This window comes from Pseudomonas sp. PF05 (assembly GCF_056521845.1).
Window position 1 is genome coordinate 109,274 of the sequence record NZ_JBWLPW010000014.1, and the last position, 57,671, is coordinate 166,944.

At 59.4% G+C, this 57,671-nt stretch carries 39 protein-coding genes (2 of these 39 running past the window's edge); 25 read left to right on the plus strand and 14 right to left on the minus strand.

Features of this window, described 5'->3' with window-relative positions:
* The 4 genes in view from AC09SL_RS21975 to AC09SL_RS21990 are tightly spaced (at most 60 nt apart) and all read left to right on the plus strand, a layout consistent with a single transcriptional unit that may run on beyond the window.
* On the plus strand, window positions 1–570 hold the end of the coding sequence (locus tag AC09SL_RS21975; protein ID WP_058545958.1) for an MFS transporter. It extends 717 nt beyond the left edge of the window; the window shows 570 of its 1,287 coding nt (coding positions 718–1,287); its start codon lies beyond the left edge, outside the window; it ends in the stop codon at window positions 568–570.
* Window positions 571–630: 60 nt separating this feature from the next.
* Entirely contained in the window at window positions 631–1,383 is a 753-nt protein-coding gene (locus tag AC09SL_RS21980; RefSeq protein ID WP_057449804.1) for a 5-oxoprolinase subunit PxpA, read from the plus strand.
* Window positions 1,380–2,084, plus strand: coding sequence for a 5-oxoprolinase subunit PxpB (pxpB, locus tag AC09SL_RS21985; protein WP_058545959.1), 705 nt, complete (start codon window positions 1,380–1,382; stop codon window positions 2,082–2,084). The genes AC09SL_RS21980 and pxpB overlap by 4 nt, the downstream gene beginning before the upstream one ends.
* Window positions 2,081–3,001, plus strand: a complete 921-nt coding sequence (locus AC09SL_RS21990) for a 5-oxoprolinase subunit C family protein (RefSeq protein ID WP_058545960.1) — start codon at window positions 2,081–2,083, stop codon at window positions 2,999–3,001. Before pxpB ends, AC09SL_RS21990 begins: the two co-directional genes overlap by 4 nt.
* Before the next feature lie 92 nt (window positions 3,002–3,093).
* Here the strand turns inward: AC09SL_RS21990 and AC09SL_RS21995 are convergent, their stop codons facing one another.
* From AC09SL_RS21995 to AC09SL_RS22005, 3 genes are all read right to left on the minus strand, one after another.
* Entirely contained in the window at window positions 3,094–4,272 is a 1,179-nt protein-coding gene (locus AC09SL_RS21995) for a vWA domain-containing protein (RefSeq protein WP_003198888.1), read from the minus strand.
* 34 nt (window positions 4,273–4,306) lie between these two features.
* Window positions 4,307–5,152, minus strand: coding sequence for an AAA family ATPase (locus tag AC09SL_RS22000; RefSeq protein WP_003184225.1), 846 nt, complete (start codon window positions 5,150–5,152; stop codon window positions 4,307–4,309).
* 199 nt (window positions 5,153–5,351) lie between these two features.
* Entirely contained in the window at window positions 5,352–6,428 is a 1,077-nt protein-coding gene (locus tag AC09SL_RS22005) for a DUF748 domain-containing protein (RefSeq protein WP_058545961.1), read from the minus strand.
* A 147-nt stretch (window positions 6,429–6,575) separates the two neighbouring features.
* Between AC09SL_RS22005 and cysK the strand changes: the two genes are divergently transcribed.
* The 3 genes from cysK to AC09SL_RS22020 all read left to right on the plus strand — a co-directional run bounded on the left by cysK (window position 6,576) and on the right by AC09SL_RS22020 (window position 10,272).
* Complete coding sequence (gene cysK, locus AC09SL_RS22010) at window positions 6,576–7,550, plus strand: cysteine synthase A (protein ID WP_058545962.1); 975 nt, start codon at window positions 6,576–6,578, stop codon at window positions 7,548–7,550.
* 580 nt (window positions 7,551–8,130) lie between these two features.
* On the plus strand, window positions 8,131–9,069 hold the full coding sequence (locus AC09SL_RS22015) for an aspartyl/asparaginyl beta-hydroxylase domain-containing protein (protein WP_058546181.1): 939 nt from the start codon (window positions 8,131–8,133) through the stop codon (window positions 9,067–9,069).
* Window positions 9,070–9,408: 339 nt separating this feature from the next.
* Window positions 9,409–10,272: a DMT family transporter gene (locus tag AC09SL_RS22020; RefSeq protein WP_058546182.1), complete on the plus strand. Its 864-nt coding sequence runs from the start codon at window positions 9,409–9,411 to the stop codon at window positions 10,270–10,272.
* Window positions 10,273–10,459: 187 nt separating this feature from the next.
* Here the strand turns inward: AC09SL_RS22020 and AC09SL_RS22025 are convergent, their stop codons facing one another.
* Window positions 10,460–11,368: a DMT family transporter gene (locus AC09SL_RS22025; RefSeq protein ID WP_058546183.1), complete on the minus strand. Its 909-nt coding sequence runs from the start codon at window positions 11,366–11,368 to the stop codon at window positions 10,460–10,462.
* Between the two features lie 130 nt (window positions 11,369–11,498).
* Here AC09SL_RS22025 and aceK point away from each other — a divergent pair, with 130 nt between their 5' ends.
* The 7 genes from aceK to AC09SL_RS22060 all read left to right on the plus strand — a co-directional run bounded on the left by aceK (window position 11,499) and on the right by AC09SL_RS22060 (window position 22,645).
* Window positions 11,499–13,220: a bifunctional isocitrate dehydrogenase kinase/phosphatase gene (gene aceK, locus AC09SL_RS22030; protein ID WP_058546184.1), complete on the plus strand. Its 1,722-nt coding sequence runs from the start codon at window positions 11,499–11,501 to the stop codon at window positions 13,218–13,220.
* 169 nt (window positions 13,221–13,389) lie between these two features.
* Complete coding sequence (hrpA, locus tag AC09SL_RS22035; RefSeq protein ID WP_058546185.1) at window positions 13,390–17,301, plus strand: ATP-dependent RNA helicase HrpA; 3,912 nt, start codon at window positions 13,390–13,392, stop codon at window positions 17,299–17,301.
* A 327-nt stretch (window positions 17,302–17,628) separates the two neighbouring features.
* On the plus strand, window positions 17,629–18,750 hold the full coding sequence (locus AC09SL_RS22040) for a beta-ketoacyl-ACP synthase III (RefSeq protein WP_058546186.1): 1,122 nt from the start codon (window positions 17,629–17,631) through the stop codon (window positions 18,748–18,750).
* Window positions 18,751–18,959: 209 nt separating this feature from the next.
* On the plus strand, window positions 18,960–19,571 hold the full coding sequence (locus AC09SL_RS22045) for an RNA polymerase sigma factor (RefSeq protein WP_058546187.1): 612 nt from the start codon (window positions 18,960–18,962) through the stop codon (window positions 19,569–19,571).
* Window positions 19,565–19,801 carry an anti-sigma factor family protein gene (locus tag AC09SL_RS22050; protein ID WP_058546188.1) on the plus strand — a complete coding sequence of 79 codons (237 nt, stop codon included), beginning with the start codon at window positions 19,565–19,567 and terminating at the stop codon, window positions 19,799–19,801. Before AC09SL_RS22045 ends, AC09SL_RS22050 begins: the two co-directional genes overlap by 7 nt.
* Before the next feature lie 268 nt (window positions 19,802–20,069).
* Window positions 20,070–21,380: an OprO/OprP family phosphate-selective porin gene (locus tag AC09SL_RS22055; protein WP_058546189.1), complete on the plus strand. Its 1,311-nt coding sequence runs from the start codon at window positions 20,070–20,072 to the stop codon at window positions 21,378–21,380.
* 140 nt (window positions 21,381–21,520) lie between these two features.
* Window positions 21,521–22,645: a GNAT family N-acetyltransferase gene (locus AC09SL_RS22060; protein ID WP_058546190.1), complete on the plus strand. Its 1,125-nt coding sequence runs from the start codon at window positions 21,521–21,523 to the stop codon at window positions 22,643–22,645.
* Between the two features lie 16 nt (window positions 22,646–22,661).
* Here the strand turns inward: AC09SL_RS22060 and aqpZ are convergent, their stop codons facing one another.
* The 5 genes from aqpZ to AC09SL_RS22085 all read right to left on the minus strand — a co-directional run bounded on the left by aqpZ (window position 22,662) and on the right by AC09SL_RS22085 (window position 27,928).
* Window positions 22,662–23,351 carry an aquaporin Z gene (gene aqpZ, locus AC09SL_RS22065; RefSeq protein WP_058546191.1) on the minus strand — a complete coding sequence of 230 codons (690 nt, stop codon included), beginning with the start codon at window positions 23,349–23,351 and terminating at the stop codon, window positions 22,662–22,664.
* A gap of 358 nt (window positions 23,352–23,709) precedes the next feature.
* Complete coding sequence (locus AC09SL_RS22070; RefSeq protein WP_058546192.1) at window positions 23,710–25,542, minus strand: ABC transporter ATP-binding protein; 1,833 nt, start codon at window positions 25,540–25,542, stop codon at window positions 23,710–23,712.
* Between the two features lie 82 nt (window positions 25,543–25,624).
* A complete protein-coding gene (locus AC09SL_RS22075) occupies window positions 25,625–26,182 on the minus strand; it encodes a peptidylprolyl isomerase (protein ID WP_058546193.1) in 558 nt (185 codons plus the stop codon).
* A 4-nt stretch (window positions 26,183–26,186) separates the two neighbouring features.
* Window positions 26,187–26,990: an alpha/beta fold hydrolase gene (locus tag AC09SL_RS22080; protein WP_058546194.1), complete on the minus strand. Its 804-nt coding sequence runs from the start codon at window positions 26,988–26,990 to the stop codon at window positions 26,187–26,189.
* Between the two features lie 14 nt (window positions 26,991–27,004).
* On the minus strand, window positions 27,005–27,928 hold the full coding sequence (locus AC09SL_RS22085; RefSeq protein WP_058546195.1) for a PA3225 family LysR-type transcriptional regulator: 924 nt from the start codon (window positions 27,926–27,928) through the stop codon (window positions 27,005–27,007).
* Between the two features lie 50 nt (window positions 27,929–27,978).
* Here AC09SL_RS22085 and AC09SL_RS22090 point away from each other — a divergent pair, with 50 nt between their 5' ends.
* The 4 genes from AC09SL_RS22090 to AC09SL_RS22105 all read left to right on the plus strand — a co-directional run bounded on the left by AC09SL_RS22090 (window position 27,979) and on the right by AC09SL_RS22105 (window position 32,158).
* On the plus strand, window positions 27,979–28,293 hold the full coding sequence (locus tag AC09SL_RS22090; protein WP_058546196.1) for a hypothetical protein: 315 nt from the start codon (window positions 27,979–27,981) through the stop codon (window positions 28,291–28,293).
* Window positions 28,294–28,443: 150 nt separating this feature from the next.
* Window positions 28,444–29,043 carry an FMN-dependent NADH-azoreductase gene (locus tag AC09SL_RS22095; protein ID WP_058546197.1) on the plus strand — a complete coding sequence of 200 codons (600 nt, stop codon included), beginning with the start codon at window positions 28,444–28,446 and terminating at the stop codon, window positions 29,041–29,043.
* Between the two features lie 298 nt (window positions 29,044–29,341).
* Complete coding sequence (locus AC09SL_RS22100; protein WP_058546198.1) at window positions 29,342–31,210, plus strand: ATP-binding protein; 1,869 nt, start codon at window positions 29,342–29,344, stop codon at window positions 31,208–31,210.
* Window positions 31,211–31,291: 81 nt separating this feature from the next.
* On the plus strand, window positions 31,292–32,158 hold the full coding sequence (locus AC09SL_RS22105) for a carboxylate/amino acid/amine transporter (RefSeq protein ID WP_058546199.1): 867 nt from the start codon (window positions 31,292–31,294) through the stop codon (window positions 32,156–32,158).
* Window positions 32,159–32,273: 115 nt separating this feature from the next.
* Here the strand turns inward: AC09SL_RS22105 and AC09SL_RS22110 are convergent, their stop codons facing one another.
* The gene (locus AC09SL_RS22110) at window positions 32,274–33,572 is read right to left on the minus strand and encodes a mechanosensitive ion channel family protein (protein WP_058546200.1); all 1,299 of its coding nucleotides are present in this window, start codon (window positions 33,570–33,572) and stop codon (window positions 32,274–32,276) included.
* A 193-nt stretch (window positions 33,573–33,765) separates the two neighbouring features.
* Here AC09SL_RS22110 and AC09SL_RS22115 point away from each other — a divergent pair, with 193 nt between their 5' ends.
* Entirely contained in the window at window positions 33,766–35,112 is a 1,347-nt protein-coding gene (locus AC09SL_RS22115; protein WP_058546201.1) for a DEAD/DEAH box helicase, read from the plus strand.
* Window positions 35,113–35,401: 289 nt separating this feature from the next.
* Here the strand turns inward: AC09SL_RS22115 and AC09SL_RS22120 are convergent, their stop codons facing one another.
* Complete coding sequence (locus tag AC09SL_RS22120; protein ID WP_058546202.1) at window positions 35,402–35,677, minus strand: hypothetical protein; 276 nt, start codon at window positions 35,675–35,677, stop codon at window positions 35,402–35,404.
* A gap of 269 nt (window positions 35,678–35,946) precedes the next feature.
* Here AC09SL_RS22120 and AC09SL_RS22125 point away from each other — a divergent pair, with 269 nt between their 5' ends.
* The 5 genes from AC09SL_RS22125 to AC09SL_RS22145 all read left to right on the plus strand — a co-directional run bounded on the left by AC09SL_RS22125 (window position 35,947) and on the right by AC09SL_RS22145 (window position 54,697).
* Window positions 35,947–38,436, plus strand: a complete 2,490-nt coding sequence (locus tag AC09SL_RS22125; protein WP_058546203.1) for a glycoside hydrolase — start codon at window positions 35,947–35,949, stop codon at window positions 38,434–38,436.
* 471 nt (window positions 38,437–38,907) lie between these two features.
* Complete coding sequence (locus AC09SL_RS22130; RefSeq protein ID WP_064107061.1) at window positions 38,908–40,614, plus strand: ShlB/FhaC/HecB family hemolysin secretion/activation protein; 1,707 nt, start codon at window positions 38,908–38,910, stop codon at window positions 40,612–40,614.
* 24 nt (window positions 40,615–40,638) lie between these two features.
* Complete coding sequence (locus tag AC09SL_RS22135) at window positions 40,639–53,313, plus strand: two-partner secretion domain-containing protein (RefSeq protein ID WP_155742106.1); 12,675 nt, start codon at window positions 40,639–40,641, stop codon at window positions 53,311–53,313.
* Window positions 53,310–53,582: a colicin immunity domain-containing protein gene (locus AC09SL_RS22140; RefSeq protein ID WP_058544384.1), complete on the plus strand. Its 273-nt coding sequence runs from the start codon at window positions 53,310–53,312 to the stop codon at window positions 53,580–53,582. Before AC09SL_RS22135 ends, AC09SL_RS22140 begins: the two co-directional genes overlap by 4 nt.
* A 413-nt stretch (window positions 53,583–53,995) precedes the next feature.
* Window positions 53,996–54,697 carry a transposase gene (locus AC09SL_RS22145; RefSeq protein ID WP_081264507.1) on the plus strand — a complete coding sequence of 234 codons (702 nt, stop codon included), beginning with the start codon at window positions 53,996–53,998 and terminating at the stop codon, window positions 54,695–54,697.
* 665 nt (window positions 54,698–55,362) lie between these two features.
* Here the strand turns inward: AC09SL_RS22145 and AC09SL_RS22150 are convergent.
* The 3 genes from AC09SL_RS22150 to AC09SL_RS22160 all read right to left on the minus strand — a co-directional run bounded on the left by AC09SL_RS22150 (window position 55,363) and on the right by AC09SL_RS22160 (window position 57,009).
* Window positions 55,363–55,542 (minus strand): helix-turn-helix domain-containing transcriptional regulator, encoded by a 180-nt coding sequence (locus AC09SL_RS22150; protein ID WP_058544381.1) that lies wholly within the window; start codon window positions 55,540–55,542, stop codon window positions 55,363–55,365.
* 52 nt (window positions 55,543–55,594) lie between these two features.
* Window positions 55,595–55,867 (minus strand): hypothetical protein, encoded by a 273-nt coding sequence (locus AC09SL_RS22155; RefSeq protein WP_058544380.1) that lies wholly within the window; start codon window positions 55,865–55,867, stop codon window positions 55,595–55,597.
* Between the two features lie 410 nt (window positions 55,868–56,277).
* Complete coding sequence (locus AC09SL_RS22160; protein ID WP_058544379.1) at window positions 56,278–57,009, minus strand: DUF899 domain-containing protein; 732 nt, start codon at window positions 57,007–57,009, stop codon at window positions 56,278–56,280.
* Between the two features lie 312 nt (window positions 57,010–57,321).
* On the opposite strand from AC09SL_RS22160, the gene AC09SL_RS22165 reads away from it, so the two are divergent.
* Window positions 57,322–57,671: the 5' portion of a hypothetical protein gene (locus AC09SL_RS22165; protein ID WP_058544378.1), read on the plus strand. 43 nt of this gene lie beyond the right edge of the window; 350 of the gene's 393 nt are visible here — the first part of the coding sequence; the start codon lies at window positions 57,322–57,324; its stop codon lies off the right edge, out of view.

The following is a 57,671-nucleotide window of genomic DNA, read 5'->3' on the forward strand; positions in this document are numbered from 1 at the left end:
TTCACCACCCTTCGGGCCTCGTTGCTGACCACCGGTGCCTTGGGCGGTTACTACGCCATCACCTCCTGGTTGCCAACGTTCCTGAAGAACGAGCGTGGCTTGAGCGTATTGAGCACCGGGGGCTATCTGGCGATGGTCATCGTCGGTTCCTATGTGGGTTACGTCATCAGCGCGTACCTGTCGGACATCCTGGGTCGGAAAAAGAACTTCGTCCTGTATGCCGTCGGCTCCTTCACCATCGTGCTGTTGTATACCCAACTGCACGTGAGCAATAACGTGATGCTCTGGCTGGGCTTTCCCCTGGGGTTCTTCGCGTCGGGCATGTTCAGCGGCATGGGGTCATTCCTCACTGAGCTGTTCCCGACCCGCATTCGGGGTTCGGGCCAGGGTTTTTGCTACAACATCGGTCGGGCGTTGGCGGCAACGTTCCCGCTGTTGATCGGCCTGCTGAGCCAGAAAGTGCCGCTGAGCGTGGGTATCGGTGCGTTTGCAGCGGTGTCCTATGGCGTGGTGATCCTGGCGGCCCTGAGCCTGCCGGAAACCCAAGGCAAGCAGTTGGAAGCTGAGTAACTGATAACCTGCGGGCATGTCCCACAGTTAACGAAGAAAGAACCTACAGGAGCGTTTACCGTGAGCCGCCTGCTATTGAATTGCGACATCGGCGAGAGCTTCGGCAGTTGGACCATGGGTCTGGACGCCGAGGTCATGCCCTTCATCGATTGCGCCAACATCGCCTGCGGCTTTCATGCCGGCGACCCGAGCATCATGCGCAAGACCGTCAGCCTGGCCCTGAGCCACGGCGTGCGAATCGGCGCGCACCCAGCCTATCAGGACCTGGCGGGCTTCGGCCGACGCTCCATGGCCTATGGCGCCCAGGAATTGCAGGACCTGCTGCACTACCAGATCGGCGCCCTCGACGGCATCTGCCGGGCGCAAGGTGGGCGGGTCAGCTACGTCAAGCCCCACGGCGCGATGTACAACGACATGATGGCCAATCCGGCGCAACTGCGTGCGGTGATCCAGGCCGTTGCGGCCTATGATCGGCAACTGCCGCTGATGCTCATGGCGACCCGGGACAACAGCGCCGCCCAGGCCCTGGGCGACGAGTACGGCCTGACCCTGTGGTTCGAAGCCTTTGCCGACCGCGCCTATGACAGTGCTGGTCGCCTGGTTTCGCGGCAAGCGCCGGGCGCGGTGCACCACGATCCCGAGGTGATTATCGGGCAGGCCCTGACCATCGCCCGCGGCGATGCGTTGACCGCCAGTGACGGCAGCGCCTTGCACCTTATGGCCAACACCTTGTGCGTACACGGCGACAACGCCAGCTCCGTGGCGGCCGTGCAACGCATCCGCGAAGCCCTGGACCGGCAGAGTGCGCCATGAGACCACGCTTGGAAGTGGTGGCGGTGGACTGCTTGATGGTGCGCCTGTTCGATGAGATCGCCGAGGCCAACATGCCCTGGATGCTCGCCGCCAGCGAACGCCTGCGCGCGGTGTTTGCCGAACATCTGATCGACCTGGTGCCGTCCTACACCACGTTGATGGTGCACTACGATTTGCTCGCCCTGAACCCGGTGCAGGCTCGCGAATTGATCGACGAGGCGTTGAATAACCTTTCACCGGATGCCCGGTCCGCCGGCCAATGCCACGTCCTGCCGGTGTGGTACGACCTCCGTGTCGGGCCGGAGCTGGAGCGGCTGGCAGGCCGCAGCGGGCTGACGGTCGCCCAGGTGATCCGCCGCCACAGCGAGCGCGAGTACCAGGTGTTTGCCCTGGGCTTCGCTCCTGGCTTCGCCTTCATGGGGCTGGTGGACGAGGAACTGGCCGCACCGCGCCTCGACACGCCGCGCAAGCGCGTGGCAGCGGGCAGCGTCGGCATTGCCGAGCGCCAGACCGCGGCGTATCCGGTGGTGTCGCCCGGAGGCTGGAACCTGATCGGTCGCACCCCGACCAAACTCTTCGATCGCGAGCGTGACGGCTACAGCCTGATGCAGCCGGGGGACACGGTGCGTTTTGCCCCCGTGGACCATGCCGAATTCATCGCGCTGGGTGGCGATGACACACCGTTGGAGGCCCAGGCATGAGCCGGTTGTTGATCGAGGCCAGCACCCCGCTGTGCCTGTTGCAGGATACCGGCCGTTTCGGCGTCAGGCATTTGGGCGTGACTCAGGGCGGCGCGGCGGACTGGTTGTCGATGGCCTGGGCCAACTGGATGTTAGGCAACCACCCGGACGCGGCGGTGGTGGAAATTACCCTCGGCGGTTTCACGGTGGTGGCCGAAGACGATTGCGTGCTGGCCCTGGCCGGGGCGGACCTGGGGGCGCGGATAGACGGCCAGGGGGTGGCGTCGTGGCGCTTCTTCAGCTTGCGCAAGGGCCAGGTGCTGGCGCTCACCCAGCCGGTGCTCGGTGCCCGGGCCTACCTGGCGGCCCCCGGCGGTTTCAATGCGCCTGCGGTGCTGGGCAGCCGGGCGACGGTGGTGCGTGAGGAGCTCGGTGGCCTGGATGGGCGAGGGCGGGCGCTGAGTCGCGGCGCACACTTGAGCTATTCAGGCACGCCGACGCCTCGGCCCATGCCGCACGTGCGGATTCCGGATTTTCAGCAAGCGCAGCCGCTGGACTTGATCCTGGGGGCGCAGAACGGTGCGTTCAGTGGGCAGAGCCTGTTCGATGCGTTCAACACCCCATGGACCCTGGACAGTCGCGCCGACCGCATGGGCATTCGTTTGCTGGGCACGGCGTTGGAATATCAGGGACCGGCGATGATTTCCGAGGGCATCCCGCTCGGCGCCGTGCAGGTGCCACCGGACGGCCAGCCAATTGTGCTGCTCAACGACCGGCAAACCATCGGTGGCTACCCACGGCTGGGCGCCTTGACTCCGTTGGCCCTGGCCCGGCTGGCGCAATGCCTGCCGGGGGCGCAGGTGCGGTTGCGGCCGGTGGTGCAGGAGGTTGCGCATCGGCAGCAGGTTGAGTGTTTACAGGTGTTTTTGAAAAGCTGAAAAGCTTCGCGAGCAAGCCCGCTCCCACAGGAAACCGCGTGTCAATGTGGGAGCGAGCTTGCTCGCGATGAGGCCCTAAAGGGCACCAAAGATCATTTGGAAAGAAACCGCATCCCTTCCTCCAACCCCCGCAAGGTCAGCGGATACATCCGGTCTTCCACCAGTTCGCGCACGATGTTGGTCGAGGCGGTATAACCCCAGGTGTCCTTGGGGTACGGGTTGATCCAGATGAGCTTCTTGTACTTCTCCATGAAACGCTGCATCCACACATAACCGGCTTCTTCGTTCCAGTGTTCGACGCTGCCGCCGGCCTGGGTGATTTCATAAGGCGCCATGGCGGCATCGCCGATGAAGATCACTTTGTAGTCGGCACCGTATTTGTGCAGCAGGTCCTGGGTCGAAGTGCGCTCCGAAGTGCGGCGCAGGTTGTTCTTCCACACCGATTCGTAGACGAAGTTGTGGAAGTAGAAATACTCCAGGTGCTTGAACTCGGTCTTGCAGGCCGAGAACAGTTCTTCGCAGATTTTCACGTGGGCATCCATCGAGCCGCCGATGTCGAACAGCAGCAACAGCTTTACGGTGTTGCGTCGTTCCGGGCGCATCTGGATGTTCAAAAGGCCGGCGTCGCGGGCGGTGTGGTCGATGGTGCCGTCGATGTCCAACTCTTCGGCCGCACCCTGGCGGGCGAACTTGCGCAGGCGGCGCAGGGCGATCTTGATGTTGCGGGTGCCCAATTCCACCTGGTCGTCGAGGTTCTTGTACTCGCGCTGGTCCCAGACCTTCACGGCCTTGCCCTGGCGCTTGCCGGCGTCGCCGACCCGGATGCCTTCGGGGTTGAAGCCGCCGGAGCCGAACGGGCTGGTGCCGCCGGTGCCGATCCACTTGTTGCCGCCGGCATGGCGTTCCTTCTGTTCTTCCAGGCGTTTCTTGAATTCTTCGATCAGCTTGTCCAGGCCACCGAGGGACTGGATCTGCGCCCGCTCTTCGTCGGTCAGCGAACGCTCGAACTCCTTGCGCAACCAGTCTTCGGGAATCAGCGCCTGGAGGTGATCGTCGAGTTTCTCCAGGCCGTTGAAGTAAGCGGCGAACGCTCGGTCGAACTTGTCGAAATGCCGTTCGTCCTTCACCAGGATCGCCCGGGACAGGTAATAGAACTCGTCCATGTCGGCGAAGATCACCCGCTGTTTCAGCGCGTTGATCAGGTCCAGCAGTTCACGCACCGACACGGGCACCTTGGCGGCGCGCATCTCATTGAACAGGTTAAGCAGCATGGCAATCGCCCTCGCTCTTGTTGGACGAAGAGGCTCAGCGAGTGCCGCGACGGCTCATGAACGCCAGGCGCTCAAGCAATTGCACGTCCTGTTCGTTCTTGACCAGGGCGCCGGCCAGCGGCGGGATGGCTTTGGTCGGATCACGTTCGCGCAGTACCGCTTCGCCGATGTTGTCGGCCATCAGCAGCTTGAGCCAGTCCACCAGTTCGGAAGTGGAAGGCTTTTTCTTCAGGCCCGGCACCTTGCGCACGTCGAAGAACACGTCCAGCGCTTCGCTGACCAGGTCCTTCTTGATGTCCGGGTAATGCACATCGACAATTTTCTGCAGGGTGACGCGGTCGGGGAAGGCGATGTAGTGGAAGAAGCAGCGGCGCAGGAACGCGTCCGGCAGTTCCTTTTCGTTGTTGGAGGTAATGATGATGATCGGCCGTTGCTTGGCCTTGATGGTTTCATCGGTCTCGTAGACGTAGAACTCCATCTTGTCGAGTTCTTGCAGCAGGTCGTTGGGGAACTCGATGTCGGCCTTGTCGATTTCGTCGATCAGCAGGATCACCCGCTCCTCGGACTCGAACGCTTCCCAGAGCTTGCCTTTCTTCAGGTAGTTGCGCACGTCGTGGACCTTGTCCACGCCCAGCTGCGAGTCCCGCAGGCGGCTGACCGCATCGTACTCGTACAAGCCCTGGTGGGCCTTGGTGGTGGACTTGATGTGCCAAGTGATCAGGCGCGCGCCGAAGGACTCGGCCAGTTGTTCGGCCAGCATGGTCTTGCCGGTGCCCGGTTCGCCCTTGACCAGCAATGGCCGCTCCAGGGTGATGGCGGCGTTCACGGCCAGTTTCAGGTCATCGGTGGCCACGTAGGCGCTGGTGCCTTCGAACTTCATCTGCAATTCCTCGAACGGTGTCGCCGGCCCGGCGAGGCGGGGCGCGCGAAATAAATATCGTGCCCGACTATAACGCGGCGCCCCGCCGACTGTGAACGCAGACGCTGTATTCAGTCTCTGAATGGGGCGTCACATGTTGACTCAGTCTCGGCTATCACCTTATGGGGCATCACCCCTCGCCACAAAAAAGCCGCAAGCCCTAATCGGCCGACGGCGGTGGCTGTTCATAACGGGCATTGAAGGCCTGGATGAAACCGTTGCGCAGGATCTGCAGGAAGGCTTCGAAGGCGCTGATGTCCTGCTGGTGAACATTGCCGCTGAGCTCCACCCGGGTGGCGAACTGGTTCTTGCGCTGGTTCTTGAGGGCCGTTTCGCCTGTGCCGACCAGCGCTTCCCAGACCGAGCGGAAGATGTTCTTGTTCTTGTCTTCCACGTCCTGCTGCCAGTCGAACACATCGACATCGTGCAGCAATGGCTTGATGTAGCCGCTGAGCTTGGCGTTATCGGCTTCGGCCTCGATCACCAGGTCGCCATGGCCGGCATTGAAATCGAATTTGCCATAAGCCGCGGCAAAATCGTTCAGGCGCTTGAGCTCGATGTTCCTGGCCCGCAGGCGGAAATCGAAATCCTCGAAGTTGCTCAACGGGTCGAAGGTGGCCTGCATTTCCAACGGCGCATGTCCGGCCACCCGGGCCTTGCCTTCGAAACGGGCGTCGCGCTTGCCTTCGGTGTCGACCACGTTGGTCAGGTTGTAGAAGCTGGCGTTGACGTCGGTGGCCCGCAGGTTGACCGGTGGCTTGGAGTTGAAGTTGCGAAAGGTGACCTTGCCGTCCCTGATGCGCACTTCGTTGAAAGTGATGGGCAGCAGTTTTTCCAGTTGCTCGCGCCAGTTGGTGCCCCGGCCGGTCTGGGAGTTCTGGCGGTCGGCGCCGCCGTCGACGAAGTTCACTTCCGGGCGGGCGAATTCAACCTCGGCGACCACCGCATGGTCATACCAAAGCGAATGCCAGCTCACAGACAGGTCCACCAGCGGCGCGCTGACGAACGGCACCGGGACCTTGCCATCGACCTTGACGATTTCCAGGCCGTTGATCCGGTAGGCACCGCGCCACAGGGCCAGGTCCACGTCGGTGATCTGGCCGCGATAATCGCCCATGTCGGCCAGTTTGTCGTTCAGGTAGTCGCGTACCAGGTAAGGCAAGGTGAAATGCAGGGCCACCAGCACCGCGGCGATGGCGGCGAAAACCCACAATGGCCAACGGTATCGACGCTTCATGTCAGTCAGTCTCCAGCGTTTGTTGAGGGAGCGCCTTCTAATGCCATTGACTGTCGCAACAACGGGAACGTTCGGTGCAACTGGACGCCCATGGGCAACAAGCATACCTTTAAAGGCTTACATTCCCGCTGCATCAAGGACCCAGCCATGAGCCGTATATTCGCTGACAACGCCCATTCCATCGGTAATACGCCGCTGGTGCAGATCAACCGCATTGCCCCGCGCGGTGTGACCATCCTGGCCAAGATCGAGGGGCGTAACCCAGGGTATTCGGTCAAGTGCCGGATCGGCGCGAACATGATCTGGGACGCTGAAAGCTCGGGCAAACTCAAGCCGGGCATGACCATCGTCGAACCGACTTCGGGCAACACCGGGATCGGCCTGGCGTTTGTCGCTGCCGCCCGTGGCTACAAGCTGATGCTGACCATGCCCGCCTCCATGAGCATCGAGCGGCGCAAGGTGCTCAAGGCCCTGGGCGCGGAACTGGTGCTCACCGAACCGGCGAAGGGGATGAAGGGGGCGATCGACAAAGCCACCGAGATCATGGCCAGCGATCCAGCCAAATACTTCATGCCGCAGCAGTTCGATAACCCGGCGAACCCGGCGATCCACGAAAAAACCACCGGCCCGGAAATCTGGAACGATACCGACGGTGCGGTGGACGTGCTGGTAGCGGGCGTGGGCACTGGCGGAACCATTACCGGGGTTTCGCGGTATATCAAGAACGTTTGTGGCAAACCGATCCTGTCGGTGGCGGTCGAGCCCGAGGTTTCGCCGGTGATTACCCAAGCGATGGCGGGCCAGGAGATCAAGCCCAGCCCTCACAAGATCCAGGGGATCGGTGCCGGGTTCGTGCCGAAGAACCTCGATCTGTCGATCGTTGACCTGGTCGAGCGGGTCACTGACGACGAATCCAAGGCCATGGCCCTGCGCTTGATGCAGGAGGAGGGCATCCTCTGCGGGATCTCTTGTGGCGCGGCGATGGCCGTGGCCGTGCGCCTGGCGGAAAAACCGGAAATGCAGGGCAAGACCATCGTCGTGATCCTGCCGGATTCGGGCGAGCGGTACTTGTCGAGCATGTTGTTCAGTGATCTGTTTACCGACCAGGAGATCCAGCAGTAACCGCCTGCGGAACATGGCAAGGCCGCCAGCTCCCGCTGGGCCCTGTAGGAGCTGGCGAAGCCTGCGATCTTTTGATCTTGATCTTGATCTTGATCTTGATCTTGATCTTGATCTTGATCTTGATCTTGATCTTGATCTTGATCTTGATCTTGATCTTTCGCTTGGGATTCAAGTGTCTTTGGAAAGATCGCAGCCTCGTTGCACTCGACAGCTCCTACACAGCTCCTACACAGTTCCCATACGGCTCCTACACAGTTCCCATACGGCTCCTACACAGTTCCCATACGGCTCCTACACAGTTCCCATACGGCTCCTACACAGTTCCCATACGGCTCCTGCATAGTTCCTACACGGTTCAGCGGTCGCCACAAGAGGCTGTTCAAGCGCATTCGAGAAAGTCGTTGACGGGCGTCAGCCAAGGTTCAGGTCGCGGATGTTAAATAAGGACATTGTTGCGTAATCCTCAACAGTGAATGTTGCGCCAGACGGTTTCCGGGCCATGCCACGGTCTATAACATGGCCGCGCGCAGCGCCGGGCTGATGGCGTTGCGTCAGTTGTTCTTGGACAAGGAGTTGTAAAATGACCGTTTCGTTTGCCGCCAAGGCCTCGGTGTTGCTGCTGTTTTTGGGCAGTACGCTTTATGTGCATTTGCGTGGCAAGGCACGTCTGCCGGTGTTGCGCCAGTTCGTCAACCACTCGGCGCTGTTCGCCCCCTATAACGCCTTGATGTACCTGTTCTCCGGCGTGCCCTCCAAGCCTTACCTAGATCGCAGCAAGTTCCCTGAACTGGATGTGCTCAAGGACAATTGGCAAGTCATTCGCGACGAGGCCATGCACCTGTTCGACGAGGGCTACATTCGCGCAGCCGAGAAGAACAACGACGCGGGTTTCGGCTCGTTCTTCAAGAAGGGCTGGAAGCGTTTCTACCTCAAGTGGTACGACAAACCGCTGCCCTCGGCTGAGCTGCTGTGTCCCAGGACGGTCGCGCTGGTCAGCCAGATCCCCAATGTCCGGGGCGCCATGTTTGCCCTGCTGCCGGGTGACAGCCACTTGAATCCGCACCGAGACCCCTTCGCCGGTTCGTTGCGTTATCACCTGGGGCTGTCCACCCCCAATTCCGACGACTGCCGGATCTTCGTCGACGGCCAGATCTACGCCTGGCGCGACGGCGAAGATGTCATGTTCGACGAAACCTATGTGCACTGGGTCAAGAACGAAACCCCACAGACCCGCGTGATCCTGTTCTGTGATGTCGAGCGGCCCTTGAAAAGCCGGTTGATGACCCGCCTCAACCGCACCATCAGTGCGTTCCTCGGTCGCGCCACGGCGCCACAGAACCTGGATGATGAACACGTCGGTGGCATCAACCGGGCTTATGCCTGGAGCAAATCGTTCAGCGATGGCATCAGTGGCCGGGTCAAGCAATTCAAGCGCAAGTATCCCAAGGCCTACCGGGTGATGCGGCCCGTGTTGGCAGTGGTGGTGCTGACGGCGCTTGGCTATTGGTTGTTCGTTTAAACATTGCGTAGTCCATCGGGCGCTGGTTATAGTCAGCGCTCTTCGGGTTTCGAACCCGCTCCTTCAAGAGATCGGCTCATGCCTGCATCCCCTGTCATCGCGGTCGTGGTTCCAGCGTTCAACGCTGGCGTCGTGCCGTGTGGGAGCCAGCAGCCTGCGCAGATCGGTCAATACCCTCCACCTGTCCGTAGCTCATCGGTGTACGCCGTCGTATCACCGCCGGGTGTTGGCATTCAGGGCTGATCGGCAACGGTTGCCATCCCCTGTGCCCGCCTGAAAAAAACTACTGGACTTCAGCCTCGGCTTAGTTGGCTTTTTGCCTGACTACAGGTGGTATCCATGTTTTCCCTTTCCAGAAACGCCTTGTTGGCGGCGGCTTCCACGAGCCTGTTCGTTTTGCTGTGGAGCAGCGGGGCGATCTTTTCCAAGCTGGGCCTGGCCCACGCTTCCCCCTTCGCCTTTTTGTTGATCCGTTTTGCCATCGCGCTGTCGGCGCTGGTGCTGTTGATTCCGTTGCTCAAGTTCAAACGGCCCAAGACCGGCAAGCCGATGCTCTACGCGGCGACCACCGGGCTCGTGCTGTTGGGGGCCTATCAGATTTTTTATCTGCTGGCGCTGCAAATGAGTGTCACGCCTGGGGTCATGGCGACCTTGATGGGCGTGCAACCGATCCTGACCGTGGTGCTCATGGAACGGCAGCGTTCCTGGTCGCGGATGTTCGGCCTGATGCTGGGATTGGTCGGGTTGGTCATGGTGGTGTACCAAGGCATCGGCCTGGCCGGCATGTCCCTGGCCGGGATGCTCTGCGGGTTGCTGGCACTGGTGAGCATGACGGCCGGTTCCATCATGCAGAAGCGCATTACCGACAACCCACTGGGCACGCTGCCGGTGCAGTACCTGGCCGGGCTGGTGTTGTGCGCGGTGTTCGTGCCGTTCCAGCCGTTCCATTTCGAATACAGCGCAGGGTTCTTCGTGCCGGTGTTGTGGATGGGGCTGGTGGTGTCGGTGCTGGCGACGTTGCTGCTGTACCGTTTGATTGCCCGCGGCAACCTGGTAAATGTCACCAGTCTGTTCTACCTGGTGCCGGCGGTGACGGCCATCATGGACTACCTGGTGTTTGGCAACCGGCTGGCGTTGTTGAGCTTGCTGGGGATGGTGCTGATCATCGTGGGGTTGGTGTTTGTGTTTCGTAAAAGTCGCTGAGCTTTGGCTGCTCGTTGACTGAACAGCCGCCATCGCGGGCAAGCCTTGCTCCCACAGATTATGTACAAGCCTCTGCTTCCACAGGTGAGGTAGGCCTTGTGGGAGCAAGGCTTGCTCTTACAGGTTATGTGTAGTCCTTGTGGGAGCAAGGCTTGCCCGCGATGGCATCATGCGCCACACCGATGAACTACCGGACAGACGCTTCAGCCGATTTCGCTACCGAAGGCTTCAACACCAGCCACAACGCCGCCGCAATCAAAACCCCGCCATACACATGCGCCATCCCCAACGGCTCATCCAGCAGCAACGCCCCCCATAGCACGCCGAACGGCGGGATCAGGAACGTCACGGTCATGGACTTGACCGGGCCGATGGAGCTGAGCAGGCGGAAGTAAAGGATGTACGCCAGCGCGGTACACACCAGCCCCAGCCCCAGCAGTGACAACCAGACGCTCCAGCCACCCCAACTGGCCGGTGGTTGGCTGATGACGCTGTAGCCGAACAACGGCAGCAAGAACACCGTGGCGCCGAACATGCTGCCCAAGGCCGAGAGACGGCTGTCCAAGCCCCCCTGCTGATCGAGCCAGCGACGGGTGAGGAAACCGGCAAAGCCGTAGCAGGTCGTGGCCAGCAGGCAGGCAAGGGCGCCCATCAGCAATTGCAGGTCGAACGCCACCGGGCCGGCGCGGGTCAGGATGCCGACCCCGAACAGCCCCAGGCAGACACCGCTGACCTTGGCAGGGGTGAGTTTTTCGCTGAAGAACAAGCCGCCGATCAACACCCCCATCAATGGCGTGGTGGCGTTGAAGATCGCCGAGTAACCGGCCGGCAGCACCTGGGCCGCCAACGAATAGAACGTTGCCGGAATGCCCGAGTTGATCAGGCCCAGCCCCATCACGATTTTGAGCTTGCCGCGAAAATTCCAGTCGACGCGCATCAGGGCCAGGATCACCAGCAGCCCGACGAAGGCGATGGACACGCGAAAAAAGGCCGTGGGGATTGTGCCAATGACGGGGGCGATAATGCGCATGAACAGGAAACTGGCGCCCCAGATAGCGGCCAGCGACAGTAAACGCAGGATATCGACGAGGTTCACGAGTCATTCCTTCCTTGATTGGGCGGCAAGTGTCGCCGCCCTCAATAGCGATGGCAATGGTTGCGTTGCCGCGTGATTGGCCTCTAAGCTCAGGCGCCCATAACAAGCATGACCCGCCGAGGTTTACCCTATGCCGCAGCCATGGCCCGCCATCGAAATCGCCCGTTCGATCCTCGACGGCTTCGACGATTATCGTGAGCATTTCCGGCAGATCACCGACGGCGCCCGCGCCCGGTTCGAGCAGGCACTGTGGCTCGAAGCGCAAGCGGCTTCGGCGGCGCGCATCAACTTGTATGAAGAAAAAGTTTTCGAAACCGTCGCCAGGCTGCACCAGGCCTTCGATGACGAAACACTGATGGACGTGAGCTGCTGGCCGCTGGTCAAGAGCGCCTACATCAGCCTGATCGACCTGCGCTTTGACGATGAACTGTCGGAAACCTGGTACAACTCGATCTTCTGCGGGCTGTTCAGTCACGACCTGATCAGCGACGGCACCATGTTCATCCACACCACCCGGCCCAGCCTGCGCCGGGCCCGCGCCGCCCAGACCCGCATCTACAAGCCCCAGGGGCAGTTGGACCGGATGCTGGCGAGTGTGTTCGCCGATTACCGTTTCAGCGAGGACTACGCCGATCTGCCGGGCGACCTGACACGCCTAGAAGCGCAGTTGCGCGAGAACCTGCCGGACTGGGTCTGCAAGGACCCGGAGCTGACGGTGGAATTGTTTTCTTCGGTGCTCTATCGCAACAAGGGCGCCTACCTGGTGGGCCGGATCTACACCCGCGACGACCAATGGCCGCTGGTGATCCCGCTGTTGCACCGCGAGGGCCGGGGGATCCAGATCGATGCGCTGATCACCGACGAGGCGCAGGTGTCGATCATCTTCTCGTTCACCCGCTCGTACTTCATGGTGGACGTGCCGGTGCCGGCGGAATTCATCGGCTTTCTCAAGCGTATCCTGCCGGGCAAGCACATCGCCGAGTTGTACACCTCCATCGGTTTCTACAAGCACGGCAAGTCCGAGTTCTATCGAGCGTTGATCAACCACCTGGCGAACACCGACGACCAGTTCATCATGGCCCCGGGTGTGCGTGGCATGGTCATGAGCGTGTTCACCCTGCCGGGCTTCAACACGGTGTTCAAGATCATCAAGGACCGCTTCTCGCCGTCGAAAAACGTCGACCGCGCCACGGTGATCGAGAAGTACCGCCTGGTGAAAAGTGTCGACCGGGTCGGGCGCATGGCCGATACCCAGGAGTTCGCTGATTTTCGCTTTCCCCTGAGCAAGTTCGAACCGACGTGCCTGGAGGAACTGCTGGAAGTGGCGCCGTCCACGGTGTCGGTGGAAGGCGACACGGTGCTGATTCGTCACTGCTGGACCGAACGGCGCATGACACCGCTGAACCTGTACCTGGAAAACGCCAACCAGGACCAGGTGCGCGAGGCGCTGGAAGACTATGGCATGGCCATCAAGCAACTGGCGGCGGCCAATATCTTCCCCGGCGACATGCTGCTCAAGAACTTCGGCGTGACCCGCCACGGCCGGGTGGTGTTCTACGACTACGATGAAATCTGTTTCCTGACCGAAGCCAACTTCCGCCACATCCCCCAGCCCCGCACCCCAGAAGACGAAATGGCTTCCGAGCCCTGGTATTCCATCGGCCCGCTGGACGTCTTCCCCGAAGAATTCCCGCCGTTCCTGTTCGCCGACGCGGGGCAGCGCAAGCTGTTCGACCAGTTGCACGGCGAGCTGTACAACGCCGACTACTGGAAAGGCCTGCAAGAGGCGATCCGAGCGGGGAAAGTGATCGATGTGTTCCCGTATCGGCGCAAGGACCTCGATAACGAATAACCCGGCAAGAGCCCTCAAAAAACCTGTGGGAGCAAAGCTTGCTCGCGATACAGGCGCCTCGGTCTCCCGGGAGACCGCGTCATCTTCATCGCGGGCAAGCCTTGCTCCCACATGTGCGCAAATCTGCGACAATCGCCCCCTGCTCAAACCGACGACCCTTGCGTACCTGATGACTGACCAAGCCCCCGCTATCGACAAGCTGCTGAAAAACCTCGACCACGCCATGCTCGCCGACCGTCACCGGTTGCGGCGCCAGTTGCTCGAGTTGCGCAAGAAACCCGACGAGGCCAAGTTGGCCCAGTGGGTGACGCGCATGCAGGCGTCGTGCGATCAGGTGTTGGCGCGCAAGGCGAGCCTGCCGGTGATCCGCTACGACGACAACTTGCCGATTGCCGCCAAGCGCGACGAAATCAAGGACGCGCTGCTCAAGCACCAGGTGCTGATCATTGCCGGCGAGACCGGCTCGGGCAAAACCACGCAATTGCCGAAGATCTGCCTGGAAATCGGCCGCGGCCAGCATGGCTTGATCGGCCACACCCAGCCGCGCCGGATCGCCGCGCGCAGCGTCGCAAGCCGTGTAGCCGAGGAACTGGCCACGCCGTTGGGCGCGCTGGTGGGCTATCAGGTGCGGTTCGAGGACCAGAGCGACGCCAACACCCTGATCAAGCTGATGACCGACGGCATCCTGCTGGCCGAGACCCAGAATGACCGCTACCTCGAGCGCTACGACACGATCATCGTCGACGAAGCCCACGAACGCAGCCTGAACATCGACTTCCTGCTCGGCTACCTCAAGACCCTGTTGCCACGTCGCCCGGACCTCAAAGTCATCATCACCTCGGCGACCATCGACCTGGAGCGTTTCTCCAAGCACTTCGATGACGCGCCGATCGTGGAAGTCTCGGGTCGCACCTTCCCGGTGGAAACCTGGTATCGCCCGCTGACCCTGGAGCAGGACGAGGAGGGCAACCGGGTCGAGGACGACTTGACCGTCGACCAGGCGATCCTCGCCACCCTCGATGAAATCGCCGCCTACGAGCGCAGCGAGCGCCGCAGCCCTGGGGATGTGCTGGTGTTCCTGCCGGGCGAGCGGGAGATTCGCGACGCGGCGGAGATGCTGCGCAAGGCCCAGCTCAAGCACACCGAGATTCTGCCGCTGTATGCGCGACTGTCGCCGGCCGAGCAGCAGCGGATCTTCCAGTCTCACCCGGGTCGTCGCGTGGTGCTGGCGACCAACGTCGCCGAAACCTCGCTGACCGTGCCGGGCATCCGCTACGTGATCGACAGCGGCACCGCGCGCATCAGCCGCTACAGCTATCGGGCCAAGGTCCAGCGCCTGCCCATCGAAGCCATTTCCCAGGCCAGTGCCAACCAGCGCAAGGGTCGTTGCGGGCGGGTCGAGCCGGGGATTTGCGTGCGGCTGTACAGCGAAGAAGATTTTCTTGGACGGCCGGAATTCACCGACCCGGAGATCCTGCGCACCAACCTGGCGGCGGTGATCCTGCAGATGCTGCACCTGCGTCTCGGCGAGATCACCGATTTCCCGTTCATCGAACCGCCGGATGGCAAGGCCATCAGTGACGGTTTCAACCTGCTGCAAGAATTGTCGGCGGTGGACCGCAACAGCCAGTTGACCCCGCTCGGTCGCCAGTTGGCGCGCCTGCCGGTGGACCCGCGCATGGGCCGCATGCTGTTGGAAGCGGCGAAGCTGGGCAGTTTGCAGGAAGTGCTGATCGTCGCCAGTGCCATGTCGATCCAGGACCCGCGCGAGCGGCCGCCGGAGCGTCAACAGGCCGCCGACCAGGCCCACGCCCAGTGGAAGGACGCGGACTCGGACTTCGCCGGGCTGGTCAACCTGTGGCGCGGTTTCGAAGAGCAGCGCCAAGCCCTGACCGCCAGCCCGCTGCGCAATTGGTGCCGCAAGAACTTCCTCAATTATCTGCGCCTGCGCGAGTGGCGTGATTCCCATCGCCAGTTGAGCCTGATCTGCCGTGACATGCAGTTGAGCCTCAACAAAGAACCGGCCGACTTCCCGAAATTGCACAAGGCGGTGCTCTCGGGCCTGTTGAGCCAGATCGGCCAGAAAACCGAAGACGGCGATTACCTCGGCGCTCGCCAGCGACGGTTCTGGGTCCACCCCTCGTCGGGCCTGGGCAAGAAGCGCCCGCAATGGCTGATGACCGCCGAATTGGTGGAAACCACCAAGCTGTATGCGCGCATGGTGGCCAAGATCGAACCGGACTGGATCGAACCGCTGGCCGGGCACCTGATCAAGAAAAACCACTTCGAACCCCATTGGGAGAAGAAGCGCGGACAAGTGGTGGCTTATGAGCAAATCACCCTGTTCGGGCTCATCGTCGTTGGTCGCCGGCCAGTGCATTACGGGCCGGTGGACCCGGTGGTCTCCCGTGAACTGTTCATCCGCGAGGCGCTGGTGCGCGGCGAGATCCAGTCCAAGGCCAAGTGCCTGAGTGCCAATACCCGCTTGCTGGAACAACTCGACGAGCTGGAAGCCAAGGCCCGTCGCCGCGACATCCTGGCGGACGAGGAAACCCTGTTTGCCTTCTACGACGCGCGCTTGCCGGCCGAGATCCACCAGACCGCGACGTTCGACAGCTGGTACCGGATCAACAGCCAGAAAGATCCGCAACTGTTGATCATGCGCGAAGAAGACGTGCTGGCCCGCGAAGCCAGCGAAGTCACCGCCGCGCACTACCCGGACACCTTGCGCGTCGGTGACCTGACCTTGCCGCTGAGCTATCACTTCGAGCCCAACCATCCCCGCGATGGCGTGACCCTGCGAGTGCCGGCACCGCTGCTGCCGATGCTGCCGCCGGAACGCCTGGAATGGCTGGTGCCGGGGGTGATCGAAGCCAAGTGCATTGCCCTGGTGCGCAACCTGCCCAAGGCCTTGCGCAAGAACTTCGTGCCGGTGCCGGATTTCGTCAAGGTGGCATTGCAACGCATCACCTTCGCCGAGGGCTCGTTGCCGCAGTCCCTGGGTCGTGAGCTGCTGCGCATGACCGGGGCGCGGGTCAGCGACGAAGCCTGGGCCGAAGCCGCCCAGCAGGTGGAAAGTCACCTGCGCATGAACCTGGAAATCGTCGACGGCCAAGGCAAGTTCCTCGGCGAGGGCCGCGACCTGGCCGAGTTGACGGCGCGCTTTGCCGAAGCCAGCCAGGCCGCCCTGGCCGTACCGCAAACGGCGAAAAGCCAGGCACCGGTGGAGGCGAAGGTCTTCGCGCCGGTGGCCGAGAAAACCCAACAGAAGATCGCCGGGCTGTCGATGACGGTCTACCCGGCGCTGGTGGAAGAAGGCGGTGTGGTCAAGGAAGGGCGTTTCCCAACCCCGGCCGAAGCCGAGTTCCAGCATCGCCGTGCCTTGCAGCGCTTGCTGATGCAGCAATTGGCCGAGTCGGCCAAGTTCCTGCGCGGCAAGCTGCCGGGGCTGACTGAACTGGGCCTGCTGTACCGCGACCTGGGGCGCATCGACAGCCTGGTGGAAGACATCCTGCTCGCCAGCCTCGACAGCTGTGTGCTCGAAGGCGAAGCGAGCCTGCCCCGTGACGGCGCCGCGCTGGCCTCCCTGGCCGAGCGCAAGCGCGGCGGCTGGACCGAGCACGCCGAACGCCTGGCGAAGCTGACCCTGGACATCCTCAAGCTCTGGCATGGCCTGCAAAAACGCTTCAAGGGCAAGATCGACCTGGCCCAGGCCGTGGCGCTGAACGATATCAAGCAGCAGCTCAGCCACCTGGTGTACCCGGGGTTCGTGCGCGAAACCCCGCATCAATGGCTCAAGGAACTGCCGCGCTACCTCAAGGCCATCGAGCAACGTTTCGAGAAGCTCGGTAGCCAGGTGCAGAAAGACCGGGTCTGGAGCGGCGAGCTGTCGAACCTCTGGGCCCAATACCAGGCCCGCGCCAGCAAACACGCCCAGGAGGGCAAGCGCGATCCGCAACTGGAGCTGTACCGCTGGTGGTTGGAGGAGTACCGGGTGTCATTGTTCGCCCAGCAACTGGGAACCAAGGTGCCGATCTCGGACAAGCGCCTGGGCAAGCAGTGGGGGTTGGTGGAGGGGTGATGGCAAAGCCCCTCTAACCCCTGTGGGAGCGAGCTTGCTCGCGATAGCGGTGTATCAGTCAACATCAATTCAGGCTGAACCACCGCTATCGCGAGCAAGCTCGCTCCCACATGTATGGTGTTGTAGTGAAGGGAGAATGGGCCAAACCCCAGCGTTTATGGCAAACTTCGCGGCTATAAATGCCGGTCCCGTGGTTTTGAGCTTCAATGCCCCGGGCGGATCGGAATAAAGCGATGCCAGGGCTGCTTCCCCGGATGGGAAAAGTCCCTTTGTGTATTGGTACGTCGGTGCCAATGCTTTCTGCCTGAACAGATCAGAGACACGACCATGCATAACGTCGTCATCAGCGGCACCGGCCTGTACACCCCGGCCAACAGCATCTCCAACGAAGAGCTGGTGCAATCTTTCAATACCTATGTCGCGCAATTCAATGCCGACAACGCTGACGCCATCGCGCGCGGCGAAGTCGAGGCCTTGACCGAATCCAACGCCGCGTTCATCGAAAAGGCCTCCGGCATCAAGAGCCGCTTTGTCATGGACAAGGAGGGCATCCTCGATCCGCAGCGCATGACCCCACGCCTGCCCGAGCGCTCCAACGATGAGTGGTCGGTGCTGTGCGAAATGGCCATTGGCGCCGCCAAGCAGGCCCTGGAGCGCGCCGGCCGTACCGTCGCCGACATCGATGGGGTGATCGTCGCCTGTTCCAACCTGCAGCGTCCGTACCCGGCCATCGCCATCGAAGTCCAGGAAGCCCTGGGCATCGAGGGTTTTGGTTTCGACATGAACGTGGCCTGCTCCTCGGCAACCTTCGGCATCCAGGCCGCGGCCAACAGCGTGCAACTGGGCCAGGCCCGGGCGATCCTGATGGTCAACCCGGAAGTGTGCACCGGTCACCTGAACTTCCGCGATCGCGACAGCCACTTCATCTTCGGCGACGCGGCCACCGCCGTGATCATCGAACGGGCGGACCAGGCAACCTCGCCGTATCAGTTCGACGTGGTCAGCACCAAGCTACTCACCAAGTTCTCCAACAACATCCGCAACAACTTCGGCTTCCTCAACCGTGCCGGGGAAGAGGGTATCGGCAGTCGTGACAAGCTGTTCGTCCAGGAAGGCCGCAAAGTTTTCCGCGATGTCTGCCCGATGGTGGCCGAGCTGATTGGAGCTCACCTGGAAGAAAACCAGCTGAATGTTGGCGAGGTGAAGCGCTTCTGGCTGCACCAGGCCAACTTGAGCATGAACCACCTGATCGTGCGCAAACTGCTGGGACGCGAAGCCACCGAAGAGGAAGCACCGGTGATCCTCGACCGCTACGCCAACACCAGTTCGGCCGGTTCGGTGATTGCGTTCCACAAATACCAGGATGACCTGCCCAGCGGCTCGGTTGCCGTACTCAGCTCGTTCGGCGCCGGTTATTCGATTGGCAGCGTGATTTTGCGCAAGCGCTGATCCACTTTGGCGGCCAGAGGATTTATTCTTGCTGGCCTGTGGCCTGTGGCCTGTGGCCTGTGGCCTGTGGCCTGTGGGACCTGTGGGAGCAAAGCTTGCTCGCGATGCAGACGCATCGGTTTCCCGGGAGACCGCGTCACCTTCATCGCGGGCAAGCCTTGCTCCCACAAGCAGCAACAACCGCGATCTATCCAGCAATAGGACGTTGAATGACGGTCACCGACGACACCCTCCTGCTCCAACGCCTACTGGCCGGTGAGCAACAAGCCTACAGGGAGCTGGTCAGCGCCTACCAGAGCCCGATGCGCGCCGTGGCCTACGCCATCGTGGGCAGTCGTCATGCCGACGAAGTTGTACAGGATGCCTGGCTGTCGGTGGTGCGCAACCTCAATGGCTTTCAGGGACGTTCCAGCCTCAAGACCTGGCTGCTGACCATCACCGCCAACGCTGCCAAAGGGCGCTACAAACAGAACCGTCGGGAGGTGTTGCTCGACGATCTGCCGTCACCCCATGGCACCCTGGGCGATGATCGTTTCGCCGCCGATGGTCATTGGCTGCTGGCGCCGTTCGCCTGGCATCAGGACACGCCTGAGGCGCTGCTCACGATGGACGAATTACGCGATTGCCTGGAGCACACATTGCTCAGCCTGTCGCAACTGCAAGGCAGCGTGCTGACCCTGCGGGAACGCCAGGGGTTGGAGCTGGAAGAAATCTGTAATCTTCTGGATATCTCGCTCTCCAATGTGCGAGTGCTGTTGCATCGCGCCCGGCTGAAAGTCTTCGCGACCGTTGAACATTTCGAGGAAACCGGCGAATGCTGACCTGCAAGGAACAAGTGGCGCGCTCCAGCGACTACCTCGACGGGCAACTGAGCTTTCGTGAACGCCTGATGGTGCGTCATCACCTGATGTTCTGCCCCAACTGCCGGCGTTTTATCCGCCAGATGCGCCTGATGCAGGCAACCCTCAGGAAACTGCCGCAACCGCCGGTCCCTGACCTGGATCACCTCGCCGAAAAACTCGCCGCCGAGCGCCGCAAAAACATCCGCTAAGCGCTGTAGGAACTGTAGGAGCTGTCGAGTGCAACGAGGCTGCGATCTTTCCCCCGCCAATTGAATCTCAAGCGAACGATCAAAAGATCTCAGGCTTCGCCAGCGCCTACGGTTATTCCTATTCGAAGTAAAAAGTTCCGCTGTCATAAAATCTTTATCTGATAGCAACTGCGCTGACACAACCCATCGCCAAGATCCCCTCCAACACCAGCGGGCTCAGTTCCGCGTGTTTTCTAACGGCATAGACTACCAACAGGGGAATTCTTCGATGATCCGCAAGCACTTCGCAGGTGTTGCCGCCAGCGCACTGGCCATGGCAGTAACCGCCCAGGCTTTCGCTGGCACCGTCACCACCGACGGCGCCGATATCGTGGTCAAAACCAAGGGCGGCCTTGAGGTCGCTACCACTGACAAAGAGTTCAGCTTCAAGCTCGGTGGTCGTTTGCAAGCTGACTACAGCCAGTTCGATGGTATCTACACCGATAATGGCAATTCGGCCGATGCCGCTTACTTCCGTCGTGCCTTCCTGGAATTGTCCGGCGTGCTGTACACGGATTGGGCCTACACCATCAACTACGACTTCTCTCACAACGCCGGCAGCTCGGACGACGGTTACTTCGACGAAGCGTCCATGGCCTACAACGGCTTCAAGCCGGTTTCGATCAAGTTCGGTCGTTTCGACCCGGATTTTGGCCTGGAAAAAGCCACCAGCTCCAAGTGGGTTACCGCACCGGAGCGTAACGCCGCCTACGATTTGATCGATTGGGCCAACGGCCACCAGAACGGTCTGGGTCTGCAAGCTTCCAGCACCTTCGCCGATTCGTTCTATGCCTCCGCTGGCGTATTCGCCAAGGACAACAACGACACCGACGGCGACAGCGTCAAGCAATTCAATGGTCGCTTCGTATTCGCACCGATGCACGATTCCGGTAACGTCCTGCACTTTGGTGTGAACGTTGCTTCCCGTGACGTCTCCGACACCGTGTTCGACGCACGTTATCGCTCCCGCCTGGGCATGCGTGGCGTTGAAACCCTGGGCGGCAACGATGCCGGCCCTAACGGCAACCGTCCGCTCCTGGGCGGCGCCAACAACTCGCCGGCCGGTTCGTACGACACTGACACCGCCTTCGGCCTGGAAGCCGCATTCGCCATGGGGCCTGCGTCGATCCAGGGTGAATACATCTCCCGTAAGACCAAGGCTGACAGCGACGCCTTCGAAGACATCAAAGGCCATGGCTTCTATGTCCAGGGTGCCTACACCCTCACCGGTGAGTCCCGCGGCTATAAAGTCGGCAAGTTTGATGCAATCAAGCCCCAGAACAAATCCATCGGCGCCTGGGAAGTGTTCTATCGCTTTGACAGCATGACCGTCGAAGACGACAACATCACCACCGCCTCGGCGACTCGTGAAGTGGGCGATGCCGAAGCCAAGGTGCACAACCTGGGCGTGAACTGGTACGCCAACGAAGCGGTGAAAATTTCCGCTGCCTACGTCAAGGCCAAGACCGACAAAGTCACCAACGCCAATGGCGACGACGATGGCGACGGTTTTGTAATGCGCGCCCAGTACGTGTTCTAAATCGCACTGACTTGATACAGAGCTCTTTCTTCATCCGTTATAGCTCCTTTCAACCCCGCCTCTGGCGGGGTTTTTTTATGTGCGTGCGGTCAGGATCGGCGATACTCGCCCCATCCGCCGTCTGGATATCGAGGAACCGCATGCCGCTTCACGTCTTGGACAGCTTGTCCGCCATCGCGCCGCACGAGTGGGACGCGCTGGTGCCCGCCAATCAACCGTTCCTGCGCCACGCCTTCCTGAGCTCGCTGGAAGACAGCGCCAGCCTGGGACCGAGTTCCGGTTGGCAAGCCGAGCATTTATTGCACATTGAAGACGGTCAACTGCTGGCGGCCTTGCCCAGCTACCGCAAGTGGCATTCCTACGGTGAATACGTGTTCGACCACGGCTGGGCCGACGCTTGCGCCCGCGCCGGCATCGACTATTACCCCAAGTTGCTGACGGCAGTGCCGTTCAGCCCGGTCAGTGGCCCGCGACTGTTGGCGGCGCGGGTGGAGGACGGCTTGGAGTTGCTGGGCAGCTTGCCTGGGTATCTGGAGATCGAAGGGCTTTCCAGTGCCCACATCAACTTCACCGATGCCTTCACCGACGCGGCGCTTGCCGGGCAAGAAGGCTGGTTGCAGCGGATCGGCTGCCAGTATCACTGGCAGAATCGCGGTTATCGCGACTTCCAGGATTTTCTCGACGCGCTCAGTTCCCGCAAGCGCAAGCAGATGCGCAAGGAGCGCGAACAAGTGGCGGGGCAGGGCATCGCGTTCCAATGGCTTGAAGGTCATCAGTTGGACGAGGCGCAGTGGGATTTTGTCTACGCCTGTTACGCCAACACCTACGCGATACGACGGCAGGCGCCGTACCTGACCCGAGCGTTTTTCAGCCTGCTGGCCGAACGCATGCCCGAGGCCATTCGTGTGGTGCTGGCCAAGCAAGGTTCGCGACCGGTGGCGATGGCGTTCAGCCTGGTGGGCGGCGACAGTTTCTACGGGCGGTACTGGGGCTGCCTGGCGGAGTTCGACCGCCTGCACTTCGAGACCTGTTTCTACCAGGGCATGGACTACGCGATTGCCCGCGGCTTGCAGCGTTTCGATGCGGGTGCCCAGGGCGAGCACAAACTGATTCGCGGGTTCGAGCCGGTGATTACCCGCTCATGGCACTACCTGCGCCACCCCGGTTTGAAAGCGGCGGTCGAAGATTTTCTCGCTCGGGAGCATGAGGGTGTGCTGGCGTATGCCGAAGAGGCGAAAACAGCACTGCCTTATCGGCAGTGCTGATCCTCGCGGGTATGACTCAGCGGTTTTCCTGGCCCAGCCAGCGGTAGGAGACACCGCCGACGACGGCGCCCAGCAGCGGCGCTACCCAGAATAGCCACAGTTGCTCGATGGCCCAGCCACCGACAATCAGCGCCGGACCGGTACTGCGGGCCGGGTTGACGGACGTGTTGGTGACCGGAATCGAGATCAGGTGAATGAGCGTCAGGGCCAGGCCGATGGCAATTGGTGCCAGCCCGGCGGGCGCACGTTTATCGGTGGCACCGAGGATGATCAGGATGAACATCGCCGTCATGACCAGCTCGGTGACAAAACCGGCCGCCATTGAATACCCACCAGGCGAATGCTCGCCATAACCGTTCGCTGCCAGGCCGGACGCGGCCAGGTCAAAGCCTTCCTTGCCGCTGGCGATGAAGTAGATCAACGCGGCGGCGAGCACCCCTCCAATGAGTTGGGCAATGATGTAGGCAGGCAACTCCCTGGCCGGAAACCGCCCGCCCACGTACAAGCCCAACGAAACGGCGGGGTTCAAATGGCAACCCGAGATATGGCCGATGGCGAACGCCATGGTCAGCACCGTCAGGCCGAACGCCAGGGCAACCCCCAGCACGCCAATCCCCGAGGCGGCCAATACCGCGCTGCCGCAGCCGCCCAATACCAGCCAGAACGTACCCAACAACTCAGTCGTTGAACGTTTGAGTAGAGACATAAGAATCCTTGATGAAACAGTCGTGATAATCGGTTATGCATCCAGCAGTATTACGACAGGTTCATCTCCAGAACCTGAGCTGAGTACAGCAGGATTTTGCGAAGAATCCAGCGGCATAAAAAACCGCCAGCGTCATGGACGGTGGCGGTTCTGGCCGTGGTCGGTGGGGAGTATGTCGTTGCGGTGTGGGCTAAATGGATCCTGGACAGATTTTTTCAGAATGGCGCTCGGACACTGGGCTGTGGGAGCAAAGCTTGCTCGCGATGCTGGCGCCTCGGGCCATCCGGGAGACCGCGTTATCTTCATCGCGGGCAAGCCTTGCTCCCACACGATCCCCACGCCTCCTGTCTGTAGAAGCTCAATCGATCCCCACAAACCCACCGGTCTGATGCTGCCACAGCCGCGCATACAACCCGCCATGGGCCAGCAGTTCGGCATGGCTGCCGGTTTCGGCGATGCGGCCGTTCTCCAGCACCACCAAGCGGTCCATCCGGGCGATGGTGGAGAGGCGGTGGGCGATGGCGATCACGGTCTTGCCTTGCATCAAGGTCTCGAGGCTTTCCTGGATCGCCGCCTCGACTTCCGAGTCCAGCGCTGACGTCGCTTCGTCCATGATCAGGATCGGCGCGTCCTTGAGCAGCACCCGCGCAATAGCGATGCGCTGGCGCTGGCCGCCGGACAGTTTCACGCCGCGCTCGCCCACATGGGCATCGAAGCCGGTGCGGCCTTCGGCGTCCGACAGCAATGGAATGAACTCATCGGCCCGGGCCTTGCGCACGGCTTCCCAGAGTTGCACATCGGTGGCGTCTGGCTTGCCATAGAGCAGGTTGTCACGGATCGAACGATGCAGCAGCGAGGTGTCCTGGGTGATCATGCCGATGCGCTCGCGCAGGCTTTCCTGGCCGACTTCGGCAATGTCCTGGCCGTCGATGAGGATGCGCCCGCCTTGCACGTCATAGAGGCGCAGCAGCAGGTTGACCAAGGTGGATTTACCGGCGCCGGACGGACCAATCAGGCCAATTTTTTCGCCGGGCTTGATGGTCAGGTTGAGGTCGTCGATCACGCCACTTTTCTTGCCGTAGTGGAAACTCACATGCTCGAAACGCACCTCGCCCCGGCCCACCGCCAGGGGCTTGGCCTGGTCGCGGTCGGTGACGCTGACGGGTTGGGCAATGGTCTGCAAACCGTCCTGGACCATGCCGATGTTTTCGAAGATGCCATTGACCACCCACATGATCCAGCCGGACATGTTGACGATGCGGATCACCAGCCCGGTCGCCAGGGCAATGGCGCCCACGCTGATCAGCGACTGGGTCCAGAGCCACAGTGCCAGCGCCGTGGTGCCGACGATCAGCAGCCCGTTCATGGTGGTGATGACCACGTCCATGCTGGTCACCACGCGACCGGCCAACTGGGCTTTTTCGGTCTGCTCCTGGATGGCTTCGCGGGCGTATTGCTGTTCGAAGTTGGTATGGGCGAACAGCTTCAGGGTGGTGATGTTGGTGTAGCCGTCGACGATCCGGCCCATGAGCTTGGAGCGGGCATCGGACGACACCACCGAGCGCTCCTTGACCCGTGGCACGAAATAACAAAGTGCACCGATGTAGGCAGCGATCCACATCAGCAGCGGGATCATCAGGCGCCAGTCGGCTTCGGCGAACAGCACCAGGGAGCTGATGGCGTAGATCAGCACATGCCAAAGGGCATCCACGGCCTGCACGGCCGAGTCGCGCAGGGAGTTGCCGGTCTGCATGATGCGCTGGGCGATGCGCCCGGCGAAGTCGTTCTGGAAGAAATTCAGGCTCTGCTTGAGCACGTAGCTGTGATTTTGCCAGCGGATCAGGCTGGTCATGCCGGGGCTCAAGGTCTGGTGCACCAGCAGGTCATGCAGGGCCACGAAGATCGGCCGGAAAATCAGCGCCACCACGGCCATCCAGGCCAGCTCCAGGCCATGGATCTTGAAGAAATCCACATTGGGCGTGCCCTGGGTCAGGTCGATGATGCGGCTCAGGTAGCTGAACAGCGCCACTTCGATGAGCGCACCGATCAGGCCCACTACCAGCAGCACGGCGAAGCTGGGCCAGACCTGTTTCAGGTAATAGGTGTAGAAGGGCAGGACGCGATTCGGTGGAGCCGAAGTGGGGGCGTCGCGGAAGATATCGATCAGTGTTTCGAAGCGGCGAAAAACCATGGGTAAATGCCCTGGCAGGGGCTCTCCTTATTGCTATGGGCGGCGCGCGATGACCGCGTCGCCCAGGCTGCCGTGCGCCTCTTCAGTCGATGCGCTTGGCCGACTTGATGATCACAGGATCGGCCGGCACGTCTTTCATGCCGCTGCGTTGGGTGGTTGGCGAGTTGACGATGATGTCGACGACATCCATCCCTTTGACGACCTTGCCGAACACTGCATAGCCGTCTCCAGTATCGAGGAAGTCGTTATCCTTGACGTTCACGAAGAACTGGCTGGTGGCGGAATCGGGTACGGATGTGCGGGCCATGGACAGCGTGCCACGGACATTATGCAAACCATTTTTCGACTCGTTCTTGATCGCAGCTTTGGTTTCTTTCTGCTGCATTTGCTGAGTGAAACCTCCGCCCTGGATCATGAACCCCGGGATCACCCGGTGAAAAATCGTGTTGTTGTAGAAACCACTGTCCACGTACTCAAGGAAGTTCTTGGTACTGATGGGGGCCTTGACCGGGTCCAGTTCGATTTCGATCTGACCGTTGGTGGTGTCCAGCAATACATGGGGTGCCTTGGCTGGCGTGGCGGCCATCAGGTTGGCGGCAAACAGTACGGTGCCGGCGGCGAGGGCGATTTTTTTCAGCATGGGTTCAGTGATCCTGAGTGGTGGAGTCGGTTGCGGTCAAAAAGTCGAGCAGGGTTTGGTTGAAGCGTTCGGGTTGGTCCAACGGGGTAGCGTGCCGTGAATCGGCGATGACCACCAGCCGTGCATCGGGCAGCAGCTTGACATAGGCTTCTTTCAGCGCCACCGGGGTGTAGTCGTGGTCGGCGCAGATGACGAGGGTTGGACAGACAACCTGCGAAAGTCGTTCCTGAACGCCCCAGCCTACGATCGCATCGAAGCTGGCGAGATAAGCACGTTTGTCGTTCTTTGCCCAGCGCCGGGCCATTTCCAGGCGTAACTCGGTTTGCTCAGGCTTGGGAAATAACTTGGCGCCGAGGGCCTTGCCGATGGTTTCCAGGCTAAGAATGCGCATCAGGCTCCAGCGCTTGAACCATTGCCAGCAATCGTCGGGCGTGCGGACTTTGACTTCGGGCGCGCTGTTGACGATGCACAGGCTCTTGATCCGCCCGGGTTCATCCACTGCCAGCTGAAAACAGATCATGCCGCCCATGGACCAGCCCACCAAGTGCACCGGGCCCAGGCCCAGGTGTTCGATCAAGGCGATCAGGTCGGCGCTGAAACCTTCGATGCTGTAGCGCTCCCGCGGCTTGTCGGAGCGACCGTGGCCGCGCACATCCACCACGATCAGGTGGTAATGGGCGGACAGCACCGGGACCTGCTTTTCCCAGTCCCGGGTGCTGGAACCCAAACCGTGGACCAGCACCAAGGGCGTGCCCTGGCCATATTCCTCGTAGTGCAGGTTGCAACCTTCGTGTTCGAAATAGGCCATCGGCGAAGTCCTTGTCAGGCTTGTTCAGGGGCCGCGAACGGCGCATCCAGCGGCGCGGTGTCGAAGGTGCGCAGCAGTTCGACCAGGATTTGCGTGGCTGGGCCCAGGGGTTTTTCCTTGTTCGAATACAGATAGAAGCTCGGGTTGCGGCTGCCACCTTGATCCAAGGGTAGCTGTTTAAGCGTCCCTTCCTTGAGTTCCCGCTCGATCATGTGCCGGGGCAGCCAGGCGAAGCCCAGGCCGCTGCCTACGAACGTCGCGGCGGTGGCCAGGCTACCGACGGTCCAGCGCTGTTCGGCACCGAGCCAACCCACATCGCGAGGTTGCTGGCGTCCGGAGTCGCGGATCACCACCTGCAACTGGCTTTCCAGATCCTGGAAAGTCAGCTCGCGGTTGAGCCGATGCAGGGTGTGTTCGGGATGGGCCACCGCGACGAATTCAACGTCGCTCAATTCCGCCCCCAGATAGCCAGGAATGCTGAAGCTGCTGATGGCCAGGTCGGCCACGCCTTCGAGCAGCACTTCTTCGACCCCAGACAACACTTCTTCGCGCAGCCGCACCCGACAGCCACGACTTTGTGGCATGAACGCCGTCAAGGCGCGAACGAGGCGGGCGTTGGGGTAGGCCGCGTCGACCACCAGGCGCACTTCCGCTTCCCAGCCTTGCTCCATGTGGTGGGCCAGGTCTTCCAGTTGGCTGGCCTGTTTCACCAGTTGCCGGGAACGGCGCAGCAGTACGCCGCCGGCTTCGGTCAGCACGGCCTTGCGCCCATCGATGCGCAGCAACGGCACGCCGAGCTGATCCTGCATGCGGGCCACGGTGTAGCTCACTGACGACTGGGAGCGATGCAGCACTTCAGCGGCCTGGGCGAAACCGCCGTAGTCGACCACGGCCTGCAAGGTGCGCCATTGATCAAGGGTGACGCGGGGCGCTTTCATATCGGGCTCCTCTTGTCCTAAGCTGGCAGTCCCTTGGTGGAGACTGCCGAATGAAGAAAATCTGCTGTGTGGTGCTGGCTTTGCTACCACTGACCGCGTTTGCCTACCCGATCGATGTTGAAAAACACCTCAACGGCCTGAGCATCGACTACAACGCCTATGACACCGATGCCGACATCGGCTCTATCCAGGTCAACAACTACGGGAGCACCGATGCGGCCTGCACCGTGGTCTTCAGAAATGGCCCCGAAGCACCTCGCACCCGCAAGATCGAAGTCGCCGCCGGCAAGTTCAAGAACGCCACGGCCAAGTTCAACCGCAACATCATCAAGCTGCGCATCAAGCTGACCTGTCGGCCGAAATAGCCAGGCAGCGGGGCAGACAATACTGCTTGCTCCGCTTATAAACGAATTTATCGATGCTTTGCAGCAATTATTTGCGCTTTTTCATCGATATGCTCGCGTTTAACCTTCACTCCATCGACTGACAACATTCTCAGATGGAGCCTACAAGCCATGTCCCGCGTTCTGATCATCGAAAGCAGCGCCCGCCAGCAAGACTCGGTGTCCCGTCAACTGACCCAGACCTTCATCAGCCAGTGGAAAGCGGCGCACCCGGCCGACGAAATCAGCGTTCGCGACCTGGCCATCAACCCGGTGCCGCACCTGGATGCCAATTTGCTGGGTGGCTGGATGAAGCCGACCGAGCAGCGCAACGACGTTGAAAACGCCTCGCTGGAACGCTCCAACCAACTGACCGATGAACTGCTGGCCGCCGACGTGCTGGTGATGGCTGCGCCGATGTACAACTTTGCTATCCCCAGCACCCTGAAAGCCTGGCTCGACCACGTGCTGCGTGCTGGTGTGACATTCAAGTACACCCCCACCGGCCCTCAAGGCCTGCTGGCCGGCAAGCGCGCCTTCGTCCTCACCGCCCGCGGCGGTATTCATGCCGGCGGCAGCACGGACCATCAGGAGCCCTACCTGCGCCAGGTCATGGGTTTCATCGGGATCCACGACGTGACCTTCATCCATGCCGAGGGCATGAACCTGGGCGGCGATTTCCAGGAGAAGGGTCTGAATCAGGCCAACGCCAAACTGTCCCAGGTCGCCTGATCCGTTAATCCTCGGGTAATCGCCAGGTGTTCTAGTGACCTGGCGCTTCCCTTCAAACCGTTTTGCGCATCGAACCTCCCTTTGCACTTATTGCTCCTGAGTGCATCAGCCCGATTGAACGCTTTAGCGAAATCGGGCTTTTTTTTGGGGAAGAGAAAATAACGACCACTTGAAATGGGCGCCCCTCAAGCCTTGAGGGCTGGGTGATGTGCAGGTCGCAGACTCACTGGTATTTGGCACGTCTGGCGATGCCTGCTGTGGTAATTTATGCGCGCAATTACAGTACGGAGACTGTGATATGTTCAAAGTCAAACGCAAGACATGGGCTTTATTCTTGGTCTACCTCATAGGGGCGGCTGGCTATATCTCTTACCTCTATGTCGAGACGCAAAGCGTCCTCACTGACAATATCAATAATAAATTGCTGCATGCCGCGCTGGGCGCTTCGGCCATTCTCGGTGACCGTTACCATGACAATCTGGTCGATAAACAGTCCAAATCACCGACGCAAGACTGGGACACCATAGAGCGGCTCTCCGGCTTCAACGAGTCCATGGGCACTGCTTTTGTCTATAGTGTGATCAAGCGAGGTGGAAAAGCTTATCTGGTCAGTTCCAGCGCATCGAAAAAAGAAATTCAAGAGAAGAATTTCGTGCGTTTCTTCGATCCTTATCCCGATGCCAGTCAGGCTTTATTCGATAGTTTTGAGCGCAACGAGCCAACCTGGATCGACTACTCGGATCATTGGGGTGATTTTCGCGCGGTGTTTGTCCCCTTAAAATCACAAGACGGTACCGCGTATGTTGTCGGCGCGGAAGTTACCTTGGCGGACTACTACCAACAACTTAATCATGACGCCCTGTACCATATCATCCTGGCCATCCTGGTATTTCTCGCTTTCCTGCTTTTGCGCATGCGTGCTCATCTGCAGCAACTGCGAGTCAATGAACAGGTATTAAAACAGGCGAAAAATGCCGCCGAGGACGCTGATCGTTCGAAAACCAGCTTTCTGGCAACCATGAGTCATGAAATTCGCACCCCAATGTACGGTGTGATTGGCGCGACCGAGTTGCTGGCCCGGTCCGCCCTGGATCCCGAGCAACGTCGTCTTCTCACCACGATTCATTCCAGTGGACGGAGCCTGCTGTCTCTTATCGATAACATTCTCGACCTGGCAAAAATCGAGGCGGGCAAACTTGAATTGAAACCTCGTGTTTTCGAAGTGAGAGCGTTGGTTTCATCCTGCATGGAAATGATCCGGCAAAGTATTCAGGACAAACCGATAGTGCTGGAGGCGCAGTTCTCGCCGGACGTACCGCCTTTGGTCAAAACCGATATGGATTGCCTTCGCCAGATTTTGATCAACTTGCTGGGCAATGCGGTCAAATTTACCGACGCCGGTAAAGTTTCCCTCTTGGTCACCACCAGCGGTTATGGCTCTCAAGCGTGGCTCGACTTCTCCATACGCGATACCGGCATCGGTATCCCCACGGAACGGCAAGACAACCTGTTCAAGCCCTTTGCCCAGTTTAAAGGGCCAGCAGGACAACGCTTCATAGGGAGTGGGTTGGGTCTTTCGATCTGTAAGAACCTGCTCGAGGCGCAACAGGGAACGTTATTTTTCACCAGCGAGCCTGGTGTTGGCTCGACATTTTCCTTCTCGCTCCCCATGGCGCTTTTTTCAGTCTCGGAAATACCCGTCAAGGATGATCATGCGACGGTTGGCTTCGACTCATCTTTTGCCGAGGATTATCCGCTCGATATCCTTTTGGTGGAGAACCACCCGGTGAGTCAGAAGGTGGCCATGGCGATGCTACAAGAGTTGGGTTATGCACCCGACCTTGCGTCAGATGGCCTGGAAGCGGTCAATCGTTGTATGGCTTCGATGCCAGAGATCATTCTGATGGATATCAACCTGCCCGTGATGGATGGGTTGGAGGCCGTGCGCAGAATCCGCGAATTACCCCTGGGCGATACTTGCTACATCGTTGCTTTCACCGCGAGTGTTTTTTCCAGCGAGATAGAGCGTTTCAGGGCTGCGGGTGCCGATGACATCTTGACCAAACCGGCAAACTTCCAGGCGCTGACCCGAGTGCTCCAGCGTGCCGCCAACCATCGGCACCAGCGTCAGGCCAACCCTTGGGTCGTGGATGAAGTTTCAAGTTAGTGGGAAACCAGTGGGAGCGAGCAAGCTCGCTCCCATCGTTCAAAACCGCTATCTTCGCCGCCATTCGAAACGAGGGGCGGTATGGGCTATCTACTTTTTGTGACATTGATCCAGGCGTTTTCCTTCAGCCTGATCGGCGAGTACCTGGCTGGGCATGTGGACAGTTATTTCGCGGTACTGGTGCGAGTGCTGCTGGCCGGGCTGGTGTTCATTCCGCTGACGCGCTGGCGCCAGGTGGAGCCGGCGTTCATGCGCGGCATGCTGTTGATCGGCGCCTTGCAGTTCGGCGTCACCTACGTCTGCCTGTACCTGAGTTTCCGAGTGTTGACGGTGCCCGAGGTGCTGCTTTTCACCATCCTGACGCCCCTGCACGTGACCTTGATCGAGGACGCGCTGAACCGACGCTTCAATCCCTGGGCGCTGATCGCGGCGCTGGTGGCCGTGGCCGGTGCGGCGGTGATTCGCTACGACCGGATCAACCCGGATTTCTTCATGGGCTTCTTGCTGCTGCAATTGGCCAACTTCACCTACGCTGCCGGACAGGTGCTGTACAAACACCTGGTGGCCCGCCACCCGAGCGACCTGCCGCACTACCGGCGTTTCGGTTATTTCTATCTCGGTGCGCTGATGGTGGCGTTGCCGGCTTTCCTGCTGTTCGGCAAGGCCAACTTCTGGCCGCAAGCGCCGCTGCAATGGGGCGTGCTGGTGTTCCTCGGCCTGGTCTCCACCGCGCTGGGGCTGTACTGGTGGAACAAAGGCGCGTGCCTGGTCAACGGCGGGACGCTGGCGGTGATGAACAACCTGCATGTGCCGGTGGGCCTGCTGGTGAACTTGCTGATCTGGAATCAGCACGAGGCATTGGGGCGGTTGCTGCTGGGTGGGTCGGTGATATTGGCGGCGGTGTGGATCAGTCGGTTGGGGGTACGCCAACCGCAACCTGCAAACTGAAAAATCCTTGTGGGAGCGGGCTTGCTCGCGAAAGCGGAGTGTCAGGCAACAAATATATCGACTGAGACGACGCCTTCGCGAGCAAGCCCGCTCCCACAGGGGGATCTGTGCTGGGTCAAACCACCTGCTTCTGCGGCTCCGGCAACTGGCTCGCCCCCAGCACCGCCGGCAGCAGCCCCGAACGCAGGTCCGTGCCGCTTGGCTGCTGGTACAGGTTCAACCCGAACTCCGGCATCACCGCCAGCAGGTAATCGAAAATATCCCCTTGGATACGCTCGTAGTCGGCCCATGCGGTGGTGCGGGTGAAGCAGTAGATTTCCAGCGGGATGCCCTGGGCGGTGGTCTGCATCTGCCGGACCATGCAGGTCATGTTCGGCTGGATCTCCGGGTGGCTTTTCAAATACGCCAGTGCGTAAGCGCGGAAGGTGCCCAGGTTGGTCATCCGCCGACGGTTGGCCGACATCGCCGCGACGTTGCCCTGGGCCTCGTTCCAGGCCTTGAGTTCGGCCTGCTTGCGGCCGATGTAGTCGGTCAGCAGGCGCACCTGGGTCAGGCGCTGCTCTTCCTCGTCATGCAGGAAACGCACGCCACTGGCGTCGATGAACAGGCTGCGCTTGATCCGTCGCCCGCCGGACTGCTGCATGCCGCGCCAGTTCTTGAACGACTCGGACATCAGGCGCCAGGTGGGGATCGAGACGATGGTCTTGTCGAAATTCTGCACCTTGACCGTGTGCAGCGTGATATCCACCACGTCACCGTCGGCGCCGACCTGGGGCATTTCGATCCAGTCGCCGACCCGCAGCATGTCGTTGCTGGTCAGTTGCACGCTGGCGACGAACGACAGCAGGGTGTCCTTGTAGACCAACAGAATCACCGCCGACATGGCCCCCAGACCCGACAGCAGCAACAGCGGCGAGCGGTCGATCAGGGTGGCAACGATGATGATTGCGCCAAACACATACAGCACCATCTTCGCCAGTTGCACATAGCCTTTGATCGAGCGGGTGCGGGCGTGCTCGGTGCGGGCGTAGACATCCAACAGGGCGCTGAGCAGGGCGCTGATGGCCAGCACCATGAACAAAATGGTGAAGGCCAGGGCGACATTGCCCAGGAAAACCATACTGGTCTTGCTCAGTTCCGGCACCAGGTGCAGGCCGAACTGGATGATCAGTGAGGGCGTCATCTGTGCCAGGCGATGAAAGACCTTGTTATGGCGCAGGTCGTTGACCCAGTTCAAGGCCGGTTGGCGCCCCAGCAACTTGGCAGCGTGCAAAATCAGATAGCGCGCCACACGGCCAAGCACCAGGGCGATGACCAGCAGCAATATCAGGGCGAGGCTGGAATGCAGGATCGGGTGCTGGTCAAGGGCACCCCAGAGATCTTGGAGCTTGACCCAGAGTTGTTTGATGTCCATGGGCGAAACGGTTCTTCTATAAAGACGCGACGGTGCAATTAGAGCATTTAAGCCCGGTCAAGTGACCGTTGATGCAATAACGGCTGATAAAAATGCACTGATTTACCGCCGTTTGTATAAAGAAACTCGGCCTTCGCGCTCGAAACCGTTACCCTATGCAGCTGTTTTTTTGCATTTCTTCGAGGTAGCACCCGTGTTTTCCCAATTCGCCCTGCACGAACGCCTGCTCAAAGCCGTGGCCGAGCTTAAATTTGTCGAGCCAACGCCGGTGCAGGCAGCGGCTATTCCGCTCGCGCTCCAGGGGCGTGACCTGCGGGTGACGGCGCAAACCGGCAGCGGCAAGACCGCCGCGTTCGTGCTGCCGATCCTCAACCGCCTGATCGGCCCGGCCAAGGTCCGCGTCAGCATCAAGACGCTGATCCTGCTGCCAACCCGTGAACTGGCCCAGCAGACCTTGAAGGAAGTGGAACGCTTCTCGCAGTTCACCTTCATCAAGTCCGGCCTGATCACTGGCGGCGAAGACTTCAAGGTCCAGGCCGCGATGCTGCGCAAGGTGCCGGACATCCTGATCGGCACCCCCGGGCGGATGATCGAGCAGTTGAACGCCGGCAACCTCGACCTCAAGGAAGTCGAAGTGCTGGTGCTGGACGAAGCCGACCGCATGCTGGACATGGGCTTTGCCGAAGACGTGCAGCGCCTGGTGGACGAGTGCACCAACCGCCAGCAGACCATGCTGTTCTCCGCCACCACTGGCGGCTCGGGCCTGCGGGAGATGATCGCCAAGGTGCTGAACAACCCCGAGCACCTGCAGCTCAACGCGGTCAGCCAACTGAACTCCACCACCCGCCAGCAGATCATCACCGCTGACCACAACCAGCACAAAGAACAGATCGTCAACTGGTTGCTGGCCAACGAGACCTACGAAAAAGCCATCGTATTCACCAACACCCGGGCCATGGCCGATCGCATCTACGGTCGCCTGGTGGCTCAGGAATACAAGGCGTTCGTGCTGCACGGCGAGAAGGACCAGAAGGACCGCAAGCTGGCCATCGACCGCCTCAAGCAGGGCGGCGTGAAAATCCTCGTCGCCACCGACGTCGCCGCCCGCGGCCTGGACGTGGAAGGCCTGGACATGGTCATCAACTTCGACATGCCCCGCAGCGGCGACGAATACGTGCACCGCATCGGTCGTACCGGACGCGCTGGCAACGATGGCCTGGCGATCTCGCTGATCTGCCACGGCGACTGGAACCTGATGTCGAGCGTCGAGCGCTACCTCAAGCAGAGCTTCGAGCGCCGCACCATCAAGGAAGTCAAAGGCACCTACGGCGGACCGAAGAAGGTCAAGGCCTCGGGCAAGGCCGTAGGCGTGAAGAAGAAAAAGGTCGACGCCAAGGGCGACAAGAAGAAAACCGGCGCCAAGGCCCCGACCAAGCGCAAGACCGCCAACCGCCCGAAGAGCGACGCCCCGTCGCTGGTCAGCAAGGACGGCATGGCTCCGCTCAAGCGCCGTAAGCCAGAGGCGCCGGCGGCTGAGTGAGTCAGCGTTAGCGTTTTATAAAAGAACCGGACCTTGAGTCCGGTTTTTTATGGGTGACTGAAACTGACAAAACCCTGTGGCGAGGGACCTGTAGGAGCTGGCGAAGCCTGCGATCTTTTGATCTTGATCTTGATCTTGATCTTTCGCTTGCGACTCAATTGTAGGAGACAAGATCGCAGCCTCGTTGCACTCGACAGCTCCTACGCGCCTACGCTCCTACATAGCTCCTGCGATCCAGCGGGAGCAAGCTCCCTCGCCACAAAAGCGGGTTGTGCTCGGCTGTGGCTAATCATCCAGCCTTCTTCTCAGCGTTCTTCAATTCTTCCAGACGCTTATCAATCAACTGGCACTTATCCGGCACATCCTTGCTGGCAGTCTCCAGGTCCATGGCCTTTAACTCGTCGTTCATTTCCTTGGCCTTGGCCGGGTTCTGCTCGGTGAGCTTGGTCACTTCTTTTGCCAACTGTTCGCGCTTGGCGGTCGCTTCCTCTGGCGTACAAGTGGCCCAGGCGGGCAGGGCGCAGGTGAGGGTGGCGGCGAGGGTGAGTTTCAAGAGGGTTTTCATGGCAGGGCCTCATATTCCTTGTTGGGCAGGTAATGGGTTGAGGCCCGAGCTGGATCGAAAGTTCACCTTGAGCGCTCATCGCTTGAGGCCTTTTTCGAAGTTTTCCTAGCCGATATTAAACAGTCGGCTACCATGGAGGATGCGACTAGTAGCCCTGTGCCTGCAACGCCGGGACGCTTCTCGACACGGAATTTGAGTGGTGGAACAACTAGCCAGTCAGGACGTCCCGGCGGCCTGTCGTAGCAGTGAAATTCAAAGGAATGAAACCTATGAGCTTTGGAACGATTTTCTGTCGGCTGATGTTGTGTTTGTGCGGTTTACTCACGATCTCATCGGCTTACGCGCAAAGCGTGGTCATCGCCACGCCGCAACAAGGTGTGGGGATCGAAGTCGATGTGTTTGACCGTCCTGATGCCGCTAATGGCCAACCTTCTTCGACGAGCATGGTGCCCTTCACCTCGGCGGGGTTGTTTACCCCAGCGGTGCAATCGTTCAAGGGCAAGCTGTATATGTTCTGGGCCACTGATAGCGATTCCACTCATATTTATTTTTCCACTTCAGCGCAGGGAAAAAATTGGTCCTCTCCACAGCCTATCCCCGTAGCTAACATCTTGGGTAATGTTTCAGTCACCGTGTTCAAGCAAAAACTGGTACTGATCTTTACCGACGAGAACAATATAAACAGCGTCAGCTCCGAAGATGGAGTGAACTGGTCCAAGGTCAATCCTGTGACGACCTCCAGCGATGCCGACAATAACAGTCCTGTGGTGTATAACGGGCAACTGTTTGTCTTCTACAGTGCGGAGGATGATGACACTGTTTACTATGTAACGTCGGATGATGGCCTACAGTGGAGCAAGGAAAGCCTGGGGTTCAAGGCAAACGCTTATAGAGTTCTGAGTATCGTGCCCGTGGTTTATAACGGTGAGCTGTCGGTCTATTACTCTTATGATCTTAATAATCTGGCCGTTCGCACTTATGACCGGAGCGGTCACTGGGGCGATGAGCAAAAACTGTCTGGCATCACAACAGAGCTTCTCCTGAGTCGTGCAGCAATGATCGGTAACCGCATTTTTATCAGCAGCGGCCCTAATACTTTTGCTTCAACCGATGGGGTCAATTGGACTCCTTATTTTTCCAAGAGCTTCCCAGGATATTTTACTTCTGCACCGGGCTTGGGCGTTTCCTATGCCATTACCACAAGCGATCTCACTGGGGATAACCCGCAATTGCCTTCGGACCTGGCGACCGGTCTTAGCCATACCGACTATGCAACCTTCGCCTGGCGCAGTTTTTTTGCACTGAACAATATGGCCAAGACGCCATTACCGGCTAATCGGGGCGTCGGCAACCCCGGCAGCAGCTTTGCCGATTCGGGCAAGGTCTCACAATCTCCCAACCCCTTGTTGTGGCAAACCTTTGCCCACCGCAGCGAGCTGTTTCCGGCGGTAGGGTTCAATCACGTTGGTGGCCCTACGCTTGCGTTTGGGTCAGGCCCGCAATACACCTATACCCAATTTCTCAAGAACGGGATACGTGTGGCGCCAGGCGCTGACTTCACCCTTTACAACAATCTGGATGAGGCGACCCAAATAGGACAAAACGCTATTTTTTTTCCGGTCAATCCGCCGAATGTGGCGAAAGCAGGGGGAAATTACGCCCCTTCAAACGACAGCCAGATCCTGTTCGAGGCCAAGGCCAACCCCGTCGTTTACGAGTATGCGAAAGGCCTGACCAGTTATCCGGATCATATTGTGCTGCCCGACGGTGCGGTGGAGGTCAAGGCAGCATGGCGCAAGCTGGCCGACATTCCGGTACCGGATCGCGCGCGCTACCATACGGCGACAGTGGTGACTTATAAGGGCACCGACAGTGACCCGCAGGCGCAGAACGAAGACTACGCACTGGTCGCCTTGCATATCATCCATAAGACGCCCAACTACCCGACTTTTATCTTCGCCACGTTCGAGCACGAGGATGCGCTGACGTTGCCCGATGGCAAGTCGCCGACCGGACTCTATTACATCGCCAACTACAACCAGATTGCCTACCCCGGTCTCGATAGCAGCAGCCCCCCGACCGCCACCTTCTCCGACGGCAACAAAACCTATACGGTTGCCCTGCCGCAGGCGGGCAAAGTCGTAAGCGCTAACCCCAATTTGCCCGTCTACTCAGGCAATCACGGGATCCCCGAGGGACAGGCTGGGCCGATCTCGGTAGTGCAACCATTAACCATGCATTCGGAAGTCGTAGCGGTGAACAACCAGGTCAAGCGGCTCATGGACGGCAGCAGCGAATTCAATAATTCGGTCTGGAAGCATTATCGGCTCAAAGGGGTGCAGGCCATCCCGTCGAGCACTCAAACCGACCCGGATTACTACCTGGCCAATATCATGGTCGAAAGCAGTCAGCCGGGGATTCAGCTGTTTCGCGGCAGCAACGTATTTCCGATTCAGGGTAACAACACCCTGACCAATGCGCGCAACCTAACGAACATCAAGGTGCCGGATTACGAGCACAGCACCCAAAGCCTGACCATGGGCGGTTGCATGGGGTGTCACGGCATCGCCCAGAGCTCGCTCAAACAAGGTTTCAGTTTCCTGTTCGATGCGATCAACCCCACGTTCAGCAAAGGTGTTACCGGCTTTGCGGGCCCAGAGACCGTAGGTTTACCTGATCCGCGGACCATGAAGGCACGGGCCTTGAAATATTCTCTCGGCCCGCGCAATACGCAAGCCGTTGAGGAGGCGGGCAAGTAGTCGCCATGCACCTGCGAAGCAAAAATAGCCCTGCTTTCTGAGACGGGGCCAAGCCCTTTCGATAAAAACCGGACCTTGAGTCCGGTTTTTCATGAAGCCAAACCTGAATTTCACGCCGCTGCGAGAAAGCAAGCTCGTGCTGGGCTCCGTAGGAGCTGGCGAAGCCTGCGATCTTTTGATCTTGATCTTGATCTTGATCTTGATCTTTCGCTTTAGATTCAAGTGTTTGGGGAAAGATCGCAGCCTCGTTGCACTCGACAGCTCCTACACAGCTCCTACGCAGCTCCTACACAGTTCCTACGCAGCTGCGTGAGCAGGTTCCGGCGCCACACGGCAATTTCGCAGCGGTCTGATTTCAGATGAACGGTTCCAGTAATAGCCTCGAAGCTAGACCCAATTAGTTGACGTCAAAATGATGGCTCATTAATATCGCGCCACTATTTTGATGTCACTTTTTTCGAGGGATCGAACATGTCCTCACCCGCCTTTTGGGCGAGGTTGTGCCTGGCTTTGCTGTGCCTTTCTCCACTGACCCTGGCTCACTCCGCCCCCACGCCAGGCGACACGGACTTGATCCGCGAACGCCAGAATCGCTTGCTTGAAGAGCAGCGCCGTCGCCTGGAGGAACTCAAGGACCTGCCCGGCCAGGAGGCGAAGCCGACCCAGCCGACCGCACCTGCCGATACCCGTTGCTTCCCCATCAAGACCATCGAACTCAAGGGCGCCGACAGTCTTTCCGCTGGCGAACGCGAGCAGTTGCTTGCGCCCTACATCGGCCAATGCCTGGGTGTGCCGCAGCTTAACGAGCTGCTCAAAGTCATCACCGACCACTACATCGAAAAGGGCCTGGTCACTAGCCGCGCCTACCTGCCGCAGCAGGATCTTTCCAGCGGTCACCTGCAAGTGCTGGTGGTCGAGGGGCGGTTGGAAGGCCTCAAGGGCGCCGAGAACAGCAAGCTGTCGGACCGCGAGTTGGCGATGGCTTTTCCCGGTGCAGTCGGCGAGCTGGTCAACCTGCGGGAGATCGAGCAGATGGTCGATCAGCTCAATCGCCTGCCGTCGAACCAGGCAAAAATGGAGCTGACCCCCGGCCAGAACGTCGGTGGCAGTGAGGTGCGGGTCACCAATGAACCGAAAAAGCCTTGGCGCGCCGGACTGTCGCGCAGCAACGACGGCCAGCGCAGCACCGGCGAGCAGCAGTGGGGCAGCAGTTTCGAGTGGGACAGCCCGCTGGGCCTGGCCGACCAGTTGATGTTGCGCGGTGGTCACGACGCGATGACCGACCACCAGCACACCTCCCGCAACGCCATGCTCTATTACAACCTGCCATTTGGCTGGTGGAACGTCAGTTATACCTACAGCCAGAGCGAATACCGCTCGCAGATCCCAGCCAACGGTTTCAACTTCAAGCAGACCGGCGACAGCCAGAACCATCAGTTGCGGGTCGAGCGGGTGATCCATCGCGACGCCCTGAGCAAGACCTCCCTCAACACGGGCCTGGCGTACCTGCGCACCAACAACTTCATCGAAGACAGCAAGCTGGCGGTGAGCAGCAATCGGCTCAGCGAAGCCCTGTTCGGCATCAACCATGGCCGGCGGGTTGGCAATGCTTTCGTCAACCTCGACCTGGGCCTGCAAGAGGGTATCGGCGCCTTCGATGCCCAAGGCGACAACGATCCAGGTCCCGGCCAGGCCGATGCCCGCTACCGCAAATACACCGCCACCGCCAGCTACCTGCAACCGTTCCAGGTGTGGGGCGAATCCTTCAGCTTCAGCAGCCTGATGACCGGCCAGCGCAGTGAAGACGTGCTGTTCAGCCCCCAGCGCATGAGCCTGGGCGGCCAATCGTCGATTCGTGGCTACAAGGATCAGTCGCTGTCCGGCGACAGCGGCGGCTATTGGCGCAACGACCTGCGCTGGAGTCGCCCGGTGACGTTGGAGTGGCTGCGTCCGGTGTTCGCCGAATACGGCACCAGCCTCGGTTATGACCAAGGCGTGATTCGTGGGGATCGCTACAACGGCGACCAGCACGGGCGCATGTCGAGCAACTCGCTGGAGCTGTTTGCCCGCGGTGAGCACCTGAACGCCAGCGTCACCTTCGCCCATTCCCTGGAACGTCCGGATGCCCTGACCGAGCGCGAAGCGCCGATCTACTTCCGCGTGGATGTATCCATCTAATTTTTGCTGCAGCGAGACCTGATCATGGACGACCGCCAACACGCCTTCCTGGCCCGCCAGCCTTCCGCTGCCCTGCAAACCCGCGAGCAGTTCTGGGGCATGCCCAAGCGCGGCCTGGCGTTCCTGTTGGCCAACGTCATGTTCTGGCAACCGCTGTGGGCCCAGGCCGACGGCATCGTGGTCAGCGCGCCGGGCACCGGCCTGGACCGGGCGGGCAACGGCGTGCCCATCGTCAATATCGCCAAGCCCAACGGCAGTGGCCTGTCCCACAACCAGTTCAAGGATTACAACGTCGGCAGCAACGGCGTGATCCTCAACAACGCCACTTCGCGCACCCAGTCCACCCAGTTGGGCGGGATCATCCTCGGCAACCCGAACCTCAATGGCACGGCGGCCAAGACCATCCTCAACGAAGTCAACGGCGGCAACCCCAGCCAGTTACGTGGCTACACCGAAGTGGCGGGGCAATCGGCCCACGTCATCGTCGCCAACCCGTACGGTATTACCTGTAATGGCTGCGGTTTTATCAACAGCCCGAAAGTGACCTTGAGCACCGGCAAACCGGTGGTGGAAAACGGCCAGTTGAGTCGTTACCAGGTGGACCAGGGCAGCGTCACGATTGAAGGCGCGGGCCTGAACGCCAATAACGTCGATCACTTCGAAATCATCACCCGCAGCGCCAAGATCAACGCCGAGATCCAGGCCAAGAACCTGACCATCGTCGCCGGGCGCAACGACGTCAACGCCGACACCCTCAACGCCACCGCCCGCGCGGACGACGGCAGCGCCAAGCCGGAACTGGCCATCGATTCCTCGGCCTTGGGCGGTATGTACGCAGGCACCATCAAACTGGTGGGCACCGAAGCCGGCGTCGGCGTGAAGCTGGACGGCAAACTGATCGCCAGTGGAGGTGATATTCAGCTCGATGCCAATGGGCATTTGAGCATGGTCGATACCTCGGCCAGCGGGGCGGTTAACGTCAAGGCTGCGAGCCTCGATGCCCAAGGACCGGTCTATGCCGGCACGACCCTGAACGCCCAGACCCAAGGCAACCTGACTAACCAACAAACCCTGGCGGCGCGGGACGGCATCGTCCTGAACGCGGGTGGGCAGTTGAGCAACAACGGCATCATTGAAGCCGGGGTCAATGCCGATAACACGCGCAATGCCATGGGTGATGTGAGCGTTACTGCGCAGAGCCTGAACAACAGCGGCAAGAGCATCGTCGCCAGTCGTAACCTCACCGCCGACGTTGCGCAAACGTTGAACAACCAGGACGGGACCCTGAGCGCCGGGCAAACCACGACGGTGAAAGCTGGGACCCTGGACAACCAGAACAAAGGCCGCGTCCTGAGCAACGGTGTGCTGAACGTCACCGCCGACAAGCTGCTCAACACCCAGGGCGTCGTCAGCAGCAATGGCAACCTGACGGCCAATGTCGGGCAGTTGAACAATGGCAGCGGTGAATTCAACAGCTTGAGTAACGTCACGTTGCGCGTTGCCTCGCTGGATAACGTGGCAGGTCTGGTGGCGGCGGGGCAGATGCTCGACATCAACGCCAGCGGCCAGGTGAACAATCAGAACGGACATCTCACGGCGAGTAAAAACGCTCAGTTGATCGCCGGTTCGCTGGACAATCGCCAGGGATCGCTTTCTGCCCAACAAGGGTTGAGCCTGAACCTGGCGGGGCAACTGCTCAACGCCCAGGGCAGCGTGATCAGCAGCGACACGCTGCTATTGAAGGCGGGCCAGGTGAATAACGCCACTGGCCGCATCGCCAGTGCAAAAGCCCTGAATGCTAGTGTCACCGGCCTCGATCAACAGAACGGCCAATTGTTCAGCAACACCAGCGTCTCCCTCGACCTCAACCATGGGCAATTGAATAACCAGGGCGGGCTGATCAACGCCCCGGGCAGTCTGTTGTTGAAGAACCTGGCGGCGGTGAACAACCGCGACGGCGAGATTTCCAGCGATCAGGCGTTCAGCCTGAATGCCACAAGCCTGGACAACCGCGCCGGTTCGATCATCAGCCAGCAGCGTCTCGATTTGGTCATTGCCCAGGCGTTGAATAACGCAAAAGGCCTGATCTCAGCCAACGGCCTTGAGGTACGCGTAGCCAGTCTGGACAACAGCGGCGGCAACCTGGGCAGCGATGCGGACCTGAGCGTAAATGTCGACGGCACGCTGACCAACCTCGATGGCGAAATTTCCAGCGCGGGCCTGACCCGGCTCAACGCGATGGCCTTGGATAACAGCAACGGCCAGGTACTGGGCGACAATGCCTTGAATATTGACGTCGGCGGCGCGCTGGACAACCGCAATGGTGTGCTCGGTTCGGGCAAGGCCGTGGATATCAAGGCGACCAGCTTGAACAACAGCGACGGCGGCCAGTTGATCAGCGACGGCACCCTGACCGCGCGCATCAGCGGTTTGCTGGACAATCAGAACCAAGGCCAAGTGCTTGCCAAAGGCGCGCTTGACCTGCAAACCGGCAGCCTCGATAACCGCGGTGGCCGCTTGGCCGGCAATAACCTGCTGACCTTGCGCAGCGATTCGCTCGATAACCGTGGCGGGAACCTGCGCGCCGACAAGGCGCTGCAATTGACGGTCGGTCAACTGGATAACCGTGATAACGGCGTCATCGCGGGCAAAAGCAGCGTCACCTTCGAAGGCTCGCGTCTGGACAACAGCGTGGGTCTGCTGACAAGCGTTGGTGTGCTGACCTTGAAGGCCGCTGAAGTACAGAACGGCCTCGGTCGTATCTCCAGCCAAACCGACCTCACCGCTGTTATCGATAGCCTGCAACAACAGGGCGGTGCGCTGGTGGCCCAAGGTAATTTGAGCCTGACCGGCAAGAGTCTTGATAACCGCAACGGTGGTTTGGTCGGCACCACAAAATCGCTGGATCTGCAGGTCGGGCAGATCGATAACCGCGCGGGTGAACTGTCCGCAGGTCTTGGCCTTAAGGTGGGCGGCCAGCGACTGGACAACAGCGAGGGTGGCAAACTCATCGCCGGCACTGACCTGGAAGCGAAAGTCGCTGAGCTGATCAACCAGAGCAAAGGGCTGCTCCACGCCCAAGGCCACATGACCCTGAGCGGCAGCACACTGGACAATAGCGAAGGCGTGCTCAACAGCCTCAACGGCCTGGTGATCACTCTCGATAACGCACTGTTGAACAACAAAGGCTTGATCAGCAGCGAAAGGGAGTTGAGTGTCGACGCAGGCAGCCTTAATAACACCGCGGGCAGCCTGAGCAGCGCCGCCCTGTTGTCGATCGTCAGTGGTGGCGTGTTGATCAACCAGGGTGGCTCCATCAGCACCGACGCCGCGCTGACCCTTGAAAGCGCCAGCCTGGATAACAGCCAAAAGGGCTTGATCTCGGGCAAAGCCGCGACTCAAGTCAAAACCGGAGCGCTCGACAACAGCCAGGGCGGGCGCCTGACCTCGGGCACTACGCTCAAGCTCAACGCCACGCAGGTGAACAACGCCGCTGGCCGTATTGCCAGCAGCCAAGCCCTGACCGCGTCGGTCACCGGGCTGGATCAACAGCAAGGTGAACTGTTCAGCAACACTCGCCTGAGCCTGGACCTGAACCAGGGCCAGTTGAACAACCAGGGTGGCCTGATTAGCGCTTCGGGTGCGTTGCTGCTGAGCAACCTCAAGAACGTCAACAACCAGGGTGGGGAAATCTCCAGTCAGCAAGCCTTCACGCTGACCACGCAAAACCTCGATAACAGCGACGGCGGTAAATTGCTGAGCAGCCAAGGCCTGATACTGAGAACCGCCCAGGTGCTCAACAACGCCCGCGGCGTGATCTCGGCAGCGTCCCTGGACAGTCGCAGTGACAGCCTGGACAACAGCGATGGCCTGGTCAGCAGTCGTGACCGCCTGGACTTGAATGTTGCAACCGTGTTCGACAACCAGCGCGGTTCGTTGATTGCCGACGGTGCGTTGCTGCTGGTCTCTGATCGCCTGGACAACCGTGCCGGCAGCATCGCCGGCAAGACCGGGTTCAACGCCACCGTCGACACGTTGGATAACCGTCAAGGCACGCTGATCAGCACCGACGCCCTGACGCTGAAAGCCGCCAGTCTCGACAACCGTCAGGCCGGTTTGATCGGCGCGACAAAAGCGCTGGATCTTAACGTTGACGATCTCGACAACCGTGGCGGTGAGCTGTCCGGTAACGCCGATGTCACGCTGCTCAGCCAGAACCTCGACAACAGCGATGGCGGCCAGGTGTTCGCCGGCCAAGCGCTGAAACTGACCGTGGATAAGCTGCTCAACCGCACCAAAGGCTTGCTCAGTGCCAAGACCGGGTTGGACCTGGAGGGCGGCGCGCTGGACAACAGCGGTGGTTACCTGATCAGCCTGCAGAACCAGCGCATCAACCTGAGCCGTGATCTGCTCAACACCCAAGGCCAGCTCAGCAGTGAAGGCACGTTGAATGTCAGCGCCGCCAGCCTGACCAACACCGGCGGCAGCCTGTCCAGCGCGGCGGACCTGACCCTGCACAGCCTGGGGCGTCTGGACAACCAGGGCGGCGAACTGGTCACCGACGGCGCGTTGCTGCTCACCAGCGCGGCACTGGACAATCATCAGCAGGGCAACATCAGCGCTAAAGGCGCGATGAGCGTCACCACCGGTGCGTTCGACAACAGCCAGAAGGGCCGGCTCAACAGTGGCAGCACGCTGAACCTCTCGGCCGCCCAGGTCACCAACCAGGAGGGCGGTCGTATCGGCAGCCAAGGCGCGCTGACCGCATCGGTTTCCGGCCTGGATCAACAAGGCGGTCAACTGTTCAGCAACACCTCGCTGAGCCTGGACATGAACAACGGCCAACTCAACAACCAGAGCGGCTTGATCAACGCCCCCGGCGTGTTGCTGCTGAAAAACCTCAACGGTGTGAACAACCAGGGCGGCGAAATTTCCAGCGCCCAAGCCTTCACCTTGGCGGCTAAAAACCTCAACAACGATGGCGGCCGGCTGCTCAGCAACCAGGGCCTGACCTTGCGCATTGCCCAGGCGCTGAACAACGTCAAAGGCCTGATCGGTGCGGCCAGCGTCGATACCCACGCCCAAAGCCTGAACAACAACGGCGGCACGCTCACCAGCCGTGGGAATCTGGTCCTGGCGGTCGATCAGCAACTGGATAACCAGGCTCAAGGCCTGATCAGCGCCGCGCAATTGCTCACGCTCGACAGCGGTGACCTGAACAACCAAGGCGGCAGTGTGCTGGCGGGCGATGCTTTGGTCCTCAATGCCATGGCCCTAAACAACAGCGCCAGTGGCCTGATCAATGCCAAAGGTGACCTCACCCTCGGCGCCGATTCGCTGGACTCCAGCAATGGCGGCGAAGTGTCGGCCAAGGGCGATATAAACCTGACCCTCGCGGCGCTGACGCAAAACGGCGGGCGCCTGCTGGGCGAGAAAGCCGTCACGCTGAACCTTGGCAACAATGACCTGAACAACCGCAATGGCCTGGTCACCACCAAAGGTTTGCTAACCGTTAACGGGCTGCGCAACCTGAACAACCAGGGCGGCGAAATCTCCAGCAGCCAGAGCTTCAACCTCAGCGGCCAGACACTCGATAACAGCGGCGGCAAGCTGATCAGCAGCAACCTGCTCAGCCTCGACGGCAACAGTCTGCTCAACCAGAACGGCCTGATCTCTGGTTGGCAAGGGCTGCTGGTCAACGGTTCCAGTCTTGATAACCGCAACAACGGCACACTCTCCAGCCGCAATGGCGACGTCGGCGTCACCCTCAGCGGGGCACTGCTCAACAGCGCTGGCGGTGCGCTGGTCGGCCAGAAAAACCTCACCGTCAGCGCCGCCAGCCTGGACAACAGCAGCGGCGGGATTCTGTCCAGCGGCAGCGACCAGACCCTGACCGTCACCGGCGGTTTGCTGAACAACGCCCAAGGTGGCCTGATCGACAGCGGCGCCCTCTTGGTCATGAACGCCATGACCCTGGGCAACGCCGGCGGTACCGTCAACGCGCAAAAAGCCTTGAACTTCACCGGCACCACACTGGACAACAGCGGTGGCAAGCTGGTCGGCAACTCTGCTGTCACCCTGGACTTGCTCGGCGCCCTGACCAACACCAGCGGCAAGATCGCCAGCGTCGGCCCACTGCGGGTCGAGCGCGCCACGCAAATCAATAACCAAGGTGGTCAGATCGCCAGCCAGGGCTTGTTGACCTTGCTCACTGATGGTCTGGACAACAGCAATACCGGCACCGTCGCCGCGAAAAATGCGCTGGTAATCACAGCCTCCGGAGCCGTGCAGAACCACACCAACGGCCTGATCTACAGCCAGACGGCCGACGTTGCACTCAATGCCGCGAGCCTTGCCAACGGCAAGGGTGAGATGCAAGGCCAGACCGGCCTGAGTCTTGAACTACGTGCAGGCCTGGACAACCAGGGCGGCAAACTCATCGCCCAAACCGGCGATGTCAACCTGACCGCGGCCAACATCGACAACCGTGGCGGCACCCTCGCCAGCCTCAAGGGCGCCCTTGAGGCGAGAACCGTGGGTGTGCTGCGCAACGGCTTCGATGTGAACAACAAGGGTGGCGTGATTCAAGGCCAACGCCTGGACCTGCGCACCTTGGCCGGGCTGAACAACAACGGTGGTCGAATCGCCGCGCAGTCGGGCGATATCGTCATCGACACCGCCAGCCTGAACAACCGCAATGGTGGTCTCTATGCCTCTGGGCTGATCAAGGTCGCCGGCACCGGTGCCAGCCTGGACAACACCGCCGGCCAACTCGCCGGCAGCGCCATCCATTTGGATCTGGACGGCGCCCTGACCAACCGTGGCGGCATTCTGGAAAGCGACAGCACCTTGGTGGTCAGCGCCGCCAGCGTTGATAACCAGACAGGTCAACTGCGAGCGCTTGGGGGAGCAGGCAAAACAGATTTCCAGATCGGTAGCCTCTTCGACAACCGCAACGGCAAGCTGGAAAGCGCCAACACTCACCTCACTCTGGCTGCCAACAGCTTCCTCAACAGCGGCGGCCAATTGCTGCATCTGGGCGACGGCGCGTTCGACATCTCCCTGGCCAACGTCACCGGCGCCGGCGGCGACATCGTCACCCGTGGCGGCCTGACGCTCAAAGCCGACACCTGGACCAACACCAGCGCCATCCAGGCCGGACGTCTGACGGTCGACGTCAACAACTTCACCCAGACCGCGACCGGGCAACTGCTGGCTTCGACGCAACTGGAAGGCAAGGGCGGGAACTGGGTTAACAACGGGTTGATCGCCAGTGATGGTGGTATGGGCTTGCAGTTGACCGGGCGGTACAGCGGCAATGGCCGAGTCACCAGTCTGGGCGACATGACGGTAGACGCCGCTGCGATCGACTTGAGCAGCACGGCAAGCATTACCGGCGGCGCGACCACGACGATTGGTGGCCGCGGTGGTTTGAGCAGCCTGAATAACTACGGGCGACTGACATCGGCGGGCGCGTTGAATATCAATGCGGGCACCATCAATAACTACGGGACCGTGGCCGGCGCGGATGGATTGAAACTGACGGCTTCGACCTTGCTGAACGACCAGGGTGGCTTTTTGTTCAGTGGCGCGGATATGAAATTTCGGGTGGGGAGTTTGACCAACCGCAAGTCGGATGTTTATGCGTTGGGGAATATTGATGTAGCGCGCAATGACCTGGGTGGACGGTCGGCGCTGATGGAGAATAATTCGGGCACTATGGAGAGTGGGCTGAATTTTTCTATTAATGCGGATTCGATTATTAATAAGCGGGGGGATTTTAAGACTGAGACGGAGTTGTATTCTTCTGCTATAGGGTTTGGATGTTACGACTGTGATGGACTTCCACGCTACTGGAATGATCGGCAACCTGCTTCATATTATGTCTACGAACAAAAATATAAAGTGAAAGTTTCTGGAGATGTCAACTCCAGTGCGGCTTCATTAGTCTCTGCAGGGGGGGTGGTTATTAAAGGTGGGTCGTTTTCAAACTCTAACTCAATGGTGTCTGCCGCAGGGAATATAGATATTTCTGTTGGTGATTTTGAAAATTCGGGTGCCGCATTAGGGGATTATGTAAGTCGGGATTATTATTCGTATTATAAGCCTACTTATAATGATATGGCTGGGCTTGTAAATTATAATGTCTACAATGATGCCGAATATAATGGTGGTATGCATTTCTGGAATGCTGCGGGTGTCGAATCTATTATTTACTCTCAGAAAGGGCAGGACGGAGCTAAACCCTTTGAGAAGGAATATTATCAAAGATTTGGCCCGGTTGTTATTAGGCGAGGCGGAAATGGAGACAAAGTACTTCCTGAAATTGAGTTTCCTGTTTCGCAGTATTCGACCGGTGTTCGAACGGAATTACCAAGCTTTATAAAAAATGCAACTTCGTTTGATCAGGTAGTTGTCTCATCGACGTCGTCCGACCACTTGGTACCCGCTATCATCCAAGCCGGCGGCAACGTCTCAATTACCGCAACAAACAAAATCAACAACGGTGTGGAGCGCCCATTCTCCACCGGCATAGCCACTTCGTCCCGTAATACCACAACCGCCGCTTCAGGCTCAGGCAAAACCACGGTCGTGACCCTGAACAGCCAACTCCCACCGGACTTGGCCCAACAACAAATAAACCCCCTGACACTCCCCGGTTTCAGCCTCCCTACCGGGCAAAACGGCCTGTTTCGATTGAGCGGGCAGGGCGCCAGCGACGCGTCAGCGTCCCAGACGCCGGCCGTGTCGCAGAACTGGACAATCGGCGGCGCCAGCGTGAGCGCATCGAATCGATCCACCGCCGCCCCAACCGCCAATGTACGCGACATCCAGATCGCCGATGTCACCCAGGTTTCCGCCGCCGAACGACAGTTGCAATTGTTGAATCGTGAGAGCAGCGGCGTCACCGCCGGCGCGTCCGCCATTCAGGTCACCGCCCCAACGGACTCATCCCCCGGCACGCCGCAACTGCCAGGGCATTCCCTTGACGGCACCGTCACCCATGGTGCCGACATTGCACTGGGCACTTCGGGCACGCCGCCGATCGACGTAAGTCGCCCCGCGCCAGTGCCTGTCACCGGCCAAACGGTGGCGCGGGTCACGGGGCTACCCAGCGCAACCGTGGCTTCCAAACCGCAAAAATACTTGATCGAGACCAATCCGGTTCTCACCGACCTCAAGCAATTCATGAGTTCGGATTATTTGCTGTCGAACCTCGGCTACGACCCTGACACCAGCGCCAAGCGCTTGGGCGACGGCCTGTTCGAACAAAGACTCATCCAGCAGGCCGTCGTCGCCCGCACCGGCCAACGCTTCATCGACGGCCAGACCTCCGACGAGGCGATGTTCAAGTACCTGATGAACAACGCCATCGCCAGCAAGGACGCCCTCAACCTGTCGGTAGGCGTTACCCTCACCGCCCAACAAGTCGCCGCCCTGACCCACGACATCGTCTGGCTCGAAGAGCATGAAGTGAACGGCGAAAAAGTCCTGGTGCCGGTTCTGTATATGGCCCAGGCCAATAATCGTCTGGCACCTAATGGTGCACTGATTGCCGGTCAGAACGTTACGTTGATCGCCGGCAAGGATCTGGAAAATGCCGGCACGCTTCGGGCTACGAAAAACCTCTCCGCATCCGCTGGCGAGAACCTGACCAACAGCGGATTGATTGAAGCCGGCAACCGTCTCGACCTGTTGGCCGGCAACACCATTGTCAATAAATCCGGCGGCATCATCGCCGGGCGTGACATCAGCATGAATGCGATCGTTGGCGACATAATCAACGAGCGCACGTTGACCACCGCAAGTATCAGCAACAAGGGCTACACGCAGCGGCAGGACTATGCGGATAACGCCTCGCGTATCGAGGCGGCCAACGACCTGACCATGGGCGTCGGTCGAGACGTCAACAGCGTTGGCAGCGTCATGGCCAGCGGGCGCGACACGCAAATCGATGCAGGGCGGGATGTGAATATCGTCTCTGCGCAGCAACAGACCTCCAATACCGGTGGTACCCGCAGAAGTTCTATCACCCAACTAGGCTCGGAGGTGGATGCGGGGCGCGACATCGTTGTGAATGCCGGTCGAGACTTCAACGCCATTGCCAGCCAGATCAGCGCCGATCGCAACATAGCCTTGGCCGCCGACGAGAACATGACAATCTCCTCCGGCGCCAACGAAACCCACTCTTACTACAAGTCGAAAAAGGTCACGGCCCAAGAGGACCACGTCAAACAGATCGGCAGCGCCATCAGCGCTGGTGGTGATGTGGCGATGAGTGCCGGGAAAGACATGGCGCTCATCTCCAGCCGTATCAGCGCCGGTGATGAAGCTTATCTGGTTGCTGGAGAAAGCCTGGCAATTCTGGCCGCACAGGACAGCGACTATTCGCTGTATGAGAAAAAGAAGAAAGGCAGTTTCGGGAAAAAACAGAGCCGGCGTGATGAGCTGACCAAGGTAACTCATGTGGGGAGTGAGATCACCACTGGGGGTGATCTGACATTGGTTTCCGGTGAGGATCAGCGGTATCAGGTAGCGAGGCTGAACAGTGGCAACGACCTGACCTTGCAAAGTGGAGGCTCGATTACCTTCGAGGGCGTCAAGGATCTGCATCAGGAGAGTCACGAGAAAAGCAAGTCCAGCTCCGTCTGGTTCAGCATGAAGGGCAAGGGCCGCACCGACGAGACGCTACGCCAAAGCGAACTGACTGCTCAAGGCGACTTGGCCATCAGCGCGGTGGGCAAGATCCATGCGGACGTGCTGCAGGTCAACAAGCAGACGGTCAGCGAATCTATCGATGCGATGGCCAAGGCCGACCCAAAACTGGCGTGGCTCAAGGAGCTTGATGCGCAGGGCGGTGTTGACTGGCGGCAGGTGCAGGAGATCCACACCAGCTTCAAATACGCGAACTCGGGCATGGGCCCAGCCGCGCAAATGATAGTCGCCATTTTGATGACGGTTCTGCTCGGTCCTGCTGGCGCCGGCCTGAGCGGTGCAACCCTAGCAGGCGCGGCCAGCGTGGCTACCACCGGCACGATTGCGACCATCAACAACAAAGGAGACATAGGCGCCGGTTATAAAGCAATCCTTAGCAAGGACGGCCTTACCAACGCCGCGATTGCGACCATCACTGCCGGCGTTGCCGAGAACTATCTGGGCGACATGACCATGACCAAGGAGGTCAATGGCAAGATGGTAGTCGACTTGGGATCGGTCGAAGCCGTCAGTCATTTTGCGGGCCAGCAGTTGGTCAACAATGCTTCCGCTGCCGCAATCTCCAAGGCCTTTGGTCGAGACGTGACGTTGGCTGGCATCCTACAGTCGACGGTTTACAGCACCTTGGCGGCTTACTCCTTCGACCAGGCGGGTAACGTCGGTCTGAAAACCGGCAGCCCGGAGAAAATCGCCCTGCACGCGTTAGTAGGCGGCATGATCGCCGAAGCTTCGGGCAGCGACTTCGCAGTCGGTGCAATGGCGGCTGGTGTGAACGAGGCGTTCGCCAACCAGCTGCGGCGTATGTCGGCCCAGATGGACCCGCAAAATCGCGACCACCTGATGCTCATGTCCTCGCAACTGCTAGGTGTGGTGGCCGCTGCCGCTGTGGCTGGTGATGACGCGAACAGCCTGCAGACAGGCTCGTTTGTGGCTGGCAATGCAACCCAGTACAACAACCTCAATCACCATGACATGAGCGACTTTGTTGGAGACATGGATGCCTGTGGTAACAACGAGATTTGTCAGAAAAAAACATGGGAAGGGGGGAAGTACGATCAGATCAGTAACAAAATCACCGATTGGTCGGAGAAGGCCGTCAGTGGTGCATTTGCGAAGTCCTTGCTGACCTCGATCCAGGGCGGGCTAACCGCTCTGAATGACCTCAATTGCACGACGGCGACTTGCACGCAGTACAAGGACACTCTGACTGAGCGTGCGTTGAACGACCTGACGAACTTGGCGAAGGTTACTGACACGTGGGAAAACGCAACAAGCGTGGCTGCGCTGGTCATACCGACCTCAGGCGGCGCGCGTGGTGCTGGCGCTGGCGAAGGAGGGATTTCGCCTAGGGTTCAGGCGGCTCTGGATAAGTTCACGGAAGCCAAGGCCATACGTACGGGCGCGACCCTAACGGCGGAGAAAACTGCTTTGCCGGCAGGTTATCGCGAAGGTAATTCCGTAGGTGCGGCTTTCAACGAGAGGGGTGGGTTACCGGAGGGCTACCGTCGGGTCATCAACACTAAAACTGGTAACACGGAGGTGTTGGCAGCGGACGGAAAGCTCTACCTTGAGACTAGTAATGGACTGACACCGAAGGCTGGGGGTAATCTTGCGGGGTTGGTTGATGCAGAGAAAAATATTGCCGGTGCAAAAAGTAATGGTTTTGCTGAGGCCTTAACTGGTGTTACACAGAAACAGCTCGATAAGAAATTTAAACATGCCTCTGATTTTGGTGTGGTGACAACAAAGAAGAATTCTGAAACACTGGCCCAGTATGAATCTGCAATCAAAACTCATATGGCATCCACTTCTACGATTCAGCAAGGTACATACGGGTTTGTAAAAGATTCAAAAGTGTTTTTTAACTCGGCCACCAACAACGCTGTTGTGCTTGATGCGACAGGAAATTTTGTGACGGGATTTAAGCTTTCTCCAGGAACTCAGCAGTTTGAGAATTTCATTAAAAATGGAGTGCTGCGATGAGCCTTACTATTTTAGAATTTGCACGATCGTTTGTAGCGGGAAGACTGACAGCCGAAATTTTCGCTGAGGCTTATATTGAACTTTGGAAGATTGAGCGAGATAGGAACGTCCTTCAACTCGATGAACCCTCGTTAAATGAGTGTCTATCAAGTATTTTTTGTGCTGCGGATATGTACGAGCCAAGCGAGTCAAGGGAAGAGTATGAGCTTGACGACGAAATGCTTAGAACTGAGGTTGCGAATTTGGTGCAAAAGATAGTGCCTGATTAGCTGTTTCAACGGGGGGGACGGATCACGTTATCTGTGCGGTTTCTTAGATAGAAAATGTGGTCTGTCCCCTGAGGAGACTTTACACATGATGGAAAAAGGGAACACCCATTAGCCGGTCTCAAGTCAAGGCTAAAAGCCAACTCCGGGCATCTCTCATGAACTCCGCAATGGCCTCTGGAGTACTGAGATATTCTGCGGGGTCAAATTCTGTAAAGGTCTCAATCATTTTGCTCTCCGCGTATGTGAAAAACGGGCGACCCAAAGGTTGCCCGTTTTCGTTACCCAGCAGCTTGCGCTCGCAACCGTCTCCCAATCACATCGAAAAAAGCGAAAAAAGGGGACAGAAAAAAGGGGACAGATTTATTTTTTGATTCTTTGCTACGCTGAAAGCTTCCACGGAGGAGGAATCAAATATGCCCAGGATGGGACGTATTGTTATACCGAATTACCCACACCATATCGTACAACGTGGTCATAACCGTCAAGTGGTGTTTGCCGTCGCTGAGGATTATCAACGCTACCTCACGGATCTGCGTGAACTTAAGGATGCATTTGGCGCAAAGGTCTACGCCTATTGCCTGATGACCAATCATGTTCGTCTGTTGCTGGCTCCGGGGGAGTCGGTCGCTGGATTGGGGCAGTTGATGAAGGCTCTGGCGGCGCGTGCGACGCGCTACCGCAATCGGTTGGAGGGGCGTTCAGGCACTTTATGGGAAAGCCGTTACAAATTCAGTGTGGTGCAGTCGGATTCTTACTTGCTTGCCTGTTGCCGTTACATCGAATTGAATCCCGTGCGAGCTCGTATGGTGGCTGATGCTGCGGATTACCCATGGTCGAGCTATCGAGCCCGGGTAGGTAATGTGCCAGACGGCCATTGGCTGGATGCTGATCCATGCTTTGTTGCTCTGGGTAATACAAGTGCGGAGCGTTGTCGTCGGTATGAAGAGTTCGTACGCCAAGCCGTTCCAGCGGACGAGATCAGATTGAATCGCGATGCTCTGCAACGAGGTCAGTTGACGGGGACGAGCCGTTTTGTGGACGAGGTAGAGCGGATTGTTGGTGTACGGATAGAGCAACGAGGGCAGGGCCGGCCAAGGATTGATTTGGAAAAATAAATCTGTCCCCTTTTTTGTTTGCTTTTTTTGATTGGCACTACTACGTTGAAGGATGGCGGTGTCCCCACTTCTGTGTTAAAGGTATTTACCGATAGAGCCGGCAATTTGATAACAACTTTCCCTGTTAAGGCGGGTATTTGATGGGTAGTCTTCCAACTAAAGTGTGGGGTGAGTTTCAGTTGGCAGTCTCAGCTCTGGCTGATGAGGCACCTTCTAGGCAGGTTCTTGAATTATTACTTTGCTGGACTCGGAGCAATTATCAGCATCTTGACTGTGAGCCGTATACGACCTATGGGTTTGATAGGATTGTAAAGGTCAATGAGAGGGAAATGCCGGTTGAGAGATCCTGTTTTAAGGTCGCGGATTTAATAAACTTTAAAAATACTATCCTGAAGCGCCAGTCTCAAGAGGGAGAGGCGATTGCGAGATTTTTGCGCGATACGGTCGAGGAGCTGATAACGGTCGAAGTCGATGAGCAATGTCCAAAGTGTAAGTCTGCTGGAGGGCGCATTTTTATAGGTAGATATAACGGATTGCTAGCTTATCAGTGTGGTGTCTGTGGTCATTCTCATTATTCAGATGGAACTAGGGTTAAAAGGGATGAGTTAGACTTCGCGAGCGAAATGCAGCTACGAGAGCTCGGTTTGAATCAGTAGAAAACGTGTCTATCCCTCTGAGGGATCCCTAGACAATTCGGTCATCCCCTTGGCGCGTGTGACTCCTTCCGTCGCTTTGGCGATATAACTTGTATCGCCGGTTTCCTGGGCATTTCTCACGAACTCCGCAATGGCCTCGGGAGTGCTGAGATATTCTGCGAGGTCAAATTCTATAAAGGTCTCGATCATTTTACTCTCCGCGCATGTGAAAAACGGGCGACCCAAAGGTCGCCCGTTTTCGTTACTCAGCAGCTTGCGCCCGCAGCCGTCTCCCAATCACATCCATCACATCGCAGCCATCCCGCAACGCTATCGTCAGCATTTTGCAAAAGTCAGAAAGCACCACCGTATCGGAGCTGATATCCGAGCGGAACGCGATGTTTTCCAGCACCTGGGTCACGGTGCGGATGCGGTAGTCGGCGGTTTCGAAAAGGACGTCCAGCGGGGCTTCGGTATCGATGAGCAACGTTGCGGGGACGCAGTCGATGCCTGTGATGGGCATATATCGATTCATTTTGAAGATCTCTGTTTGATTGGCTGAAAGCCATCACTCAGTCGTCGCCAAACGATTGGGTGGTGGCTGTGCGCAGGTTGGCGAACCGGTTACAGAGAAAACCGGCAGATCCGAAGATCTCCCGCGCACAGCCGCCGTGGAATATAGCGGCTTTGCGGGTGCGTCGGTACCTGCAATCAGCCGGTAGCTTTCGCATTCTCTGTAATCGAGTCGCCAAACCCGAATCGCCTTTTGGGGCGACGAGGGACTATAGGCTGGCCTGCTCCACTGCCACAAGACACCGCTTTCCGAGCTTCATGTAGGACGTTTGGCCTGGGATTTGTCGGCTTAAAGCAAGCGACCGCTGCGCAGTCGAGCGGGAGCAAGCTCCCTCGCCACGGGGGGCGCGCTCGACCGGGCGGGTTGGCGCATCAACTGTGGCAGCAACTATGGGGCTTGGCCTCTTCGTATTTATCGTGGTGCCGCACCCAGTCCATGATTTCGTCTTCGTTGCGGCCCTTGGGCGTCAGGTCGAGGTAGTTGTAGGTGCCGACCAGGATGTCGAGGCCGCGGGCGTAGGTGGAGTAGGTGTGGAAGACGTCGCCGGCTTCGTTGCGATAGAAGACGCTCAGGCCTGGGAGTTCGCCTTCGGTGGTGTCGGTTTTTTCGTAGTTGTAGGTGGCTTTTCCGGTGGCGGTGTCTTCGGTTTTGAAGCTGACGCCGAAGTCGTAGTTGAAGTCGCAGTCTTGCGATGAGACCCAGTCGAAGGCCCAGCCCATGCGGCGTTTGAAGGGTTGGAATTCGGCGAAGGGCGCGTGGGAGACGGCCACGATGGCCATGTCGTGGTGGGCCAGGTGTTGGTTGGCGCCGTCGATGTGGTCAGAGAGGAAGGAGCAGCCCTGGCAGCCTTCTGTCCAGCCGGGGCCGAACATGAAGTGGTAGATGATCAGTTGGCTGCGGCCGCCGAACAGGTCGGCCAGGCTCAGTTCGCCGTGGGGGCCTTGGAAGCGGTAGGGTTTGTCGATTTTTACCCAGGGCAGCGCGCGGCGTTCGGCGCTGAGTTTGTCGCGTTCGCGGGTGAAGGCTTTTTCGTGGGCCAGGTGCTGGCGACGGGCGGCGAGCCATTCTTCCCGCGAGACGACTGGATGATTTTCTACGTTCATGGTGATTTCTCCTGCGTGGCATAGCCGCTGAGTCGGCACTTTCTGTAAGTGGTCGTCTGGCGCTGGATGAATTCGACAGGCCGCCGGTCGGTTTGTGAAATGGCCCACAAGAAGCTTGAGCGCGATTCCCCGGCACACCGCGCGGCTGGGTTCAGGGCTGCTTCGCAGCCCAACGGGGATAAATCCCCTCGCCACAATGAATCGGGCAAGCCTTAGGTGAGCAGCGTTGCGCCGGTAAACCCGGCTGAACGGCGGCGCAGCGCCTCGGTCACAACCTAGGTAGGCATCTCACTCTTTGGAGGATGGACCAGGATGACGACTTATAACTGGGACTTGATCGAACGGTTGTTGCACGAAGTGCAGAACGGCGCCGGCCACAGCTTTACCCCTCGGCCTTATGCGGAGGAGCATGCGGCGGCGAAAGCGGCTGAAGGCGAGGCGATCGAGAACCTCGATCATCTGAAAACGGTTGCCGGGGAGTACGAAAAGTTGCTGCTTATGCGTGGCTATATTGAGCCTCGGCCGGAGGAACAGGGCGGCAATGGCGAGAATTTTGTGCTGACGCCGCGTGGTTCGCGGTTGTTGAGCCTGATCGACAGCAGCATTCCGGGTAATGATCATCCGCGCCAGGTGTTGGATGAGCAGGAAGATGCCCTGGATGA

Coding starts and splice junctions, on each gene's coding strand:
- AC09SL_RS22130 (WP_064107061.1), top strand. CDS start 38,908: ATGTCCTCACCCGCCTTTTGGGCGAGGTTGTGCCTGGCTTTGCTGTGC.
- AC09SL_RS22060 (WP_058546190.1), top strand. CDS start 21,521: ATGCCGCTTCACGTCTTGGACAGCTTGTCCGCCATCGCGCCGCACGAG.
- AC09SL_RS22070 (WP_058546192.1), bottom strand. CDS start 25,542: ATGGTTTTTCGCCGCTTCGAAACACTGATCGATATCTTCCGCGACGCC.
- AC09SL_RS22045 (WP_058546187.1), top strand. CDS start 18,960: ATGACGGTCACCGACGACACCCTCCTGCTCCAACGCCTACTGGCCGGT.
- AC09SL_RS22000 (WP_003184225.1), bottom strand. CDS start 5,152: ATGAAGTTCGAAGGCACCAGCGCCTACGTGGCCACCGATGACCTGAAA.
- cysK (WP_058545962.1), top strand. CDS start 6,576: ATGAGCCGTATATTCGCTGACAACGCCCATTCCATCGGTAATACGCCG.
- AC09SL_RS22095 (WP_058546197.1), top strand. CDS start 28,444: ATGTCCCGCGTTCTGATCATCGAAAGCAGCGCCCGCCAGCAAGACTCG.
- AC09SL_RS22120 (WP_058546202.1), bottom strand. CDS start 35,677: ATGAAAACCCTCTTGAAACTCACCCTCGCCGCCACCCTCACCTGCGCC.
- AC09SL_RS21995 (WP_003198888.1), bottom strand. CDS start 4,272: ATGCTGCTTAACCTGTTCAATGAGATGCGCGCCGCCAAGGTGCCCGTG.
- AC09SL_RS22090 (WP_058546196.1), top strand. CDS start 27,979: ATGAAGAAAATCTGCTGTGTGGTGCTGGCTTTGCTACCACTGACCGCG.
- AC09SL_RS22150 (WP_058544381.1), bottom strand. CDS start 55,542: ATGATCGAGACCTTTATAGAATTTGACCTCGCAGAATATCTCAGCACT.
- aqpZ (WP_058546191.1), bottom strand. CDS start 23,351: ATGTCTCTACTCAAACGTTCAACGACTGAGTTGTTGGGTACGTTCTGG.
- AC09SL_RS22050 (WP_058546188.1), top strand. CDS start 19,565: ATGCTGACCTGCAAGGAACAAGTGGCGCGCTCCAGCGACTACCTCGAC.
- AC09SL_RS22075 (WP_058546193.1), bottom strand. CDS start 26,182: ATGCTGAAAAAAATCGCCCTCGCCGCCGGCACCGTACTGTTTGCCGCC.
- AC09SL_RS22140 (WP_058544384.1), top strand. CDS start 53,310: ATGAGCCTTACTATTTTAGAATTTGCACGATCGTTTGTAGCGGGAAGA.
- AC09SL_RS22160 (WP_058544379.1), bottom strand. CDS start 57,009: ATGAACGTAGAAAATCATCCAGTCGTCTCGCGGGAAGAATGGCTCGCC.
- AC09SL_RS22145 (WP_081264507.1), top strand. CDS start 53,996: ATGCCCAGGATGGGACGTATTGTTATACCGAATTACCCACACCATATC.
- AC09SL_RS22020 (WP_058546182.1), top strand. CDS start 9,409: ATGTTTTCCCTTTCCAGAAACGCCTTGTTGGCGGCGGCTTCCACGAGC.
- AC09SL_RS22110 (WP_058546200.1), bottom strand. CDS start 33,572: ATGGACATCAAACAACTCTGGGTCAAGCTCCAAGATCTCTGGGGTGCC.
- AC09SL_RS22005 (WP_058545961.1), bottom strand. CDS start 6,428: ATGAAGCGTCGATACCGTTGGCCATTGTGGGTTTTCGCCGCCATCGCC.
- AC09SL_RS22080 (WP_058546194.1), bottom strand. CDS start 26,990: ATGGCCTATTTCGAACACGAAGGTTGCAACCTGCACTACGAGGAATAT.
- AC09SL_RS22015 (WP_058546181.1), top strand. CDS start 8,131: ATGACCGTTTCGTTTGCCGCCAAGGCCTCGGTGTTGCTGCTGTTTTTG.
- AC09SL_RS22135 (WP_155742106.1), top strand. CDS start 40,639: ATGGACGACCGCCAACACGCCTTCCTGGCCCGCCAGCCTTCCGCTGCC.
- AC09SL_RS22100 (WP_058546198.1), top strand. CDS start 29,342: ATGTTCAAAGTCAAACGCAAGACATGGGCTTTATTCTTGGTCTACCTC.
- AC09SL_RS22155 (WP_058544380.1), bottom strand. CDS start 55,867: ATGAATCGATATATGCCCATCACAGGCATCGACTGCGTCCCCGCAACG.
- aceK (WP_058546184.1), top strand. CDS start 11,499: ATGCCGCAGCCATGGCCCGCCATCGAAATCGCCCGTTCGATCCTCGAC.
- AC09SL_RS22105 (WP_058546199.1), top strand. CDS start 31,292: ATGGGCTATCTACTTTTTGTGACATTGATCCAGGCGTTTTCCTTCAGC.
- AC09SL_RS22055 (WP_058546189.1), top strand. CDS start 20,070: ATGATCCGCAAGCACTTCGCAGGTGTTGCCGCCAGCGCACTGGCCATG.
- AC09SL_RS22040 (WP_058546186.1), top strand. CDS start 17,629: ATGCATAACGTCGTCATCAGCGGCACCGGCCTGTACACCCCGGCCAAC.
- AC09SL_RS22085 (WP_058546195.1), bottom strand. CDS start 27,928: ATGAAAGCGCCCCGCGTCACCCTTGATCAATGGCGCACCTTGCAGGCC.
- AC09SL_RS21990 (WP_058545960.1), top strand. CDS start 2,081: ATGAGCCGGTTGTTGATCGAGGCCAGCACCCCGCTGTGCCTGTTGCAG.
- pxpB (WP_058545959.1), top strand. CDS start 1,380: ATGAGACCACGCTTGGAAGTGGTGGCGGTGGACTGCTTGATGGTGCGC.
- hrpA (WP_058546185.1), top strand. CDS start 13,390: ATGACTGACCAAGCCCCCGCTATCGACAAGCTGCTGAAAAACCTCGAC.
- AC09SL_RS22125 (WP_058546203.1), top strand. CDS start 35,947: ATGAGCTTTGGAACGATTTTCTGTCGGCTGATGTTGTGTTTGTGCGGT.